The sequence below is a fragment of the Kitasatospora saccharophila genome (assembly GCF_039529925.1).
GTDB classification, from domain to species: domain Bacteria; phylum Actinomycetota; class Actinomycetes; order Streptomycetales; family Streptomycetaceae; genus Kitasatospora; species Kitasatospora saccharophila.
Map to the genome: position 1 here is coordinate 1 of NZ_BAAANS010000047.1, position 55968 is coordinate 55968.

Annotated in this window: 53 protein-coding genes, 2 tRNA genes, 1 pseudogene and 1 riboswitch (1 of these 57 only partly in view); of the genes and pseudogenes, 24 read left to right on the forward strand and 32 right to left on the reverse strand. The window is 74.5% G+C overall.

Going from position 1 to position 55968, the window contains the following annotated elements; all coding sequences use genetic code 11:
- Window positions 1–198: 198 nt before the first annotated feature.
- From ABD345_RS28715 to ABD345_RS28725, 3 genes are all read left to right on the forward strand, one after another.
- Entirely contained in the window at window positions 199–1143 is a 945-nt protein-coding gene (locus tag ABD345_RS28715) for a helix-turn-helix domain-containing protein (RefSeq protein WP_344556170.1), read from the forward strand.
- The gene (locus ABD345_RS28720) at window positions 1133–1336 is read left to right on the forward strand and encodes a DUF397 domain-containing protein (RefSeq protein ID WP_344556172.1); all 204 of its coding nucleotides are present in this window, start codon (window positions 1133–1135) and stop codon (window positions 1334–1336) included. The genes ABD345_RS28715 and ABD345_RS28720 overlap by 11 nt, the downstream gene beginning before the upstream one ends.
- A 187-nt stretch (window positions 1337–1523) precedes the next feature.
- Complete coding sequence (locus ABD345_RS28725; RefSeq protein ID WP_344556174.1) at window positions 1524–2279, forward strand: hypothetical protein; 756 nt, start codon at window positions 1524–1526, stop codon at window positions 2277–2279.
- Window positions 2280–2456: 177 nt separating this feature from the next.
- Here ABD345_RS28725 and ABD345_RS28730 read toward each other — a convergent pair whose 3' ends face one another.
- The gene (locus ABD345_RS28730; RefSeq protein WP_344556176.1) at window positions 2457–3692 is read right to left on the reverse strand and encodes an ROK family transcriptional regulator; all 1236 of its coding nucleotides are present in this window, start codon (window positions 3690–3692) and stop codon (window positions 2457–2459) included.
- 143 nt (window positions 3693–3835) lie between these two features.
- Between ABD345_RS28730 and ABD345_RS28735 the strand changes: the two genes are divergently transcribed.
- The 4 genes from ABD345_RS28735 (at window position 3836) to ABD345_RS28750 (ending at window position 8407) form a co-directional block, all read left to right on the forward strand.
- Entirely contained in the window at window positions 3836–5146 is a 1311-nt protein-coding gene (locus tag ABD345_RS28735; protein ID WP_344556178.1) for an ABC transporter substrate-binding protein, read from the forward strand.
- A gap of 5 nt (window positions 5147–5151) precedes the next feature.
- Complete coding sequence (locus ABD345_RS28740) at window positions 5152–6150, forward strand: carbohydrate ABC transporter permease (RefSeq protein ID WP_425556880.1); 999 nt, start codon at window positions 5152–5154, stop codon at window positions 6148–6150.
- Entirely contained in the window at window positions 6147–6989 is an 843-nt protein-coding gene (locus tag ABD345_RS28745) for a carbohydrate ABC transporter permease (protein WP_123553590.1), read from the forward strand. Before ABD345_RS28740 ends, ABD345_RS28745 begins: the two co-directional genes overlap by 4 nt.
- A 74-nt stretch (window positions 6990–7063) precedes the next feature.
- Entirely contained in the window at window positions 7064–8407 is a 1344-nt protein-coding gene (locus tag ABD345_RS28750) for a GH1 family beta-glucosidase (protein ID WP_344556182.1), read from the forward strand.
- A gap of 97 nt (window positions 8408–8504) precedes the next feature.
- Here the strand turns inward: ABD345_RS28750 and ABD345_RS28755 are convergent, their stop codons facing one another.
- Both ABD345_RS28755 and ABD345_RS28760 read right to left on the reverse strand, forming a co-directional pair.
- Window positions 8505–9425 carry a chitinase gene (locus ABD345_RS28755; protein ID WP_344556286.1) on the reverse strand — a complete coding sequence of 307 codons (921 nt, stop codon included), beginning with the start codon at window positions 9423–9425 and terminating at the stop codon, window positions 8505–8507.
- Between the two features lie 261 nt (window positions 9426–9686).
- A pseudogene (locus ABD345_RS28760) lies at window positions 9687–10199 on the reverse strand (carbohydrate binding domain-containing protein); the annotation flags it as partial.
- A gap of 295 nt (window positions 10200–10494) precedes the next feature.
- On the opposite strand from ABD345_RS28760, the gene ABD345_RS28765 reads away from it, so the two are divergent.
- Window positions 10495–11379 (forward strand): aminoglycoside phosphotransferase family protein, encoded by an 885-nt coding sequence (locus ABD345_RS28765; RefSeq protein ID WP_344556184.1) that lies wholly within the window; start codon window positions 10495–10497, stop codon window positions 11377–11379.
- A 115-nt stretch (window positions 11380–11494) separates the two neighbouring features.
- Window positions 11495–13168: a protein kinase domain-containing protein gene (locus ABD345_RS28770; protein WP_344556186.1), complete on the forward strand. Its 1674-nt coding sequence runs from the start codon at window positions 11495–11497 to the stop codon at window positions 13166–13168.
- A 45-nt stretch (window positions 13169–13213) separates the two neighbouring features.
- Here the strand turns inward: ABD345_RS28770 and ABD345_RS28775 are convergent, their stop codons facing one another.
- The 3 genes from ABD345_RS28775 to ABD345_RS28785 form a co-directional block, all read right to left on the reverse strand.
- Entirely contained in the window at window positions 13214–14119 is a 906-nt protein-coding gene (locus ABD345_RS28775) for a hypothetical protein (RefSeq protein ID WP_344556188.1), read from the reverse strand.
- Window positions 14120–14266: 147 nt separating this feature from the next.
- Entirely contained in the window at window positions 14267–15667 is a 1401-nt protein-coding gene (locus ABD345_RS28780) for an LCP family protein (RefSeq protein ID WP_344556190.1), read from the reverse strand.
- Window positions 15668–15729: 62 nt separating this feature from the next.
- Window positions 15730–16242: a SigE family RNA polymerase sigma factor gene (locus ABD345_RS28785; protein WP_344556288.1), complete on the reverse strand. Its 513-nt coding sequence runs from the start codon at window positions 16240–16242 to the stop codon at window positions 15730–15732.
- Between the two features lie 226 nt (window positions 16243–16468).
- Here ABD345_RS28785 and ABD345_RS28790 point away from each other — a divergent pair, with 226 nt between their 5' ends.
- The 6 genes from ABD345_RS28790 (at window position 16469) to ABD345_RS28815 (ending at window position 23338) form a co-directional block, all read left to right on the forward strand.
- Window positions 16469–18235 (forward strand): ABC transporter ATP-binding protein, encoded by a 1767-nt coding sequence (locus tag ABD345_RS28790; RefSeq protein ID WP_344556192.1) that lies wholly within the window; start codon window positions 16469–16471, stop codon window positions 18233–18235.
- 31 nt (window positions 18236–18266) lie between these two features.
- On the forward strand, window positions 18267–18812 hold the full coding sequence (locus tag ABD345_RS28795; protein WP_344556194.1) for a GNAT family N-acetyltransferase: 546 nt from the start codon (window positions 18267–18269) through the stop codon (window positions 18810–18812).
- Between the two features lie 94 nt (window positions 18813–18906).
- Window positions 18907–19524: an SDR family oxidoreductase gene (locus ABD345_RS28800; RefSeq protein WP_344556196.1), complete on the forward strand. Its 618-nt coding sequence runs from the start codon at window positions 18907–18909 to the stop codon at window positions 19522–19524.
- Between the two features lie 115 nt (window positions 19525–19639).
- A complete protein-coding gene (locus tag ABD345_RS28805) occupies window positions 19640–20107 on the forward strand; it encodes an SRPBCC family protein (RefSeq protein ID WP_344556198.1) in 468 nt (155 codons plus the stop codon).
- 85 nt (window positions 20108–20192) lie between these two features.
- Complete coding sequence (locus tag ABD345_RS28810) at window positions 20193–20939, forward strand: HAD family hydrolase (RefSeq protein WP_344556200.1); 747 nt, start codon at window positions 20193–20195, stop codon at window positions 20937–20939.
- On the forward strand, window positions 20936–23338 hold the full coding sequence (locus ABD345_RS28815; protein ID WP_344556202.1) for a glycoside hydrolase family 65 protein: 2403 nt from the start codon (window positions 20936–20938) through the stop codon (window positions 23336–23338). Before ABD345_RS28810 ends, ABD345_RS28815 begins: the two co-directional genes overlap by 4 nt.
- Window positions 23339–23390: 52 nt before the next feature.
- On the opposite strand, the gene ABD345_RS28820 is transcribed toward ABD345_RS28815, so the two are convergent.
- Window positions 23391–24011: a hypothetical protein gene (locus tag ABD345_RS28820; protein ID WP_344556204.1), complete on the reverse strand. Its 621-nt coding sequence runs from the start codon at window positions 24009–24011 to the stop codon at window positions 23391–23393.
- Between the two features lie 294 nt (window positions 24012–24305).
- Between ABD345_RS28820 and ABD345_RS28825 the strand changes: the two genes are divergently transcribed.
- A complete protein-coding gene (locus ABD345_RS28825) occupies window positions 24306–25475 on the forward strand; it encodes a S53 family peptidase (protein ID WP_344556206.1) in 1170 nt (389 codons plus the stop codon).
- Window positions 25476–25556: 81 nt separating this feature from the next.
- Here ABD345_RS28825 and ABD345_RS28830 read toward each other — a convergent pair whose 3' ends face one another.
- Window positions 25557–26030 (reverse strand): carboxymuconolactone decarboxylase family protein, encoded by a 474-nt coding sequence (locus ABD345_RS28830; protein WP_344556208.1) that lies wholly within the window; start codon window positions 26028–26030, stop codon window positions 25557–25559.
- Window positions 26031–26080: 50 nt separating this feature from the next.
- Here ABD345_RS28830 and pdxR point away from each other — a divergent pair, with 50 nt between their 5' ends.
- Window positions 26081–27511 (forward strand): MocR-like pyridoxine biosynthesis transcription factor PdxR, encoded by a 1431-nt coding sequence (pdxR, locus tag ABD345_RS28835; protein ID WP_344556210.1) that lies wholly within the window; start codon window positions 26081–26083, stop codon window positions 27509–27511.
- Here pdxR and ABD345_RS28840 read toward each other — a convergent pair.
- The 16 genes from ABD345_RS28840 to ABD345_RS28915 all read right to left on the reverse strand — a co-directional run bounded on the left by ABD345_RS28840 (window position 27499) and on the right by ABD345_RS28915 (window position 41342).
- Window positions 27499–27705, reverse strand: coding sequence for a DUF6126 family protein (locus ABD345_RS28840; RefSeq protein WP_344556212.1), 207 nt, complete (start codon window positions 27703–27705; stop codon window positions 27499–27501). The genes pdxR and ABD345_RS28840 overlap by 13 nt on opposite strands.
- 31 nt (window positions 27706–27736) lie before the next feature.
- Window positions 27737–28342 (reverse strand): helix-turn-helix domain-containing protein, encoded by a 606-nt coding sequence (locus tag ABD345_RS28845; RefSeq protein ID WP_344556214.1) that lies wholly within the window; start codon window positions 28340–28342, stop codon window positions 27737–27739.
- A 630-nt stretch (window positions 28343–28972) separates the two neighbouring features.
- A complete protein-coding gene (locus tag ABD345_RS28850; protein WP_344556216.1) occupies window positions 28973–30706 on the reverse strand; it encodes a pyruvate dehydrogenase in 1734 nt (577 codons plus the stop codon).
- A gap of 74 nt (window positions 30707–30780) precedes the next feature.
- On the reverse strand, window positions 30781–31038 hold the full coding sequence (locus ABD345_RS28855; protein WP_344556218.1) for a hypothetical protein: 258 nt from the start codon (window positions 31036–31038) through the stop codon (window positions 30781–30783).
- 70 nt (window positions 31039–31108) lie between these two features.
- Window positions 31109–32194, reverse strand: coding sequence for a cytochrome P450 family protein (locus ABD345_RS28860; RefSeq protein WP_344556220.1), 1086 nt, complete (start codon window positions 32192–32194; stop codon window positions 31109–31111).
- The gene (locus ABD345_RS28865; protein WP_344556222.1) at window positions 32191–33690 is read right to left on the reverse strand and encodes a cytochrome P450; all 1500 of its coding nucleotides are present in this window, start codon (window positions 33688–33690) and stop codon (window positions 32191–32193) included. The genes ABD345_RS28860 and ABD345_RS28865 overlap by 4 nt, the downstream gene beginning before the upstream one ends.
- Window positions 33687–34283, reverse strand: a complete 597-nt coding sequence (locus ABD345_RS28870) for a GTP-binding protein (protein WP_344556224.1) — start codon at window positions 34281–34283, stop codon at window positions 33687–33689. The genes ABD345_RS28865 and ABD345_RS28870 overlap by 4 nt, the downstream gene beginning before the upstream one ends.
- Complete coding sequence (locus ABD345_RS28875) at window positions 34261–34605, reverse strand: DUF742 domain-containing protein (RefSeq protein WP_344556226.1); 345 nt, start codon at window positions 34603–34605, stop codon at window positions 34261–34263. Before ABD345_RS28875 ends, ABD345_RS28870 begins: the two co-directional genes overlap by 23 nt.
- Window positions 34602–35012 (reverse strand): roadblock/LC7 domain-containing protein, encoded by a 411-nt coding sequence (locus ABD345_RS28880; RefSeq protein ID WP_344556228.1) that lies wholly within the window; start codon window positions 35010–35012, stop codon window positions 34602–34604. Before ABD345_RS28880 ends, ABD345_RS28875 begins: the two co-directional genes overlap by 4 nt.
- A complete protein-coding gene (locus tag ABD345_RS28885) occupies window positions 34996–36357 on the reverse strand; it encodes a sensor histidine kinase (RefSeq protein ID WP_344556230.1) in 1362 nt (453 codons plus the stop codon). The genes ABD345_RS28880 and ABD345_RS28885 overlap by 17 nt, the downstream gene beginning before the upstream one ends.
- Before the next feature lie 142 nt (window positions 36358–36499).
- A complete protein-coding gene (locus ABD345_RS28890) occupies window positions 36500–38686 on the reverse strand; it encodes a SpoIIE family protein phosphatase (protein ID WP_344556232.1) in 2187 nt (728 codons plus the stop codon).
- Between the two features lie 133 nt (window positions 38687–38819).
- A complete protein-coding gene (locus ABD345_RS28895) occupies window positions 38820–39053 on the reverse strand; it encodes a hypothetical protein (RefSeq protein ID WP_344556234.1) in 234 nt (77 codons plus the stop codon).
- A gap of 150 nt (window positions 39054–39203) precedes the next feature.
- The gene (locus ABD345_RS28900) at window positions 39204–39395 is read right to left on the reverse strand and encodes a hypothetical protein (protein WP_344556236.1); all 192 of its coding nucleotides are present in this window, start codon (window positions 39393–39395) and stop codon (window positions 39204–39206) included.
- 31 nt (window positions 39396–39426) lie between these two features.
- Window positions 39427–40011: a TetR-like C-terminal domain-containing protein gene (locus tag ABD345_RS28905; protein WP_344556240.1), complete on the reverse strand. Its 585-nt coding sequence runs from the start codon at window positions 40009–40011 to the stop codon at window positions 39427–39429.
- Complete coding sequence (locus ABD345_RS28910) at window positions 40011–40874, reverse strand: alpha/beta fold hydrolase (RefSeq protein WP_344556242.1); 864 nt, start codon at window positions 40872–40874, stop codon at window positions 40011–40013. The genes ABD345_RS28905 and ABD345_RS28910 overlap by 1 nt, the downstream gene beginning before the upstream one ends.
- 177 nt (window positions 40875–41051) lie before the next feature.
- Window positions 41052–41342, reverse strand: a complete 291-nt coding sequence (locus tag ABD345_RS28915; RefSeq protein ID WP_344556244.1) for a YiaA/YiaB family inner membrane protein — start codon at window positions 41340–41342, stop codon at window positions 41052–41054.
- A 226-nt stretch (window positions 41343–41568) separates the two neighbouring features.
- Window positions 41569–41731, forward strand: a riboswitch (cyclic di-AMP (ydaO/yuaA leader).
- Window positions 41732–41741: 10 nt separating this feature from the next.
- Between ABD345_RS28915 and ABD345_RS28920 the strand changes: the two genes are divergently transcribed.
- On the forward strand, window positions 41742–42545 hold the full coding sequence (locus ABD345_RS28920) for a M23 family metallopeptidase (protein WP_344556246.1): 804 nt from the start codon (window positions 41742–41744) through the stop codon (window positions 42543–42545).
- 71 nt (window positions 42546–42616) lie between these two features.
- Here ABD345_RS28920 and ABD345_RS28925 read toward each other — a convergent pair whose 3' ends face one another.
- Window positions 42617–43423: an SDR family oxidoreductase gene (locus ABD345_RS28925; RefSeq protein WP_344556248.1), complete on the reverse strand. Its 807-nt coding sequence runs from the start codon at window positions 43421–43423 to the stop codon at window positions 42617–42619.
- Between the two features lie 177 nt (window positions 43424–43600).
- Here ABD345_RS28925 and ABD345_RS28930 point away from each other — a divergent pair, with 177 nt between their 5' ends.
- Complete coding sequence (locus ABD345_RS28930) at window positions 43601–44449, forward strand: helix-turn-helix domain-containing protein (protein ID WP_344556250.1); 849 nt, start codon at window positions 43601–43603, stop codon at window positions 44447–44449.
- Window positions 44450–44458: 9 nt separating this feature from the next.
- Here ABD345_RS28930 and ABD345_RS28935 read toward each other — a convergent pair whose 3' ends face one another.
- Window positions 44459–45271: a hypothetical protein gene (locus ABD345_RS28935; RefSeq protein ID WP_344556252.1), complete on the reverse strand. Its 813-nt coding sequence runs from the start codon at window positions 45269–45271 to the stop codon at window positions 44459–44461.
- A gap of 50 nt (window positions 45272–45321) precedes the next feature.
- Between ABD345_RS28935 and ABD345_RS28940 the strand changes: the two genes are divergently transcribed.
- From ABD345_RS28940 to ABD345_RS28950, 3 genes are all read left to right on the forward strand, one after another.
- Window positions 45322–45921: a GNAT family N-acetyltransferase gene (locus tag ABD345_RS28940; protein WP_344556254.1), complete on the forward strand. Its 600-nt coding sequence runs from the start codon at window positions 45322–45324 to the stop codon at window positions 45919–45921.
- A 118-nt stretch (window positions 45922–46039) separates the two neighbouring features.
- Window positions 46040–46738, forward strand: a complete 699-nt coding sequence (locus ABD345_RS28945; RefSeq protein ID WP_344556258.1) for a sensor domain-containing protein — start codon at window positions 46040–46042, stop codon at window positions 46736–46738.
- Window positions 46739–46894: 156 nt separating this feature from the next.
- Window positions 46895–47713: a class I SAM-dependent methyltransferase gene (locus ABD345_RS28950; protein WP_344556260.1), complete on the forward strand. Its 819-nt coding sequence runs from the start codon at window positions 46895–46897 to the stop codon at window positions 47711–47713.
- 239 nt (window positions 47714–47952) lie between these two features.
- Here ABD345_RS28950 and ABD345_RS28955 read toward each other — a convergent pair.
- The 3 genes from ABD345_RS28955 to ABD345_RS28965 all read right to left on the reverse strand — a co-directional run bounded on the left by ABD345_RS28955 (window position 47953) and on the right by ABD345_RS28965 (window position 49611).
- A tRNA-Met gene (locus tag ABD345_RS28955) sits at window positions 47953–48026 on the reverse strand.
- Window positions 48027–48186: 160 nt separating this feature from the next.
- A tRNA-Met gene (locus ABD345_RS28960) sits at window positions 48187–48260 on the reverse strand.
- 115 nt (window positions 48261–48375) lie between these two features.
- On the reverse strand, window positions 48376–49611 hold the full coding sequence (locus tag ABD345_RS28965) for a PrsW family intramembrane metalloprotease (RefSeq protein WP_344556262.1): 1236 nt from the start codon (window positions 49609–49611) through the stop codon (window positions 48376–48378).
- Window positions 49612–49848: 237 nt separating this feature from the next.
- Here ABD345_RS28965 and ABD345_RS28970 point away from each other — a divergent pair, with 237 nt between their 5' ends.
- Window positions 49849–50370 carry a hypothetical protein gene (locus ABD345_RS28970; protein ID WP_344556264.1) on the forward strand — a complete coding sequence of 174 codons (522 nt, stop codon included), beginning with the start codon at window positions 49849–49851 and terminating at the stop codon, window positions 50368–50370.
- A gap of 33 nt (window positions 50371–50403) precedes the next feature.
- Here ABD345_RS28970 and trmB read toward each other — a convergent pair whose 3' ends face one another.
- The 3 genes from trmB to ABD345_RS28985 form a co-directional block, all read right to left on the reverse strand.
- Window positions 50404–51234 carry a tRNA (guanosine(46)-N7)-methyltransferase TrmB gene (gene trmB / locus ABD345_RS28975; RefSeq protein ID WP_344556266.1) on the reverse strand — a complete coding sequence of 277 codons (831 nt, stop codon included), beginning with the start codon at window positions 51232–51234 and terminating at the stop codon, window positions 50404–50406.
- A gap of 70 nt (window positions 51235–51304) precedes the next feature.
- On the reverse strand, window positions 51305–52537 hold the full coding sequence (gene lhgO / locus ABD345_RS28980; RefSeq protein WP_344556268.1) for an L-2-hydroxyglutarate oxidase: 1233 nt from the start codon (window positions 52535–52537) through the stop codon (window positions 51305–51307).
- A gap of 73 nt (window positions 52538–52610) precedes the next feature.
- Window positions 52611–54026 carry an NsdA family TPR-like regulatory protein gene (locus tag ABD345_RS28985; protein WP_344556270.1) on the reverse strand — a complete coding sequence of 472 codons (1416 nt, stop codon included), beginning with the start codon at window positions 54024–54026 and terminating at the stop codon, window positions 52611–52613.
- A 663-nt stretch (window positions 54027–54689) separates the two neighbouring features.
- Here ABD345_RS28985 and ABD345_RS28990 point away from each other — a divergent pair.
- A protein-coding gene (locus tag ABD345_RS28990; protein ID WP_344556272.1) for an asparagine synthase-related protein crosses the window boundary here: on the forward strand, window positions 54690–55968 show its 5' portion. The gene runs 803 nt beyond the window's last position; 1279 of the gene's 2082 nt are visible here — the first part of the coding sequence; it begins with the start codon at window positions 54690–54692; its stop codon lies off the right edge, out of view.

The window sequence follows — 55968 nt, forward strand, 5'->3', positions numbered from 1 at the left end:
GGCAGGTGGAGGTCCTCGTCGGAGGTGCAGGAGGAGACCTGCACCCGGCTGCCGTCGGGCCGCACGGTGTAGACCCGGATGGTCAACTTCGCCGCCGAAGTTGGATAGCCGCTCGGTGGCGGCCCGGCGGGCTCTTGCTGACGGTTCGTCACGTTCCTTGCTCCACGTTGCACTTGCTCCCGGGAATGGTCACTGTCTGTGCCACAAGCGTTGCCGAGCGCCGCTACCCTGGGCAAGGAGCGCCGTGTTTCCGACTCGGGCGGTGGCCGGGCGCAGAACGAGAAGGAGGCCGGACGCATGGGCTGGCAACCACGGGACCTTCAACCGGGCCTCTCGCCCCGGCACTTCTACGGCGCCGAGATCCGCCGCTGCCGAGACCTGAACGGCAGCATGTCGCTGGAGAGCCTGGGAAACATCCTCAAGTTCTCCAAGGGGCACCTCTCGCGGATCGAGAGCGGCGCGTCCAAGCCCCCGGAGGGCCTGTCGGAGAAGCTGGACGTCATCTTCGGGACCGACGGACTGTTCTGCCGGCTCTACGAGTTGGCGAAGCGGGAGCCGTTCCCCGACAAATACAGCACGTTCCACAAACTGAACGACCGCGCGGTGGAACACGCCTCGTACACGCTGTCGTTCCCGGGCATGCTCCAGACTGAGCGGGTGATCCGGGCCATCATGGACGGGGGTTCCTCCCGCGCTTCGGAGGCTGAGATCCAGAGCTGGATGACTGCCCGACTCGGACGGCAGAAACGGCTCTATGCCGAACCAGCGGTGTGCGAGTACTGGTTCATCATCGACGAGTGCGCACTTTGGCGGCCGATCGCCAGCCCGGAGGTGATGGTGGAGCAGCTCTCCGTGGTGCTGGCCGCCAGTCGGCTCCGCAATGTGACGGTCCAGATCTTGCCCTTCAGCGCTGGCGTGCACTCGCGGATGAGTGGCTCTACGTTGATCATGCTGACCTCGCCCGACGGATCGATGGCTGCCTATGAAGAGGGCAATCGATGGGGGCAGTTGCACGATGACGCGCTGACTGTCATGAGTCTTAACAAGGATTACAATCTGTTGCGGGCTCAGTCCCTCTCTCCACGGGACACCGAGGCTAAGTTCAGATCAGCCCTGGAAGGATTCGCTGAAGATGCGCGCTGACGGAATGCCTGAGAACTGGGTCAAGAGCAGCTACAGCAACGAGGACGGCGGCGACTGCGTCGAGGTGGACGCCAACCGTCCGGGCACCGTGCGTGACTCCAAGGACCCCGACGGGCCGCGTCTGCGCTTCGCCCCCGCGTCCTGGGCCGCCTTCGTCTCCTCCGCCGCCGCAGGCGAGTTCGGCAACATCTGATCCCTGGCGCGAATGTCTGCCACTCGACCCACGTCGAACAGATCGGTGATATGACGTCGGCATCGAGGCCGACGGTTCGGTGTCCCGGGGGGTCGGGCCCGGATGTCGGGTGGACGACGCGGTGGGGGGTCCGATGAAGCCGGTGAAGAGAAGTAGTCCTGCCCGGATAGCCCTGGTGGGGGTGGGGTTGGGATTCCTCCTGATCTCGGTCGCCAGCCTGGCCGACAGCTCGGCGGCCGGAGAGCGGGCGTTTCACGCGGTCCTGCTGGTCGCCTCCGTGGTGTGGTGCTTCCGGGTGGCCCGGACGGGGTTGGTCGTCGACCGGCACGGCATCGTCCTGCGGTCGATCGGGCGTTCCCGCCGGGTTTCCTGGCGGCAGGTCAAGGTGGTTGAGGTCCGCGAAGCGGGAAGGCCGGGCACGCTCGACTGCTGGCTGATCGAGTTGCGGTTGCGCGGCGGCCGGGTCCTGCGGCTGGAGGAGACGACGAGCCGGACGCGGAGCCACGTCGAGGAGTTCGGCCGCCGGATGGTCGCGTTGCGGCCGGCGCACCTCGGTGACGGCATCGAACTGCTGGGCCTGGAGGGCACCGGCCGGCCGGACAAGGACGCGGTCGTCGGTCCGGACGGGGTGCCGGTGCTGGTCCGGTTGACCGGCCCGGGCGGGGTGCAGTTGAACTGGAGCGCTGCGGTCCTGCCGGACGGCCCGCTGATCGCGCTGGTGGCCCTGGTGCTGATCGGCATCGGGAAACTGGTGTCGGCCGTCGTGCGGGAGATCCGCAAGAAGCCGAAGTACGAGGTCGACATCGAGGTCGGCGGGCCGGAGCCGCGCAGGGTCACGCTGCCGTTCGACTCGCGGGCGCGGGCCACCGAGCGGGTCCGCGAGCTGGTCGCCGCCATCGGCGAACGCGGTGCGGAGGCCGTACCCGGCGCCTCCGAGCGGTAGCGGGGGTTCGGTGGGGCCGAGTTGCCCCAGGGCCGTCCGGCGCGTCTGCTTCCGGTTCTGTTCACGGCACGCAGCAGCACGGACCCGCCGTTCCCCGAGCCCCTGATTGCGCCTTCCGCGACGTGAACCGTCCCGCCCGCGCCGTCTTGAGCGGGACGGGGCGCGGGCGGGACGGGGTCAGAGGGCGGCGACGGTGGCCAGGTGGTCGGGCATCTCGCCGCCGCTGTCCAGGAAGTGGGTCAGCGGGAGGGTGGCCGCGCCGAGCGTCACCGCGTCCGGGCCGAGGTCGGAGAGGGTGATGGTGGTGCGGGAGCGGGGGTAGGAGAGGGCGTAGCGGGTCGCGGCCTCGTCGATCGCGGGGAGCATCCGGGGGCCGAGCAGCAGGCCCGCCCAGCCGCCGATGACGATCCGCTCGGGGTTGAAGAGGTTGACCAGGTCGGCGATGGCGGCGCCGAGGAGTTCGGCGGCCTCGTCGAGCAGGGCGACGGCGCTGGGCCGCCCCTCCTCGGCGGCCCGCAGCAGCGCGGCCAGGCCGGCCTTCTCGCTGGTGCCGGGCACGGTGCCGTCCCAGCGTTCGACCAGGGCCTCGGCGCCGACGTACGCCTCCAGGCAGCCGCGCGAGCCGCACCGGCAGGGGCGGCCGCCGACGTGCACCTTGGTGTGGCCCCACTCGCCGGCCGAGCTGCTCGCGCCGCGGAAGCGGGCGCCGTCGGCGATCACGCAGGCGCCGACGCCGGAGCCGAACAGGGCGACCACGGCGTGTCGGCTGCCGCGTCCGGCACCGAACCACATCTCGGCCTGGCCGAGGGTCTTGGCGCCGTTGTCGACGTACAGCGGCAGCGGGGTGTGCTCGCGCAGCAGGCGGCCGAACGGGACGGCGTCCCAGTCGAAGGTCTGGCCGTGCACGACGACGTCGGCGCCGGGGTCGGCGCCGGTGCCCTGCTCGACGACGCCGGGGACGCCGATGCCGATGCCGAGCACGTTCTCGGCGGGGACGCCGGCGGCGGCGAGCACCTGGTCGAGGCCGCTGGCGATCATGCGGACGACCCGCTCGGGGTCGTGCGCGGCGAGCAGCGGCTGGTCGGCCGAGGCGAGTTCGGTGAGCGCGAGGTCGAACAGGGTGACCCGGACCTGGGTCTCGCCGATGTCGATGCCGACCAGGTGGGCCTGGCCGGGGGTGACCCGGAGCAGGATGCGGGGACGGCCGCCGTCGGACTCGACGGATCCGCACTCCTCGATCAGCCCGTCGGTGAGCAACTCTCCCGTTACGTTGCTGACCGATCCGGCGCTCAGTCCGGTGGCGGTGCCCAGCTCCTGGCGGCTCAGCGGACCGTGGAAGTACAGGTGTCGCAGTAGCGTGGAACGGCTGCTCCGGCGCAGGTCGCGAACGGTCTGCTTGCCTCGCGGTGTCATCGGTGTCCCTTCTTCGTTGCAGAATCTACGCCGTCGCGCCTCTTGACGTCTACTTTTCTCAGACGTTAAATCTCGGCGTGAAGTAAGCAGTTCCCACTGCTTCTTCACCCCCACGAGACGACAGCCCGAGAGGGGCTCCTCCCATGCGCACCCACCGGATCTCCGCCGCCCTCGCCCTGACCGCCGCGATCGTCCTGACCGCCTCCGCCTGTGGCGGCGGCGACAGCGGCGGCGGCAGCAACTCCAGCCCGAAGACCCTGACGTACTGGGCCTCCAACCAGGGCAGCAGCCTGGAGAACGACAAGCAGGTGCTGGAGCCCGAGCTGAAGAAGTTCGAGGCGCAGACCGGCATCAAGGTCAACCTCGAAGTGATCCCCTGGTCCGACCTGCTGAACAGAATCCTCGCCGCCACCGCGTCCGGCCAGGGCCCGGACGTGCTGAACATCGGCAACACCTGGTCCGCCTCCCTCCAGGCGACCGGCGCGCTGCTCCCGTTCGACCAGGCCACCTTCGACAAGATCGGCGGCAAGGACCGCTTCCTGGAGTCGACCATCGCCTCGGCCGGCGCCAAGGGCAAGGACCCGGCGGCCGTCCCGCTGTACTCGATGGCCTACGGCCTGTACTACAACAAGAAGCTGTTCCAGGCGGCCGGGATCGCCAACCCGCCCACCACCTGGGAGGAGCTCGTCGAGGACGGCAAGAAGCTGACCTCGGGCGACAAGTACGGCATCGCGATCGAGGGCGGCAACGTCTCGGAGAACGTGCACAACGTCTTCACCCTCGGCATGCAGCACGGCACCGGCTTCTTCGACGCCTCGGGCAAGCCGACCTTCGACAGCCCGGAGGCCGTCGCCGCGGTCAAGCAGTACGTCGACTTCATCGCCAACGACAAGATCGCCGCCCCCGGCAACGCCGAGTACGCCGCCAACCAGTCGGTGACCGACTTCGCCACCGGCAAGGCCGCGATGCTGATGTGGCAGTCCGCGGGCGCCAACCTCAAGTCGCACGGCATGAACCCCGACGACTACGGCGTCGTCCCGGTCCCGGCCCCGGCCGGCGCCACCGGTGACAAGGCCACCACCTCGATGGTGGCCGGCATCAACCTGGCGGTCTTCAAGAACACCAAGAACCTCGACGGCGCCCTGAACTTCGTGAAGTTCATGACCAGCGACGAGGAGCAGAAGACCCTCAACGGCACCTACGGCTCGCTGCCGTCGGTCAAGGCCGCGCAGTCCGACGCCGCGTTCTCCACCCCGGAGCTGCAGACCCTCGCGGGCGTCCTGCAGAAGAGCGCCGCGCCGCTCCCGCAGGTCCCGAGCGAGAGCCAGTTCGAGACCCTGATCGGCACCGCGGTCAAGAACCTGCTGGCCTCCGCCGCCGCGGGCAAGCCGATCACCGATGCCACGGTCAAGGACGAGCTGTCCAAGGCCCAGCAGCAGATGCCGGCGAGCTGACCCACGTGTCCGAAAAACTGATCGACCGTAAGGCCGTCGGCAACGGCAAGGAGGTCGCCCCGAAGGGGGCGGCCCCCGCCCGCCGGCGCATCCGCGAGAAGTTCGGGCGCAGCGCACTGCCCTACCTGCTGCTGCTCCCGGCCCTGCTGGCCGAGCTGCTGATCCACCTGGTGCCGATGGTCACCGGCATCGTGATGGCCTTCAAGCAGCTGACCCAGTTCTTCATCCGCGACTGGGGCTCGGCGCCCTGGTCCGGCTTCGACAACTTCAAGGTGGCGCTGGACTTCAACGCCCCGGTCGGCAAGGCGCTGCTGCACTCGTTCTGGGTGACCTGCATGTTCACCGTGCTGTCGGTGGGCCTGTCCTGGCTGATCGGCGTCACCGCCTCGATCTTCACCCAGGACGCGTTCCGCGGCCGCGGGCTGCTGCGGGCGGCGTTCATGCTTCCGTACGCGCTGCCGGTGTTCGCGGCCGTGATCACCTGGTCGTTCATGTTCCAGCGGGACACCGGCCTGATCAACCACGTGCTGCACGACCAGCTGCACCTGACCAGCGACAAGCCGTTCTGGCTGATCGGCGACAACAGCTTCTGGGCGCTGCTGACCGTCTCGGTCTGGAAGTCCTGGCCGTTCGCCTTCCTCACCCTCACCGCGGGCCTGCAGAACATCCCGCGCGAGCTGTACGAGGCCGCCTCGCTGGACGGCGCCGGCGTCTGGCAGCAGATCCGCCGGATCACCCTGCCCTCGCTGCGCCCGGTCAACCTGGTGCTGGTGCTGGTGCTCTTCCTGTGGACGTTCAACGACTTCAACACGCCGTTCGTGCTGTTCGGCAAGTCCGCCCCGCAGGCCGCCGACCTGATCTCGATCCACATCTACCAGTCCTCCTTCATCACCTGGAACTTCGGCCAGGGCTCCGCGATGTCGGTGCTGCTGCTGCTGTTCCTGCTGCTGGTGACCGCGGTCTACCTGCTCGCCACCAACCGCCGTCGGGAGGACGCAGAATGATCAACCCGCCCGCCTCCTTCCGCTGGCTGCGCCGAGTCGTGCTGCTGGTGCTGGCCGTCTTCACCCTGACCCCGGTCGCGGTGATGCTGAGCTCCTCGCTCAAGCCGCTGCGCGACGTCCAGGGCCCGTGGCGCTGGATCCCCAGCGAGCTGACCTTCCGGCCGTACATCGACATCTGGAAGACCGTCCCGCTCGCGAAGTACTTCACCAACTCGCTGATCGTGGCCGGCTCGGCCACCGCGCTGTCCGTGCTGATCGCGCTGCTGGCCGGCTACGCGGTGAGCCGCTACCGCTTCCGCGGCAAGAAGATCTTCACGATCACCGTGCTGTCCACCCAGATGTTCCCCGGCATCCTGTTCCTGCTGCCGCTGTTCCTGATCTTCGTCAACATCGGCAACTCGACCGGCATCGCCCTCTACGGCAGCCGCGGCGGCCTGATCCTCACCTACCTGACCTTCTCGCTGCCGTTCTCCATCTGGATGCTGGCCGGGTACCTGGACTCCATCCCGCGCGACCTCGACGAGGCCGCCGCCGTGGACGGCTGCGGGCCGATCCGCACCCTCGTGCAGATCATCGTCCCGGCCGCCCTGCCCGGCATCATCGCGGTCGCCGTCTACGCCTTCATGACCGCCTGGGGCGAGGTGCTGTTCGCCTCCGTCATGACCAACGACCAGACCCGCACGCTGGCCGTCGGGCTCCAGGGGTACGCCACGCAGACCGACGTCTACTGGAACCAGGTGATGGCCGCCTCGCTGGTCGTCAGCCTCCCCGTCGTCGCCGGATTCCTGCTGCTGCAGCGCTACCTGGTGGCCGGTCTGACCGCCGGTGCCGTCAAGTGAGGCACCGTCAGGGTGCCGCCAACTGACGCACCCGCACCGGACCAGCCGCCCCCTCACCCTCGAAAGGACCACCCGTGAACCACCTCGACGCGCTGCCGGCCAACTTCCGCTGGGGAGCAGCCACCGCCGCCTACCAGATCGAGGGCGCCGCCAGCACCGACGGCCGGGCGCCGTCGATCTGGGACACCTTCTCGCACACCCCCGGCAAGATCGACAACAACGACAACGGCGACGTGGCCTGCGACCACTACCACCGCTGGCCGCAGGACCTCGACCTCGCCAAGAACCTCGGCCTGGACGCCTACCGGTTCTCCATCGCCTGGCCCCGCGTGGTGCCGCTGGCCGACGGCAGGGTCAACGCGGCCGGCCTCGACTTCTACGACCGCCTGGTCGACGGCATGCTGGAGCGCGGCCTCACCCCGTTCCCCACCCTCTACCACTGGGACCTCCCGCAGGCCCAGCAGGACCGCGGCGGCTGGCCCGAGCGCTCCACCGCCGAGCGCTTCGCCGAGTACGCGGCCGTGGTCGCCGAGCGCCTCGGCGACCGGGTCCGCGACTGGTGCACCCTCAACGAGCCGCTCTGCTCCTCCTGGATCGGCCACCTCGAAGGCAAGATGGCCCCCGGCGTCACCGACCTGACCGCCGCCGTCCGCACCTCCTACCACCTGCACCTCGGCCACGGCCTCGCCGTGCAGGCCCTGCGCGCCGCCGTCCCCGGCGCCCGGATCGGCATCGTCAACAACCTCTCCACCATCGAGCCGGCCTCGCAGTCCGACGCGGACGTCGCCGCCGCCCTGCGCGCCGACGGCCACATCAACCGCTGGTGGCTCGACCCGGTCCTCGGCCGCGGCTACCCGCAGGACATGGTCGACCTGTACGGCGTCGAACTCCCGGTCCAGGACGGCGACCTGGAGATCATCTCGGCCCCGCTCGACTGGATCGGCCTCAACTACTACTTCCGCCAGATCGTCGAGGACGACCCGACCGGCGCCGTCCCGAACTTCCGCCAGGTCCCCGGCCCCAACCCCGAGCGCACCGCCATGGACTGGGAGGTGCACGCCCCCGGCATCGAGGAGCTCCTGCTGCGCCTCACCGAGGAGTACGGCGTCCGCGAGATCTACGTGACCGAGAACGGCTCCGCCTACCAGGACACCGTCACCTCCGACGGCCGGGTCGACGACCCCGAGCGCACCGCCTACCTGGAGTCCCACCTCGCCGCCTGCGCCCGCGCCGTCGCCAAGGGCGCCCCGCTGGCCGGCTACTTCGCCTGGTCCCTGCTCGACAACTTCGAGTGGGCGTACGGCTACGACAAGCGCTTCGGCCTCGTCCACGTCGACTACGACACCCAGGTCCGCACCCTCAAGTCCAGCGGCGAGCGCTACGCCCAGCTCATCGCCGCCCACCGGGCCCGGGCCTGACCACCCGCCCGGCGGAGGCAACGAGAGGCAGGGCCCCGGGAGCGACCGACGCTCCCGGGGCCCTGCCCCTGTCGCACGTCCTACCTGCTACCGGGCGTCAGCGGCCCTGCAGGGCCTTGACGTTGTCGCCGAAGGTCCAGCCCTTCGAGCCGTCCCAGTTGAGGGACCAGGTCATCAGGCCCTTCAGCTGGCCGTTGAAGGAGCCGTACGCCTGTGAGACCAGGCTGGGGGCCATGTAGCCGCCGCCCGCGCCCGGCTGGGCCGGGAGGCCGGGGACCTGCTTGTCGTAGGGGACCTTGATGGTGGTGCCCTGGATGGTCAGGCCGTTGTTGAGGCAGGTGGTCTGGGCGGTGAAGCCCTGGACGGTGCCGGCCGAGTAGGAGTCGCCGGAGCAGCCGTACATGGAGCCGTTGTAGTACTGCATGTTCAGCCACCACAGCCGGCCGTTGTCGACGTACTTCTTGATGATCGGCAGGTACGAGCCCCAGATGGAGCCGTAGGTGACGCTGCCGCCGGTGACGTACGCGGTCTCCGGGGCCATGGTCAGGCCGAAGCCGGCCGGCATCTGGGCGAGCACGCCGTCGATGATCCGGATCAGGTTGGACTGCGAGGCGGACAGGGTGCCGATGCTGCCGCTGCCGGACAGGCCGGTCTCGATGTCGATGTCGATGCCGTCGTAGTTGTACTTCTTCAGGATCGGCACGATGGTCGAGACGAACTTGTCGGCGACCGCGCTGGAGCTGAGGTCGATGCCCGCGGCGGCGCCGCCGATCGACATCAGGATGGTCGCGCCGTTGGCCTTGGCCTGGCACATCTCGGCGGGGGTGGGCACCTTGACGCCGGTGTCCATGCCGTCCTGCCAGAGCACGGTGCCGTCGGAGAGGATCACCGGGAACGCGGTGGTGACCACGTTGTAGCCGTGCTGGCCGATCCGGCTGTCGGTGATCGGGGTCCAACCGAGTCCCGGGTGCACGCCGTTGGAGGCGCCGTCCCAGTTCTCCCAGTAGCCCTGCAGCACCTTGCCGGTCGGCCGGGGCTTGGTCGCGCAGGTGGCGTCACCGGGCGGGTTGCTGGTCGGCGGCTGCGAGGTCGGCGGCTGCGACGTGGGGGGCTGGGAGGTCGGCGGCTGCGACGTGGGGGGCTGCGAGGTCGGCGGCTGCGAGGTGGGGGGCTGCGAGGTCGGCGCGCTGGTCGACGGGGACGGGCTGCCGCTGCCGCCGGGGCCGCTGAGCACCAGGTCGTCGGCGTAGAACGCGGGCTGGCCGTACCAGCCGTGCACGAAGACGGTCACCGAGGTGGTGGACGCACCGGTGGAGAAGGTGGTGCTGAGCTGGCCGTAGGAGGCGTTGCCCGGGGCCCAGGTGGAGGCGTTCACGCCGGTGCCGGTGGCGCCGAGGTAGACGTAGTTGCCCTGGACGAAGCCGCTCAGGGTGTACTGCGAGTTCGGCTGCACGCTGATGGTCTGCGAGCACTGCGCGGTGTCCTGGCCGCCCGGGGTGGCCTTGAGCGCGGAGGTGCCGCCGTGCACCGGGGTGGTGACGACCGTGGCGCCGGAGCCGCTGGTGCAGGTCCAGTTGGCCAGGCCGCTCTCGAAGCCGGGGTTGGCGATCAGGTTGGCGACGTCGGCGGACGCGGTGACCGTGCCGGCCACGGCGAGGCCGGCGCCGATCACGGCGGCGGCGCTGACGCCGGCCAGCGTCCGGCGTCCGGCGCTCTGGCGGGTCCGGGCGTGGCTGACCCGGGGCGCGTGCTCGGCACGCTCCACGGGCGAGTACGACCTTCGACGGAACATCGTGATCCCTTCCCGCCGAAACACCTGGTCATGGGCATGACCAACGCTGTGGGGGCGCGGTGCCCGGCTGTGGGTGAGGTGGGGACATGTGGGGGGTTGTGCCCAGCCGGATCGTAGGAGCGGGGGCAAGGGGCGTCAATAGGTCTGGACCAATAACGAGGGTCTGGACCATTTTCGGGAAGGGTCGCCGAGCCCGGCCGCCCGGCGCCCGCGCCCCCGTACGCCCTTCCCGCCGACGGCCGCCGCGGCGCACACTGGACCAGGCCCCCGGACGCCGAGCGGAACGAGACCGGACGTGGACGTGGAGCACCCCACCCCCGCCGCCCTGCTCGCCGAAGCCTGCGCCGCCGCCGGGCGCTCCGACGCCGGCGCGGAGCTGATCCGGGCCGGTGAGAACACCCTGTGGCGGCTGCCCGGCGGGGTGGTCGCCCGGATCGGACGACCCGGCCAACTCGCGGCGGCCGCGAAGGAGTTGACCGTCGCCCGCTGGCTGCACCGGCACCGGGTGCCGGCCGTCCGGCCGCTCGGCCACCAGCCCGCGCCGCTGGCCGTCCGGGGCCGTCCGGCCACCTTCTGGCACGAACTGCCCCCGCACCGGCCCGGCACCGCCGCCGAACTGGCCGCCGCCCTGCGCCGCCTGCACCGGCTGCCCCCGCCGGAGACCCGGCTGCCCGCCCTCGACCCGTTCGTCCGCCTCCCCGAGCGGATCGACGCCGCCGGACTGGACCGCCCGCTCCACCGCCGGCTGCACGACCGGCTCACCGAACTGCGCACCGCCTGGCGCGAACTCGCCCTCCCCGCACGGGAGTCCACCGTCGTCCACGGCGACGCCTGGAGCGGCAACCTCGCGGTCACCGCCACCACCGCCCACCTGCTGGACTTCGAACGCACCGCGCTCGGCCCGGTCGAGTGGGACCTGACCACCACCGCCGTCGGCCGCCACACCTTCGGCACCGTCCCGCCCGGGACGTACGCCGCCTTCTGCGCCGCCTACGGCTCCGACGTCACCGAGCACCCCGGCTACCCGGTGCTCCGCGACATCCGCGAACTCCGGCTCACCTGCTACGCGTTGCAGCAGGCCACCACCGACCCGCGGCACCGCGCCCAGGCCCGCTACCGCCTGGCCTGCCTGCTCGGCGACCACGGCCCCCGGCCCTGGGGCTGGGCCCCGCTCGACTGACGCCCCGGACAACGGAGTTGACCCGCTGATCGAACTGTGACCTCGGAACCTCCACCGCTCCTCCCCGCAGCCGATACCGTCGGCACACGAGCAGGTGATCGGCCGGAGGGGAAGCATGCAGCCGCTGGGAGCGGACGATCCGCAGGAGCTGGGGGGCTTCCGCCTGCTGGGTCGACTGGGCGCGGGCGGAATGGGACAGGTCTACCTCGGCCGCACCCCCGGCGGCCGCACGGTGGCCGTGAAGGCGGTCCGGTCCGACCTGGCCCGCGACACCCAGTTCCGGGAGCGCTTCCGGCAGGAGGTCGCCGCCGCCCGCCGGGTCGGCGGCGACTGGACCGCCCCCGTCCTGGACGCCGACACCGAGGGAGCGCAGCCCTGGGTGGCCTCCGGCTTCGTGGCCGGCCCCTCGCTCGCCGAAGCCGTGCACGAGCACGGCCCGCTGCCCGGGCCCACCGTCCGGCTGCTCGGCGTCGGCCTCGCCGAGGCGCTCGCCCACGTCCACGCGCTCGGCCTGGTGCACCGCGACGTCAAACCCTCGAACGTGCTGCTGACCCTGGACGGCCCCCGGCTGATCGACTTCGGCATCGCCCGCGCCCTGGACGCCACTTCGGGGCTGACCCAGACCGGACACGTGGTCGGCTCGCCCGGCTACATGTCGCCCGAACAGGCCCAGGGACAGCCCGCCGGGCCCGCCTCGGACGTGTTCTCGCTCGGCGCCGTGCTCGCCCTGGCCGCCACCGGTCGGCAGCCGTTCGGCGACGGCGTCAGCGGTGCCGTCCTGCTCTACCGGGTGCTGCACGAGCAGCCCGACCTCGCCCAGGTCGAACCCCGGCTGCGCGAACTGCTCCTCGCCTGCCTGGCCAAGCACCCCGGCGACCGGCCCACCCCGCCGCAACTCCGGGCGCGCCTCGACCCCGAGCACACCGCCGCCGGGCAACTCGGACGCAGCAGTTGGCTGCCCGCCGACCTGGCCGCCGCCGTGGGCCGCACCGCCGTCCGGCTGCTCGACCTGGAAGCCGCCGCGCCGCTGCTCCCGCCGTCCCCGTCCCCGTCCCCGCCCCCGGTGCCCGCCGCGCCGCCCGGCCACGCCCTCCCGACCGTCTCCGGGCCCGCCCACCCGTACCCGGCCGCCCCCGCCGCACCGACCGGCTACGGGCCGCCGCCCCCGCCACCCGGACGCGGCCGGGGCCGACGCGTCGCCCTGCTGGTCGCCGCCGTCCTGGCGGTGGCGGCACTGGGCGGCTACGGGCTGGCCCGGCTCGGCTCCGGCGGCGGCACCTCGGCCGACGGCACGTCCCCGACGCCCTCCGCGTCCGCGCCCGCCAAGGACCGGCCCGCCGGCACGCCCGCCGGCACGCCCACCGGAAAGCCGACGGACGAGGCGTCCGACGAGCCGTCCGACGAGCCGTCCACGAAGGCCCCGGCGGGTGCGGCGGACAGCGACGTCCCGCCGGCGTTCCTCGGTACCTGGGAGGGCAAGGTGAACAGCGGCTCCGGCAAGGCGGACCTCAGCGTGCGGGTCGGCGAGAGCCGGATCGGCGACCAGTTCGCGGCCGGCGCCCTGCTGAACGGCGGCGGCGTCGACGGCTACTGCAGCGCCACCTGGACCCTGCTGTCGGTCACGGACACCCGGCTCCGGTTCAGCTCGAAGCTGATCGACTCCGCGTACCGGGAGTGCAACGACGGCGGGGAGCGGGTGCTCGACCTCCAGAAGGACGGCACCGTGCGCTACACGGTGGTCCTCGACGGCAAGACGGGCGAGCCGGTGACCCTGCACAAGGCGGCCTGACCAGCACCGCGCCGGCACCGTCCCCGGTCCGGCGCGGGCTCGTCGTCAGCGCGGGACCTCGGCCTGCGACCGGAACTGCCGCAGGTCCTCGGCGGTCTTGGAGATCTTCAGGCCGGACTGCACCTCGCTCTCGTCGTACACGATCGCCGTGTTGACGCCGATCGCTATGCACTGGATGCCGCTGAAGTACTGCTGGCCGTTGATGTCCGGCTGGTCCCGCTTGCTGATCGACTCCGCGCACTGCATGGTGCCGCCCAGCGGGCCGGGGTCGACGTCCTGGATGTCGTTGTAGATGGTGTGCGTGCCGCTGTCGCCCTCCTGGGGCGTCCACGCCTCCTGGATCGCCTGTGCGCGTTCCCCGTCGCTGAGCGCCTGGTCCTGCGTGACGGAGATCACCGAGGCGAAGCGTTCCCCGAACTGGCCGCCCGAGTACATCTCCATGGCGACGTCGGCGTCCGGCTGCGCCGCCCGCATGGCCTCCAGCGTTCCGCTCAGCATGCCCATGACCTCCTCGTTGTGCTCCATGCCCAGGAACGAGGAGGGGAACTGCACCTGCCACAGCTTCTGTTCCGCCGGCGGCTTCGTCCTCCCGGAACCACCGCCCGCCCCGGAGCCCCCTCCCGTCCCGGAGCCGGTGCCCGGTGTGCCGCCGGCCGCGCCGTGGGCCGCGGCCGTCCCGCCCCCGGACGGCTGCCCGGCGGCCGCCGGTCCGTCACCGTCCTTCGAGGCAAGTGCGTACGCCCCGCCGCCGACCAGCAGCACGGCGACCAGGCCGATCGCCACCCACAGGCCGGTGCGCGGGCGCCGCGGCGGCCCGGGCGGCCCGTACCCGGGCGGCGGGTAGTTGCCGGGCGGCCCGTACCCGGGCGGCGGCGGGTAGTTGCCGGGCGGGGGGAAGGACGGCGGCGGGGGGACGCTTCCCGGCGGGGTGCCGGGCGGCTGCTGGTACACGGGGACTCCCGGGTCGCGGTGTGGTCGCGGTGGCCGTGCTGTGCTGCTCCGGTGAAGGATGCCCACCGCGGGGGCCGCCCGGCACCCCCCTCGTCCCGCCGTTCCCGATCCGTAGCACGACCGCGACACAAGGCCGGTGACGCCGGGTCAGTCCACGCAGGGCACCCCGCCCAGCGCCACCGCCTTCGGCAGGAAGGCCACCGACCCGGTCGGGACGGCTGCGGCGCCGTCCGACGGCTCCGACGAGGACGACGGCGAGGACGAGGACGACGGTGAGGGCGTCGACGGGGAAGCCGGGGCCGGGGGGGCGGGCGTGACCCCGGGGCCGTCGAGCAGGAGGCTGCGGGCCGCGCCCGGCACCGCCAGGAGGTGGTTCAGGGAGGAGTCCAGGGTCACCGGCAGCGTCCGCAGGGTGCCCTGCCCGGCGGTCAGCGCCGGCACCTGGCGGACGAAGTCCACCGGGCTCCAGCCCTGGTCCACCACCAGGCTGCCGTCCAGCGCCCGGTACAGCGCGGTCAGCTTCGAGGGGTCCGCCAGCGTCCCGTCGGAGCGCAGCTTCTCCACCACCCCGGCCAGCAGCGCCTGGGCCCGCCGGGTGCGCTCCAGGTCGGACCCGTCGCCGACGCCGTGCCGCTGCCGGACGAAGGCGAGCGCCTGGGCCGCCCCCAACTCCTGCCGCCCGGCCGGGAACCGGGCCCCGCTGTACGGGTCGTCCACCGCGTGGTTCAGGCAGACCGGGATCCCGCCGAGGGCTTGGGCGACGCGGTAGAAGCCGGCCATCGACACCTCCGCGTAGTGGTCGACCCGGACGTCGGTCAGCTTCTCGACCGTCTTCAGCAGCGCCACCCTCCCGGCCTCCCGGCCGCGCGCGTACCGCTCCCTCTCCGTGCCGCCGCGGCCGGCCAGTTGTTCCAGCGCGGCCCGCTCGGCCTCCGGGTAGACCTGGTTGAGGAAGCCGGTGCCGTTCGGCCCCGGGACCAGCACGTCCCGGGGCAGCGACAGCTGCCGCACCTCGCCGCCGCCCGCCGGGACGTGCACCAGCATCATGGTGTCGGTGGCGCCCACCGCGCCCACCGCACCGGCCGCGCCCTCCGCACCGGCCGCACCGGCCGTGCCGCTGTGCAGGTCGCCGCGGAGCAGTCCCGGCGCCACCGGCCGACCCTGCGCGTCCAGGGCGTCGTCGGTGCCGACCAGCAGCAGCGTCACCCCGTCCGCCAGCGGCGCGGGCGCCGGGCTCTGGCCGGAGTGCGCCAGCTCCACCGCGGAGGTCCGTTCCCCCGGGAGGTCGCGCGGCACCGTCAGCAGCCCCGCCCCGACCGCGACCGCCGCGGTCAGCGCCCCCGCCAGCAGCACCGTGCGCCGCTGCCGGGCCCGCCTGCGCCGCCGCCCGGCCGCCAGCCCGCCGTCGACCAGCCGGGCCGTCAGCTCCGGCCCGGGGCCGCTGCCCGTCAGCCCGAAGGCCGCCCCCAACCGCACCTCGAACTCCCCTTCCCCACCGCCGGTGCCGCGCACCGCGCCGTTCTCCCCGCCGTCCCCTGCGCCGTCCACTCCGCCACTCCGTCCGTCGCACCCCGCGCCCTGCCCGCCACCGGGCCCGCCGCGTCCCGCCCTCACCGGGCCACCAACTCCGCCAGGTCCCCGCCCAGCAGTCCGCGCAGCTTGGCCAGCGCCCGCGAGCACCTGGTCCGCACCGCCGCCGAACTGTCCTTCACGATCGCCGCGGTCTCCTCCACGCTGCGGTCCTCCCAGTACCGGAGCACCACCACCGCCCGGTCGCGCGGCGGCAGCTGGGACAGCGCCTCGACCAGGGCGAGGCGCAGCGCCGAGTCCGGCCCGTCCTCGGCGACCTCGGGCAGCGCCAGGCTGGGCCGCTCGCTGCTGCTGCGCCGCCGCTGGTGCGACAGGTACGCCCGGACCAGCACGGTCTGCGCGTACCCGGCCGGGTTCTCGATCCGCCCGGCCCAGCTCGGCCGGTGCAGCCGGTGCCAGTGGGCGTACATCTGGCCCAGGGTGTCCTGCACGAGGTCCTCCGAGAGGTGGCTGTCCCCACCGGTGAGGAAGTACGCCGAGCGGTAGAGCTGCCCGGACCGGGCCGTCGCGAACGCGACGAACTCCTCCTCCATGGCGGCCCGCCGACCACTGCCCACTGCCCGTCTCCCCTCGCGCGACCCGCCCTATGACGGCGCGGGGGCCCAGGATGTTTCATCCGGACCGGAAACGCGTCCGCGGGGTCCGCGAACCCGTCCGTCCGTGAAGCATCACTGTCCGGTTGCGGACAGCCCGAGCGCCGCCGCCCGCTGGAAGGATGGGACGGCACCGCCTGTTCGTACCCCGTACTGGAGTTCCCCCATGGCCCTGCCCGACGGATCGCTCAGCCACCGCTACCGGGGCGAGCACCCCGTCCGCACCCTGTTGTTCCTCTTCCGCCCCGACCGCGCCCGGGTCCTCGGCGCGGTCGGCGTCTTCTTCGCCAAGCACGCCCCCGTCTGGCTGCTGCCCCTGATCACCGCCAACATCGTCGACGTCGTGGTCAAGCACCGCGACGTGTCCGTGCTGTGGTGGAACTCCGCGATCCTGCTGACCATCCTGCTGCTCAACCTGCCGCTGCACATGCTGTACGTGCACTGGATGCACGGCTCCATCCGCCGGATGGGCACCCGGCTGCGCTCCGCCCTGTGCCACCGGATGCAGCAGCTCTCCATCGGCTACCACTCCCGGGTCAGCGCCGGCGTCCTGCAGGCCAAGGTGATCCGCGACGTCGAGGGCATCGAGACCGCCTCCCAGCAGACCGCCGACAACGGCCTCGCCGCGATCGCCACCCTGCTCGGCGGCCTGGTCGTGATCGCGATCCAGACCCCCGCCTTCCTGCCGGTCTTCCTGGTCCTCGTCCCCGCCAGCGCCCTGCTGGTGGTCCGGCTGCGCGAACGGCTGCGCACCCAGAACGAGTCCTTCCGCCGCGAGGTCGAGCAACTCTCCTCCCGCATCGGCGAGATGACCACGCTGATCCCGATCACCCGGGCGCACGGCCTGGAGCGCACCGCGCTGCGCCGGGTCGACCGCACCCTGGGCCGGGTCCTCGACGAGGGCCTGCGCCTGGACCTGCTCAACGGCCGCTTCGGCTCGATGTCCTGGATCCTGCTCAACGCGATCGGCGTCGGCTGCCTGGCCGGCTCCGCGCTGGTCGCCTACTACGGCTGGATGAACGTCACCCCCGGCGCCGTCGTCATGCTCAGCGCCTACTTCTCCTCGCTCACCGGCTCCGTCACCACCCTGCTCACCCTCACCCCGCAGCTCGGCAAGGGCCTGGCCTCGGTCCGCTCGGCCGGCGAGGTGCTGCAGGCCCCCGACCTGGAGGAGAACGCCGGCAAGGCGGACGTCGCGGACGTCACCGGCCGGATCGACTTCCAGGGCGTCGGCCACAGCTACCACGGCGCGGACGCCCCGTCCGTCACCGGCTTCGACCTCTCGGTCCGCCCGGGCGAGACCATCGCCCTGGTCGGCGCGTCCGGCGCGGGCAAGTCCACCGTCCTCAACCTGGTGATCGGCTTCCTGCGCCCCACCGAGGGCCGGATCCTGCTCGACGGCCGCGACATGGAGGAGCTCGACCTGCGCTCCTACCGCAAGTTCCTGTCCGTCGTCCCGCAGGAGTCCATCCTGTTCGAGGGCAGCATCCGGGAGAACGTCACCTACGGCATGAAGGACGTGCCCGAGGAGACCGTCCTGGCCGCCCTGCGCGACGCCAACGCCCTGGAGTTCATCGAGCGCCTCCCCGAGGGCCTGGACACCGTGGTCGGCGAACGCGGCGCCCGGCTGTCCGGCGGCCAGAAGCAGCGCCTGGCCATCGCCCGCGCCCTGATCCGCGACCCGCGGGTGCTCATCCTGGACGAGGCCACCTCCGCCCTGGACTCCCGCTCCGAGGCGCTCGTCCAGCAGGCCCTGGCCCGCCTGGTCCGCGGCCGCACCGTCTTCGTCGTCGCCCACCGCCTGTCCACCATCCGCGGCGCCGACCGGATCGTCGTCATGCACGACGGCCGGATCGCCGAGATCGGCTCGCACGCCGAACTCCTGCGCACCGGCGGCCCGTACGCCGGCCTGCAGGCCGCCCAGCTCGCCTGAACCACCCCCTCACGGAACAGGACCACCCCGCATGACCGACCCGCTCAGCGGCAGACTCGTCCGGCTCAGGGAACTCCGCGAGGCCGACCTCCCCCGGCTCACCTCCTGGTGGCGCGAACCCGGCCTCGCCATCCAGCAGGTCACCGGCCCGGTGCACCCCCAGCCCGAGGCCCGGCTCGCCGACATGTTCCGCGCCTGGAGCCAGAACGGCGGCACCGACCTCGGCCTCTCCGTCGAAACCCTCGACACCGGCGACCTGGCCGGCCACGTCACCCTCTACGGCGCCACCCCCAAGGACCGCTGCGCCACCCTCGCCATCATCATCGGCCCGCCCCACCAGGACCGCGGCCTCGGCACCGACGTCCTGCGCACCACCATCCGCTACGGCTTCGCCGAACTCGGCCTCCACCGCATCGAACTCACCGTCAACAGCTACAACACCCGCGCCCTCGCCGCCTACCGCCGGGCCGGCTTCACCGAGGAGGGCCGCCGCCGGGAAGCCGTCTTCCGCGCCGGCAGCTGGCACGACCAGGTCCAGATGGGCGTCCTCTCCACGGAGTGGCAGGAGGACATCTGACCTTCCGGGGGCACGCCGACAGGGGCGCGGGGAACTGCGCGCCCCTGTTCGCCCGGGTTTCGCCCTCGGCACCTCGCGGGTAGCGTCGCGTTCCATGGACGTGGTGATCGCAGGTGGGCACGGCAAGATCGCGTTGCGGCTCTCGAAGCTGCTCTCCGCCCGGGGCGACGCCGTCGCCGGGCTGATCCGGAACCCGGCGCAGGCGGGGGACCTGCAGGAGGCGGGGTCGCGGCCGGTGGTGTGCGACCTGGAGGCGGTGTCGGTGGAGGCGCTGGCGGAGCACCTCGCGGGGGCGGACGCGGTGGTGTTCGCGGCCGGGGCCGGCCCGGGCAGCGGGACGGCGCGGAAGGAGACGGTGGACCGGGCGGGGGCGGTGCTGCTGGCGGACGCGGCGCAGCGGGCGGGGGTGCGCCGGTACCTGCTGGTGTCCTCGATGGGGCTGGACAAGATCGGGGACCCGGAGGTCTCGCCCGAGTTCGAGGTGTACCTGAGGGCGAAGCTGGCCGCCGAGGAGGCGGTCAAGGAACGCCCGCTGGACTGGACGGTCCTGCGCCCCGGCAGCCTGACCGACGCCCCCACCGAGCGGCACGCGCACCTCGCGCCGCCGCCCAACCGTTTCGGCGAGGTCTCCCGGGACGAGGTCGCGCACACCCTGCTGCGGCTGCTGGACGACCCGACGACGGTCCACCAGACCCTGGAACTCACCACCTGACCGCGACCGGCCCCGACCCGACCGGCCCTGGCCCGACCGGCCCCGACCGGTCGGGGCCGGGTCGCGGTTGCCCGGCGCCCCGCCGGGCGGGATCGTGGTGGTTGAGGTGAGTGCGATGGCCGAGATCGCCCTGCAGGTCGACGTCGCGGCGCCCCGGGAGCGGTTGCTGGCGGCGCTGGACACCCGCGAAGGGCTGGCGTCCTGGTGGACCACCGAGCTGGACCGGGAGGGCGAGGACCTGCTGTTCACGGTGGAGGACGCGCCGCAGCCGCTGCGGCTGCGCCGGGAGCGCGCGGACCTGGAGCGGGTGGCCTGGCGCAGCGTCGGGGTGTTCCCGCCGGCCTGGCAGGGGACGACCGTGACCTGGGACTTCTTCGACCACCCGGACGGCGCGCGGCAGTCGATGCTGCTGCTGCGCCACCTGGGCTGGGCGGCGGACGCGGGCCCGTCGGTGCCGGTGGCGGCGGGCCGCTGGGCGGAACTGGTGGTCCGGTTGAAGGACTACGCGCAGAGCGGCCGCCCGCAGCCGCTGTTCGTGCCGGGCCGCCACCCGCACCCGGGGGTGCACGCGGAGGCGGACTGACGGCGTGCGCGGCGTGCTCGGCGTGCGACGCGCCGGTTCGGACGATGACCGGCATGGAGCGGCGCGGACGGGTGAGACTGGCTGCATGTTGGGACTTCCGGACGGCATCAAGGCTTTCCTGTTCGACCTGGACGGGGTGCTGACCCAGACCGCGAAGGTGCACGCCGCGGCCTGGAAGGACATGTTCGACACCTTCCTGCGGTCCGAAGCGGCCCGCACCGGCGGCGAGTTCGTCCCGTTCGACCCGGTCGGCGAGTACGACCGGTACGTGGACGGGCGGCCCCGGCTGGACGGCACCCGGTCGTTCCTCGCCTCGCGCGGGATCGAACTGCCCGAGGGCACCCCGCAGGACCCGCCGGGCACCCGCACCGTCAACGGCCTGTCCGGCGCGAAGAACGACACCGTGCTGCGGATGATCCGCGAGCAGGGCGTGCAGCCGTACGCGGGCTCGGTGGCCTACCTGCACCGGCTGCGCGGACTCGGGCTGCCGCGCGCGGTGGTGTCGTCCAGCGCGAACTGCCGGGACGTGCTGCGGGCCGCCGGGATCGACGACCTGTTCGAGGTGGTGGTGGACGGGGTCACCGCGGCCCGCGACCACCTGGCGGGCAAGCCCGCGCCGGACACCTTCCTGGCGGCCGCGAAGGAGCTCGGGGTGGCCCCGGAGCACGCCGTGGTGTTCGAGGACGCGCTGGCGGGCGTCGCGGCCGGGCGGGCCGGCGGTTTCGGCGCGGTGGTGGGCGTGAACCGCACCGGGCAGGCCGACGCGCTGCGCGAGCACGGCGCGTCGGTGGTGGTGGACGACCTCTCCCAGCTGCTGGAGGAGCGCGGATGAGCCCGTCCGAGGCGTTCACCGTCGACCCCTGGGGGATCACCGAGCACGGCCTGGACCTGCCCGGGCAGGCCCGCGCCGAGTCGGTGTTCGCGCTGTCCAACGGCCACATCGGGCTGCGCGGCAACCTGGACGAGGGCGAGCCGCACGGCCTGCCCGGCACCTACCTGAACGGCGTGTTCGAGCTGCGCCCGCTGCCGTACGCGGAGAGCGGCTACGGCTTCCCGGAGTCCGGGCAGAGCGTCATCAACGTCACCAACGGCAAGCTGATCCGGCTGCTGGTCGACGACGAGCCGTTCGACCTGCGCTACGGCGAACTGCGCAGCCACCGGCGGACGTTGGACTTCCGGGACGGCATCCTGCGCCGGGAGGCGGAGTGGACCTCGCCGGCCGGGCGGACGGTGCGGGTGACCTCGTCCCGGCTGGTGTCGCTGACCCAGCGGGCGGTGTGCGCGGTGGACTACACGGTGGAGGCCGTGGACGGGCCGGTGCGGATCGTGCTGCAGTCCGAGCTGGTCGCCAACGAGCAGCTGCCGGGCGGCGCGGGCGACGGCGACCCGCGGGCGGCGGCGGTGCTGGAGGCCCCGCTGGCGGCCGAACTCCAGCACGCCGACGGCACCAAGGGCGTGCTGGTGCACCGCACCCGCTTCTCCGGGCTGCGGGTGGCCGCCGCGATGGACCACGTGATCGACGGGCCGGAGCGGATCGACACCACCGCCGAGTCCTCCGACGACCAGGCCCGGACCACCGCCACCACGGTGCTGAACGCCGGGGAGAAGCTGCGGCTGGTCAAGTACATCGCCTACGGCTGGTCGGCGACCCGCTCGCTGCCCGCGGTCCGGGACCAGGTGGAGGCGGCGCTGACCGCCGCCCGGTACACCGGCTGGGACGGGCTGGTGGGCGAGCAGAAGGAGTTCCTCGGCCGGTTCTGGGGCGACAACGACATCGAGATCGAGGGCGACGTCGAACTCCAGCAGGCCGTCCGGTTCGCGCTGTTCCACGTGCTGCAGGCGGGCGCCCGCAGCGAGGAGCGGGCGATCCCGGCGAAGGGCCTGACCGGGCCCGGCTACGACGGGCACTCGTTCTGGGACACCGAGACCTTCGTGCTGCCGGTGCTCACCTACTGCCTGCCGGACGCGGTCAAGCAGGCGCTGCGCTGGCGGCACACCACGCTGCCGATGGCCCGCGAGCGGGCGGCCCAACTCGGCCTGGCGGGCGCGGTGTTCCCGTGGCGGACGATCCGCGGCGAGGAGTGCTCCGGGTACTGGCCGGCCGGCACCGCCGCGTTCCACATCGGCGCGGACATCGCGGCCGCCGCCGTCCGCTACGTCCGGGCCACCGGGGACACCGAGTTCGAGCGCACCCACGGCCTGGAACTGCTGGTGGAGACCGCCCGGATGTGGCGCTCGCTCGGCCACCACGACGCCAAGGGCAACTTCCGGATCGAGGGCGTCACCGGGCCCGACGAGTACTCGGCGGTCGCCGACAACAACGTGTTCACCAACGTGATGGCGCAGGCCAACCTGTGGAACGCGGCGGACACCGCGCTCAAGTACCGGCACGAGTCGGGGCTGCTCGGGGTGGACACCGAGGAGGCCGCGGCCTGGCGCGACGCCGCCGACAAGATGTTCATCCCGTACGACGAGCAGATCGGCGTGCACCCGCAGGCCGACGGGTTCACCGACCACCAGATGTGGGACTTCGAGACCACCCCGCCGGAGAAGTACCCGCTGCTGCTGCACTACCCGTACTTCGACCTGTACCGCAAGCAGGTGGTCAAGCAGGCCGACCTGGTGCTCGCCATGCAGGTCCGCGGCGACGTGTTCACCCCCGAGCAGAAGGCCCGCAACTTCGCCTACTACGAGCGCCTGACGGTCCGCGACTCCTCGCTGTCCGCCTGCACCCAGGCGGTGATCGCCGCCGAGGTCGGCCAGCTCGACCTGGCCTACGACTACACCGCCGAAGCGGCCCTGATGGACCTGCACGACCTCGGCGGCAACACCCGCGACGGCCTGCACATGGCCTCGCTGGCGGGCGCCTGCATCGCCCTGGTCGCCGGGTTCGGCGGCCTGCGCGACCACACCGAGCAGCTGTCCTTCCGGCCCCGGCTGCCCGCCGGGCTGCAACGGCTGTGCTTCTCGATGAACGTGCGCGAGCACCTGCTGCGGGTCGACATCACCCACGCCACCACCACGTACACGCTGCGGCGCGGCAGCGTGCTGCCGGTCCTGCACGACGACGAGCAACTGCGGATCGAAGCCGGGAAGCCCGTCAGTCGCCCCACCGCGCAGGTCCCCGACCCCGGGGAGCGCCCCACCCAGCCGCCCGGCCGGGCCCCCGCCCGCCGGCACGGCCAGGTCGGCGTCAAGGTCGGGACGGTCGACCACCTGCCCGCCGAGTAGCCGCCGCGCGCCCCCGCGGCAGCCGGTCCGCGGACCCGGGCCGCCGCGGGGGTCAGCGCTTGACCGGCGGGCAGGTGCCGGTGCTGTCGCCGATCGAGTTGATCTCGGCGTTGGGCCGGGTGTCGCCGGTGTAGTCGAGCTGGTCGGTGCACTTGGTGCCGGACTTCTTCGGGGTGCCGGCGGTCGCGCCGCCGCCCTGCGGGGCCGGGCAGGTGCCGGTGCTGTCGCCGATCGAGTTGATCTCGGCGTTGGGCCGGGTGTCGCCGGTGTAGTCGAGCTGGTCGGTGCACTTGGTGCCGGACTTCTTCGGGGTGCCGGCGGTCGCGCCGCCGCCCTGCGGGGCCGGGCAGGTGCCGGTGGTCTCGCCGATCGAGTTGATCTCGGCGTTGGAGCGGCTGTCGCCCGCGTAGTCGACCCGGTCGGTGCACTTCGTGCCGGCCGCCGCCTTCACCGTGCCCGACGACTTCGCGGGGGTCTTGCCCGCGCCCGCGCCCGAAGTGGTCGGGGCGGCGGTCGGGGCGGCGGCCGGGGTGCTCGCGGCGGCGGGCGGGACGGTCACGGCGGCGGACGCGCTGGAGCCGGCCGAGGCGGAGCCGCCGCCGTCACAGGCGGTGAGCGACAGGCAGGCAGCCGCGGCGACAAGGGCGATGGCCGAAATCTTCCGAACGCGCATGGTCCTCTTCTTCTCGGTCGGGCGTCCCGCCCGCGGTGAGCGGGTCCGCCAGGAGGCAAGGGCGCTGCTCCCGGATATGAGGTTCCCTCAGCCACCGCCGGGATTCGGTCCGCACGGCGTCCCGGTTCCGCAACAGACCCGGGCCCCCGCCGGACCCGGCCCGCCGTCACCCGAGCGGGTGACCGTGCGCATACCGACCTGACGGTGCGTCAACACTCCCTGCAGACAAGCGAACCGCCGACCCGGGGGAGCCCACCCCCCGTCCCCGGCGCCGCTCCCCGAACGGAGGCCCCGTTGCGCCGTCCCCTCGCGCTCACCGCCGCCCTGCTCACCGCCCTCGCCACCGCCCCCGCCCACGCGCACGCCGCCCCGCGCTGGGTGCACACCTGCACCGCCCCCGCCCGGGCCGACACCGCCTCCTGCGACGCGCTGCGGGTGGTCGGCACCGCCGCCGCCGACGCGGACACCGCCGGCTACGGCCCCGCCGAACTGCGCGCCGCCTACGGGCTGCCCGCGGACGGCGGCGAGGGCGCCACCATCGCCGTCGTCGACGCCTACGACCACCCGCGCGCCGAAGCCGACCTCGACGTCTACCGCCGCCACTTCGGCCTGCCCGCCTGCACCACCGACAACGGCTGCTTCCGCAAGACCGACCAGCGCGGCGGCACCCGGCTGCCCCGCGGCAACACCGCCTGGGCCGGCGAGACCGCCCTCGACCTCGCCATGGTCTCCGCGATCGCCCCGCGCGCCCGGATCCTCCTGGTCGAGGCCGACAGCGCCGCCGTCGGCAACCTCGGCGCCGCCGTCAACACCGCCGTCGCCCTCGGCGCCCAGTACGTCTCGATCAGCTGGGGCACCACCGAGAACGCCAACGCGGCGGCCTACGACAGCCGCTACTTCGACCACCCCGGCACCGTCATCGCCGCCGCCTCCGGCGACTCCGGGTACGGCGTCAACTTCCCCGCCTCCTCACCCCACGTGGTCGCCGTCGGCGGCACCACCCTGCGCCCCGACGGCTCCGCCCGCGGCTGGGACGAGACCGCCTGGACCCCCGGCACCGACCAGGGCGCGGGCAGCGGCTGCTCCGGCCGACTCCCCAAGCCCGCCTGGCAGGACGACCCCGGCTGCGACCACCGCACCGTCGCCGACGTGGCCGCCGTCGCCGACCCCGCGACCGGCGTCGCCGTCTACCAGACCTACGGCGGCAACGGCTGGTACACCTACGGCGGCACCTCCGCCGCCGCCCCGGTCATCGCCGCCACCTACGCCCTGGCCGGCCCCCCGCCCCCCGGCAGCGACCCCGCGTCCTTCCCCTACCGCCACCCCGCCGCCCTCCACGACGTCACCACCGGCCCCGCCCCCACCGCCTGCACCCCGGCCTACCTCTGCACGGCCGGCCCGGGCTACGACGGCCCGACCGGCCTCGGCAGCCCGAACGGAGTGGATGCCTTCCGGGCATCGTGAGACCCGCTGCGCCGAGCCGGAACCAGGGGGCGCGGAACCAGGAGCGCGGGGAACCCGCCGCGCCCCTGGTTCCGCACCCGCTCAGCGCTTCGGCGCCGGCGTCAGCCTGCTGGTGACGCCCACCCGGTTGAGCGCGTTGATCGCGCAGATCAGGCCGATCAGGTGGGCGAGTTCGGTCTCCGAGAAGTGCTTCGCGGCCTCGTCGAACACCGCGTCCGGGACGCGGGTCTCGGCGACCAGGGTGACCGACTCGGTCAGGGCCAGCGCGGCGCGCTCGCGGGCGGTGAAGTACGGGGTCTCCCGCCAGGCGGCGAGGGTGTCGAGGCGGTGCTCCCGCTCGCCCTTCGCGCGGGCGTCGCCCGCGTGCTTGTCCAGGCAGAACGCGCAGCCGTTGATCTGCGAGGCGCGCAGGTTGACCAGTTCGGTGAGCACCGGGTCGGCGAGGCCGGCGATCGCGGCCCCGGAGGCTTCCAGCAGCGGGCGGTAGAACTCGGGGGCGCGGTCGCGCAGCGAGATGCGGAGGGCGGGGGCGGGAACGGTGGAGTCGTCGGTCATACGGCCCACCGTAGGCGCGCGGTGGACCGGCCGCGTGGTTCATTTGGGGGATGGATCCCTGGGCCACTTTCGGCGGCGACCTGCACCTCGACCTGGACGCCGGACGCTCCCGCGGCCTGGGTCTGCGCGCCGCCCTGGAGGACGCGCTGCGCACCGCCGTCCGGGACGGCCGCCTCGCCGCCGGGACGCGGCTGCCGTCCTCCCGGGCCCTCGCCGTCGACCTGGGCATCGCCCGCAACACCATCGCCGAGGCGTACACCCAGCTCGCCGCGGAGGGCTGGCTCGCCTCCCGGCAGGGCTCCGGCACGGTGGTCGCCGAGCGCGGCCCGCAGTCCGTCCCCGCCGCGCCGCCGCCCGGACTGCCCGCCCCGTCGGTGCCCGTGCACAACCTGCGCCCCGGCTCGCCCGACCTGAGCCGCTTCCCGCGCACCGCCTGGCTGGCCGCCGCCCGCCGGGCGCTGACCGCCGCCCCCAACGAGGCGTTCGGCTACGGCGACCCGCGCGGCCGGATCGAACTGCGCCGCGCCCTGGCCGGCTACCTGGCCCGGGCCCGCGGCGTGCGTACCGACCCCGAACGGCTGCTGGTCTGCACCGGCTACCTGCAGGGCCTCGGCCTGCTCTGCGCCGCGCTGCGCGAACACGGCCTGGCCGCCGTCGCGGTGGAGGAGTACGGGCTGCCGCCGCAGCACGCCGTGATCACCGCCCGCGGCCTCGCCCTGCGCCCGCTGCCACTGGACGAGGGCGGCGCCCGGACGGACGAACTGACCCGCACCGACGCCGGGTTGGCGGTGCTCACCCCCGCCCACCAGTTCCCCACCGGAGTCCCGCTGCGGGCCTCCCGGCGGGCCGCCGCGGTCGACTGGGCCCGGCAGGCCGGCGGCTACCTGCTGGAGGACGACTACGACGGCGAGTTCCGCTACGACCGGCACGCCATCGGCGCCATGCAGGCGCTCGACCCGGAACGGGTGGTGTACGCGGGCACCGCGTCCAAGTCGCTCGCCCCCGGCCTGCGGCTGGCCTGGCTGGCGCTGCCCGCCGCCCTGGTCGAACCGGTGGCCCGGCACAAGCGGCTGGCCGACGCGCACAGCGGCTCGCTGGAACAGCTCGCCCTCGCCGAACTGATCGACTCCGGCGACTACGACCGGCACGTCCGGCGCAGCCGGCACCTGCTGCGCCACCGCCGCGACCGGCTGGTCGGGGTGCTCGCCGAACGCGCCCCCCGGGTGCGGGTCACCGGCCTCAACGCGGGCCTGCACGCCGTCCTGGAACTGCCCGCGGACGGCCCGGGCGAGGCCGAACTGCTGCACCGGTCCCGGCGCGCGGGCCTCGCCCTGAACACCCTCGGCTGGCACCTGGCGCCCGGCGCCGCCCCCGGGCCCGGACGGCCCCCCGGGCTGGTGATCGGCTACGGCACCCCGCCCGAGCACGCCTTCGGCGCCGCGCTCGACGCGCTGTGCGAACTGCTCGCTCAGCCCTTGTGACTGCCCACGTAGAACAGCAGGAACAGGAAGGCCACGAAGACGTGCCCCGAGACGATGTAGATCCACACCCGGATCCACACCCGGTTCGAGGCGCGGTAGCCCGCGTCGATGGTCTCCGCGTACTTCGGAACGGCCGGGGCGGTCCGAGCGGTCGGGGCGGGGGTGTGGGCGGCGGGCTTTCCGGTGTCGGTCATGGCGCGGTCTCCTGACGTGGAGGTGGTGGGGCTACAGGCGCGGGGTGTCGCCCAGGCACAGGTCGCCGCCGGGGCTCTGCAACAGCGTGTGGACGAAGATCAGGTCGAGGCCGGAGGCGGAGTCGGCGGCGATCACGTGCGGGGTCATCGAGTCGAAGTGCGCCGAGTCGCCCTCGTCCAGGAAGTGCACCCGGTCGCCCAGCACCAGCTTCATCCGGCCCGCGGTGACGTACAGCCACTCCTCGCCCGGGTGCACCCGCACCACCGCGTCCTGCGTGCTCGGCGGCACGTGCACCCGGAGCGCCTGCATCGCCCGGCCCGGCGCACCGGCCCGCTGGTACCCCCAGCCGCCGGCCCGCCCGGGCTCCACCCGCCCGCCCCGGATCACCGGGTCGGGCTCGCCGGGCTGCTCGCCGAGCAGCTCGGACACGCTCGTCCCGTACGCCCGGGCCAGGCCCAGCAGCACCGGCAGCGAGGGCTGCCGGCGGCCGGTCTCCAGGCGCGACAAGTAAGCTGGCGAGAGGCCCACCCGGGCCGCCGCGACCTCCAGCGTCAAGCGGCTGGAGACCCGCTGCTCCCGCAGCCGCGCGCCGAGGCCCGCGACCTCCTGGTCCTCGTCGAGGGGACTGTCCGTCATGGGACCAGTGGACACCCTCCCTGCCCCCGAGGCAACAAACTTGCCCCACAGGCAAACCCGCCCCCCTGCCCCCACCTTCCCGCCCCCACCCGCCCCGACACCAGGGCCGACCGGCCCCACCCACCCTCCCCGGAGGGGGCCGGGCTTCTCCCGCCCGCCCGCCGAGGCCCGCCCGGCCGGGGCTCCCGTTCTCAGCTCCCTGCCCCGGAGGGGGTGGCTCCCCGCCCGGCCAGGTCCCCGCCGTCCTCCCCGGAGGGGCGGGCTTTCCCGCCCGCCCGGCCAGGGCTTCCGCTGTCCCCCTCCTCCCCCTCCGCCCCGGAGGGGGAGGGCTTTTCCACCTTCCCAGCCCGCCCGGCCAGGGCCTTCGCCTTCCCCTGACTCCCCTCCTCCCTTCCGCCCCGGGAGGCCGGATCCCCCGCCCTTCTCCGCCTGCCCGGCCAGGGCTTCCGCTGTCCCCCTCCTCCCCCTCCGCCCCGGGGGGGAGGGCTTTTCCACCTTCCCAGCCCGCCCGGCCAGGGCCTTCGCCTTCCCCTGACTCCCCTCCTCCCTTCCGCCCCGGGGGGGGCCGGATCCCCCGCCCGGCCAGGGCTTCCGCTGTCCCCCTCCTCCCCCTCCGCCCCGGAGGGGCTCTCAGGGGCGGGGGATGTTGCGCAGGTTGGAGCGGGCCAGGTCGAGCATCTTGCCGACGCCGCCGGTCAGGACGGTGCGGCCGGCGGCCAGGGCGAAGCCCTTGAGCTGGGCGGCGGTGATGTGCGGGGGGATGGAGAGCGCGTTGGGGTCGGTGACCACGTCGACCAGCGCGGGGCCGGGGCGTTCCAGGGCGTCGGTCAGCACCTCGTGGACCTTCGCGGGGTCGGTGACCCGCTTGGCGGGGATCCCGCAGGCGCGGGCGATCGCCGCGTAGTCGACGTCGCCGTTGTCGATCTCGGCCTCGGGGTAGCCGGAGACCAGCATCTCCAGCTTGATCATGCCGAGCGCCCCGTTGTTGAACACCACGGTCTTCACCGGCAGCCGGTACTTCGCCACGGTGAGCAGTTCGCCCAGCAGCATGCCGATCCCGCCGTCGCCCGACATCGACACCACCTGCCGTCCGGGGAAGGCGAGTTGGGCGCCGATCGCGTGCGGCAGGGCGTTCGCCATCGAGCCGTGCAGGAAGGAGCCGATCACCCGGCGGCGCCCGTTGGGGGTGAGGTAGCGGGCGGCCCAGACGTTGCACATGCCGGTGTCGACGGTGAAGACGGCGTCCTCGGCGGCGATCTCGTCCAGCACCGAGGCGACGTACTCGGGGTGGATCGGCCGGTGCTTCTCGATGTCCTTGGTGTACGCGCCGACCACCGTCTCCAGCGACTTGCAGTGCCGCTCCAGCATGGCGTCCAGGAACCGGCGGTCGCTCTTGCGCTCCAGCAGCGGCAGCACCGCCCGCAGCGTGGCGGCCACGTCGCCGTGCACGGCGAGTTCCAGCGGGGTGCGGCGGCCGAGCCGGGTCGCGTCGTGGTCGACCTGGACGGTGCGGGCCTGCGGGAGGAAGGAGTCGTACGGGAAGTCGGTGCCCAGCAGGAGCACCAACTCGGCTCCGTGCAGGGCCTCGTGGCAAGCGCCGTAGCCGAGCAGGCCGCTCATCCCGACGTCGTACGGGTTGTCGTACTGCACCCATTCCTTGCCGCGCAGCGAGTGCCCGACGGGGGCGTTCAGCGTCTCGGCGAGGTGCATCAGCTCCTCGTGCGCGCCGCGGGTGCCCGCGCCGGCGAAGACCGTCACGGTGGCGGCCGAGTTGAGGGCCTCGGCGAGGGCCTGCACCTGGGACCAGGGCGGGGCGGCCACCGCCTGCTCGGTGAGGAAGGAGCTGCGGCCGGTGGGGGAGGGGGCGGTGAGCGCGGCGACGTCGCCGGGGAAGACCAGCACCGAGACGCCGGGGGAGCCCAGCGCGTGCTGGATGCCGACCCGCAGCAGCCGGGGCAGCTGGGCCGGGTTGGAGAGCATCTCGCACCAGGCGCTGCAGTCGGTGAACACCCGCTCGGGGTGGGTCTCCTGGAAGAAGCCGGTGCCGATCTGCCCGGACGGGATGTGCGAGGCCAGGGCCAGCACCGGCACGCCGCTGCGCTGGGCGTCGTACAGGCCCTGGATCAGGTGGGTGTTGCCGGGGCCGCAGCTGCCCGCGCAGACCGCGAGGCGTCCGGTCAGCTCGGCCTCGGCGGCGGCCGCGAACGCCCCGGCCTCCTCGTTCCTGACGTGCACCCAGGAGATGCCCTCGGCGCGGCGGATCGCGTCGACGACCGGGTTGAGGCTGTCGCCGACCACCCCGTAGACGCGTTCGACCCCGGCCTGCCGGAGCACCTCCACCATCTGGTCGGCCACGCTGCCCACGGGATCACCTCACGCCAGAAACCACCGAAGAAACGGACATTCGCACCATAACGGCTCGGATGTCCGAGTCCTGGCTACCGCCCGTCGACGGTCGCGCCGAGGGCCTCGCAGGCGCCGGTGGTGGAGTCGGTGAGCGGGCCGACCACCGGGTACTGGGCCAGGTCGCGGTGGCACAGCTCGGCGGTGGAGGGCAGGACGCCGTGGTAGCCGGTGTCGAGGCCCTGGGCCTGGCCGAGGCCGCCGGCCTGGGCGATCGGGGCGGCCTGGGCGGGCGCCTGGACGAGGGCGAGCCCGGCCACGGACAGGGCGGCGAGGGCGGTGAGCTTCTTCATGGCAGGTGCAACGAGCGCCGCCCCCGCCCGGTCACGTGGATTGATCCGGCGGGGGCGGTTCGCGGGGAGTTCAGGACAGCCGCACCCGCAGGCTGCTGACGCCGTTGCTGACGAAGGAGGCGATCGGCGCCGGCGGCGCGCCCTCGGCGGCCCGCAGGCCGGGGAAGCGGGCGAACAGTTCGCGCAGCGCCGTCTCCGCCTCCAGCCGGGCCAGGGCGGAGCCGATGCAGAAGTGCGGCCCGTGCCCGAGCGAGAGGTGCCGGACCGGGGAGCGGGTCAGGTCGAAGCGGTCCGGCTCCGCCCAGTGGCCGGGGTCGCGCCCGGCCGCCGCGTACGAGGCGAGGATGCCGTCGCCGGCCGGGATCACCACCCCGCCCAGGTCGATGTCCTCCAGTGCGTAGCGCATCGGGAAGTGGCCGACCGGGGAGTCCCGGCGCAGGGTCTCCTCGACCACCGCGGACCACGGGACCGCGCCGCCGAGCACCAGCGCCAGCTGGTCGGGGTGGGCGAGCAGGGCGCGCACCGCGTTGCAGATCAGGTTGAGGGTGGTCTCGTGGCCGGCCACCACCAGCTGCAGCAGGATGCCGATCAGCTCCTCCTCGCTGAGCCGGTCCTGCTCCTCGCGGGCGGCGATCAGCGCGCTGGTCAGGTCGTCGGCGGGCTCGGCCCGCTTCTCGGCGGCCAGCCCGGCCAGCAGCCCGAGCATGTCGCGGGTCGCGGCGGCGCCCGCCCCGGGCGCGGCGGAGGAGCTGACCATGACGTCGGACAGCTCGTGCAGCCGGTCCTGCTGCTCGGCCCGCAGGCCCAGCAGTTCGCCGACGACGTACATCGGCAGCGGGTAGGCGAACCGGGTCCGCAGGTCGACCGACCCGTCCGGGGCGGCGGCCCCGGCGAGGTCGTCCAGCAGGCCGAGGACCCGCTGCCGGACGGCCGGGGCCAGCGCGTCGACCCGGCGCGGGGTGAGGGCCTGGCTGACCAGGCCGCGCAGCCGGCGGTGGTCGGCGCCGTCTGAGGTGGTCATGCCGGGGATGGTGACGAAGGTCATCAGCGGCCAGCCCTCGGGGAGCCGCCCCTCCCGGTACAGCGTCCAGTGCGCGGGGTCCTTGGCCACCCGCGGGTCGGCGAGCACCCGCTGCAGGGCGGCGTGCTGGGTCACCGACCAGACCACCACCCCACCAGGGAGCTCAACCTGCGCCGCAGGTCCGAGAGCGCGGAGCTGCCGGTTCTCGGCGAGCTGGTCGGCTCCGGTGGGGTCGAGTCGGTGGGGGCAGACCCCGGCTGCGGCTGCGGTGTCCATGCGGTCCTCTCGGGCGTGACGGGTGCGGAGGCGGCGGGTGCCGGGTCGGCGGGTGCCGGGTCGGCGGACCCGGCGGACCCGGCGGACGGGAAGGGGACCGGGTCGGTCGGACGGGGCGGGGCGAAGGCGCTGTACAGCACCGGCAGGCTCGCCAGGGCGCGCGACCAGGGGGACGGACGCCACTCCAACTCGTGTGCGGGAACCGCTAGTTGAAGGTCGGGCAGACAGTGCAGCAGGGTCTCGATCGCGGTCTCGACGATCAGCCGGGCCGGGTCCTTGGCCGGGCAGACGTGCCGGCCCGCGCTCCAGGCGAGGTGCGCCCGGTTGCCGCTGAGGTCGTTCGGCCCGTGCACCGCCGGGTCGTCGTTGGCACCGGCGATGCCCAGCACCAGCATGTCGCCCCGGCTGATGTACTGGCCGCCCAGCACGGTGTCCGAAGTGGCCCACCGGCCGGGGAAGTTCTGGATCGGCGGGTCGCGCCACAGCACCTCCTCCAGGGCGTCCGCGACGGTCGCCCGGCCGCCGGTCAGGCTGCCGCGGAAGCGCCGGTCGACGAGCAGCAGCCGCACCGCGTTGCCGATCCAGTTGACGCACGTCTCGTTGCCCGCGACCAGGAACACCAGCAGGTTGTGGACGGCCTCCTCGTCGCTCAGCCCGGCGGAGTGCCCCAGCAGCCAGGACACCAGGTCCTCCCCGGGGTGCTCGCGCCGCCGCCGCACCAGCTCGCCCAGCAGCCCGAAGAGCTCCACCGAGGCGCGGTGCGAGTCCGCGCCGCTGTCGACCACGTTCATGATCAGCCCGAGCAGCTTCGGACCGTCCTCGTCGGGCAGGTCCAGCAGCGTGGTGAACACCAGCGGCGGCAGCCGGCGGGTGAACTGGCTGACCAGGTCGGCGGTGCCGTCCGGTCCCCAGCTCTCGATCAGCGCCAGCGCGGCGGCCTCGCTGGTCTCCCGCAGCCGCTTCTGGTCGGCCCGGGCCAGGGTGTCGCCGACCGCGGCACTCAGCCGCTGGTGCTCGGCGCCGTCCAGGTTGTTGAGGGTGGGCCGCCACATGGTCATCGGCACCAGGGGGGAGTCCGGCCGCAGCCGGCCCTCCGCGGCCACCCGCCAGTGCCGCGAGTCCTTGGAGAACTGCTGCTCGTTGCGGGTGAGTTCGAGGAGCTCCTGGTACCCGATGACCAGCCACGCCTCGACCCCGGGCTCCAGCTCGATCGGCGCCACCGGGCCGTGCTCGGCGCGCATCCGGGCGTACAGCCCGTGCGGGTCCTGGGCCACCGTCCGGCCGTACAGCGGGGTGACACCGGGGCGCTCGGCGTACGGGCAGCCGCCGGCCAGGTGCGGTTCGGGAACGGTCATGACAGCTCCAGGGCGCCGGCCCGCAGGTGGTCGACGAAATCGATCAGCAGTCGGTGGGCGGCGTCCTCGTCGCGGACGTCACAGGTGAGGACCGGCACCCCGGGCAGCAGGTCGAGCGCGGCCCGCAGCTCCTCCTCCGGGTACGCCGGCGTGTCGGGGAAGCGGTTGACCGCCACCGCGAACGGGATCCGCTGCTCCTCCAGCAGCCCCAGCACGTCGAAGGACTCCTCCAGCCGGCGGGAGTCGACCAGGGCGATCGCCCCCAGCGCCCCGCGCGACAGGTCCTCCCACAGCGGCCAGAACCGCTGCTGCCCGGGCGTGCCGAACAGGTACAGCGCGAGCCGGGTGCTGAGCGTGATCCGGCCGAAGTCCAGCGCCACCGTGGTGGTCGACTTGTGCGGACGCCCGGTCAGGTCGTCCACGCCCTCGCCGACCGCGGTCATCGTCTCCTCGGTGCGCAGCGGGGCGATCTCGCTCAGCGCCCCGACCAGGGTCGTCTTGCCGACCCCGAACGGCCCGGTGACCAGGATCTTCACCGCGCCCTGCACGCTGGACGGCAGGTACTCGGGCTCAGCGGAGCTGACGGAGGCCAACCAGCACCTCCTCGATCAGTGCGAGCGGAGCCCGCTCGGCCGGACGGACGGGCGGCAGCACCTGGACCGCGCCCAGTTCCCACAGGTCGCCGACCAGCACCTTCAGCACGCTGATCGGCAGGCCGAGGTGGGCGGCCACCTCGGCGATCGACAGCAGTTCCCGGCAGAGCTCCAGGATCGTCAACTGCTCCCGGTTCACCACCAGCGGGTCGACCCGGACCCCCGGGACGGTCCGCACCAGGCTCTCGAACTCCAGCACGTTCCGGCCGGTCCGGCTGCGCCCGCCGGTGATGACGTACGGCCGTACCGGGCTGCGGCTCACCGCGGGTTCCCGGCGGTCGCGGTCTCCTGCCGGGGCGCGGCGGTCAGGTGCTCGCCGATCCGGCCGACCAGCATCTGCATCTGGTACGCCACCAGACCCGCGTCGACCGACTCCCCGGCCACCACCGCGAGGTGCGCCCCGGCCCCGGCGGCCACCACGAACAGGTAGCCGCCGCCGTACTCGATGACGATCTGCCGGGTGCGGCCGTCGCCGAAGCCGGTGGCCACGCCCCGGGAGAGCGACTGCAGCCCGGAGCAGGCGGCGGCCAGGCGCTCGGCGTCGTCCCGGTCGATCCGCGGGCTGCGGCCGATCTCCAGGCCGTCGTTGGACACCACGAGGGCGTGCCGGACCTCCGGCACGGAGACGATGTCGGCCAGCAGCCAGCCGAGATCAGGGTTGGTCGTCATGCGGGTCTCCCAGGGGGGAAGCGGGGAATTCGTCGGGGCGGTCCGCGCCGGACCGCTGGTGGTGCTGGGCGGCGGCCCGGCCGTCCGCGGTGCCGCTCTGGAACAGCGACATGAAGGACCGGGCCTCGCCGGCGGAGCGCGGCGGGACCGTCGGCTCCGGAGGGAACCGGTGCTGCGGTGCGGCGCCCCGGCGGTTGCTCCGGCGGGGCAGGGGGCCGCCTTGTGCGGGTACTGCGGAGGAGGGGGTGCTCCCGGTCCGGGGGGAGACCGGGCGGGTGGGCAGCGGGGGCCGCGCCTGGGGCTGGGCCTGGGCCTGCGCCTGCGCCTGGGGCTGGGCCTGCGCCTGGGCCTGGGGGTGGGCCTGGGGGTGGGCCTGGGGGTGGGCCTGGGGGTGGGGCCGGGCCTGGGTCTGGGGCCGGGCCTGGGGTGCGGCCCGGTTCGGCTGCGGGCGGCCGGCCGGCAGTCCGTGCTGCGGCAGCGGGTCGGTGAGCAGCGCGGTGGGCAGCAGCACCACCACCCGCACGCCGCCGTACGGGGACGGAGTGGAGTGCACGGTGACCCGGAAGCCGTACTGCCGGGCGAGCAGGCCGACCGCGGCCAGGCCCAGCTGCGGGACCTCGCCGATCCGGGAGACCTCCAGCGAGCCCTCGCCGGACAGCGCGGCCGCCGCCTTGGCGACCGTCACGTCGGTCATGCCGACGCCGCAGTCGTCGATCTCGATCACCGCGCCGTTGTGCACCGACATCAGCGAGACGTACACCTGCGAGCTGGGCGGCGAGTAGCGGGTGGCGTTGTCCAGCAGCTCGGCCACCGCGTGGATCAGCGCCTCGGCGGCCGCGCCGAGCACCGCGGTGTCCACCCGGTTGTGCACGACCACCCGCTGGAACGGCAGGATCCGGCCCTGGGCGCCGCGGACCACGTCCTCCAGCGTGACGGGCTCGGGCCAGGTCCGGCCTGCCCGGGAGCCGCACAGCACGGCCAGGGTCTGGGCCAGCCGGGCCTGCTGGGCGGCGGCGTGGTCGGCCCGCAGCAGGCCGTCGAGCAGGACCGGGTCGTCGTGGGTGCGTTCCATCTCGTCCAGCCCGGCCTGCTGGTCGTGCGCCATCACCAGGATCCGGCGGGCCACGTTCAGGAAGGCGCGGCGGGTCGCCGCGTTCATCTCCTGCTCGTGCAGGGCGGCCTCGTTGCTCGCCCGGCGGTCGGCCAGTTCGGCCTCCAACCGGGCCCGGACGTCGGCGAGTTCCTGCTCGGTGCCGATGAGCCGCAGGCGCAGGGTCCGGGTGACGGCACGGGAGCGGGCGGTGGCCGCGAGGGCGAGGAGGGCGAGCAATGCGGCTGCTGCCAAACACCATTGAGTGGTCGTCACACGCGGAGTTTATGGTGGTGTTACTACTTGCGTATGAACGGTTCCCACTTCCGTTGTTCAGATTCCGTCAATTTCGGACAGGTCGGACAGGATCGGCCCGCCCCCGGCTAACGGGCCGCCCTCAGTCGGCGGCCGGGGCGAGGACCCGGTGCAGCAGGAGCAGCGCCACGTCGTCCTGCCGGACCTCGCGCTCCGTCACGTTCAGCGTCAGCAGGTCGGCCAGCCGCTCCAGCGCCTCCGGGCGCTCCAGCCGGCCGGCCCCGCCGACCTCCGCCGTCCACAGCTCCAGCCCGCCCAGCATCCGCTGCACCGACTCGTCGTAGTCCTCGTCCCGGACCTCCACCAGCCCGTCCGTGTAGGCCAGCAGCGTCTCGCCCGGCTCCAGCCGCGCCTCGGCCAGCGGGTAGCGCACCCCGGGCAGCACCCCCAGCGGCGGGCCGCCCGGCAGGTCCAGCTCCGCCGCCCCGGCCGCCCCGATCCGCACCGGCTGCGGGTGCCCGGCCCGGGCCGCCCGCAGCGCCCCGGTCGCCGGGTCCAGCACCACGTACAGGCAGGTGGCGAACAGCTCGGTCTCCATCTCGGCCAGCAGCCGGCTGGTCCGGGCCAGCGTCGTCGCCGGGTCGTGCCCGTCCGTCGCGTACGCCCACAGGCCCGAGCGCAACTGGCCCATCACCGCGGTCGCCTCCGCGTTGTGGCCCTGCACGTCGCCGATCACCAGCCCGACCAGGCCGCCCGGCAGCCGCAGCAGGTCGTACCAGTCGCCGCCGATCTGCATCCCCTCGGTGGACGGCAGGTAGCGGGCCGCCGAGGCGATCCCCGGCAGCACCGGCAGCGAGCGCGGCAGCATCGCCCGCTGCAGCTCGCTGGCCCGCTCGTGGTGCACGTCGTACAGCCGGGCCCGCTCCAGGGACTGCGCCAGGATGCCCGCGAAGGCCGAGTACATGGTGCGGTCCTCACGGCCGAACGAGCGCTCGGTGGCGAAGGTGATCAGGCAGGAGCCGACCTGCCGGCCCGAGGCCACCAGCGGCAGCACCGTCCAGGCGGCCGGCACCCCGGGCCCTGGGCGCTCCTGCCCCGGCTCGCTGAACAGCGGGGTGGCCCGGGTCAGCACGTGCTCCATCACCCCGCCCGCCAGGTCGTGCAGCCGGTTCAGCTCCGCCCGGTGCGGGCCGCCGAACACCGCGGGGGAGACCGGCATCAGCCGGCCCTCGTCCACCAGGTCCAGCACCACGCTGGTCGCGCCCAGCGCCGGCCGGGCCACGTCGGTCAGCGCCGTGGTCACCTCGCGCACCGTCACCGCCCGGGACAGCGAGCGGGTCAGCGCCAGCAGCAGCGTGGAGCGGGCCCCCGCCGCCGCGGCGGCCACCGAACCGGCCGCGGCCGCCGGCTCCGGCCGCCACTCCCGCCCGGTCAGCAACCCCGCCGTCCGCACCGGCCGCCGGTGCACGTCCAGCATCACCTCGCCGGCCTCGTCCACCCGCCAGGGCGCGCCGTCCGGCCGCACCACCCGGTAGGAGATCCGGTACGGGCCGCCGGTGGCCAGCGCCTCCGCCAGCGCGGCCTGCACGTCCGGCAGGTCCTCCGGGTGCACCACGTCCGCCAGGTCCGGCGCCCGCCCGGTCGGGCCCGGCGGCGGCAGGCCCACCGCCCGGTACGCCTGGGCGTCCCACAGCGTCTCGCCGGTCACCAAGTCCCGCTCGAACGCCCCGGCGCCCGCCGAGCGCACCGCGAGCGAGATCAACTGGCCGTCCGCGGAGGGGAGTTCCGTGCTCGGCTGACCCGCGGTCGGGTCGGCCGTGTGCACGTGGTGCAGCAGGTGGGCGAGCCGGTGCGCGGCCACGTCGGCCAGGGTCTCCAGCAGCTCGACGTCCCGCTGCGGGACCGCCCCGCGGTGGGCCAGCGCGAGCGCCAGCGAACCCACCGGGTCCCCGTCCACCACCAGCGGCAGCACCGCCAGCGCGACCAGGCCGGTGCCCAGGCCCGCCGCCGTGTTCGGGTAGTCGGTGCTGGTCTGCTGCGGGCTCAGCAGCACCGGCTCGCGCCGCCGCAGCGCCAGCGCCGCGGGCAGCTCGCTCGCCGGATCGACCACCCCGTACTTGCGGTGCGCCCACTCGGGCAGCTCGTGCGAGGCGGTCAGCCGGAGCATGCCGCCGTCCAGCAGGTAGAGCGCCGAGCCCTCGCCGGTGATCCACGCCGGGCCCTCGGTCAGCAGCGCCGCCAGCAGCTCCGCCGCGCTCGACGCCCGCAGCAGGGCGCGCACGCAGCGGAGTTCGGAACGGCTGGCCCGACGCGGGGAGCTCTGGTCCATGGGAGGCGCCCGGCCCTTCCGGTCGACGTGCCAGTGCCGACCATCTTATGGACGCACCGGGCAACCAGGCGCTTTCACGACACGTGGTGGATCCGCGGCATTTCCGACACCCTGCCAGTGGCGGAACGGCCGGTCACTGGCCGTCGACCTCGCCGTACCCGCGCTGCGGGCGGGCGTCGACCGGTCGCAGCGAGCCCAGTCCGCGCAGCACCGCGACCCCGTGCCGCAGCGCGGCCGTCCAGCCCTCCGGCCGCGGGTCGGCCGACCGGCCCGCGGGCCGCGGACCGCCGGAGGCGCCGTCCGGTGCCGTCCGGGGGGCCGGGATCAGTCCCGTGCCGGGCTCGGTGTGCTGAGTCGCCTGCGGCATGTCGCTGATCCTCCGTGCTTGTCGGCCACACCCGTGGAAGGTCTCCACGCGGTATGACTTCCCGACCGGAGGACAGTGTTACGCACCGACGGTGTCGAAATGATGGGGAGGAGGTTGCGAAAAGGTGTGCACGGGCGCCGACCCGCGCCGTCAGGCCCCCGGCAGCTCGGCGACGGTCTGCGCGAAGTCCTCGTCCAGCGACAGGTCCGGGGCGGAGACGGCGTCCTTCAGCGGGGCGAGCCCGTCCCGGTGCTCCGGCGCGGCGTGCGCGCTGGGAGCGGTGAGGGAGGCGACCACGCCGACGGCGAGCGAGGCAAAGGCGAGCATGCTGCGCTTCTTCATACCGGGTAGAACGCGGCAGGCCCCCGGGAGGTCACGGGCCTTCGCCGCCGGGCCAGTTGGCCAGCCCCTCGACCAGCACCCCGGTCAGCCGCTCCAGCGTGACGTCGGTGCCCTCGGCGAGCTGGAACGCCCCCGCCGTGGTCAACGAGGCGTACCCGTGGGCCGCCGCCCGCAGCGTCCGCACCGCGTGCACCGCCTCCGAGCCCTCCAGCCCGTAGCCGCGCAGCACCGCGAACAGCACCCCCACCAGCCGCTCGGCGGCCTCGACCAGCTCCGGGCCCGGATCCGGGTCCGGCACCTGCGGCAGCGCCGCGTACCGCCGCGGGTGCGCCAGGGCGTACCCGGCGTAGGCGGCCAGCAGGGCGCGGACCGCGCCGTCCCGGGAGTGCCCGAGGACGGCGGCGGCCAGGTGGTCGGCCAGCTCCCCGGTGGTGCGGACGGCGACCAGGCGGCGCAGTTCGGGCAGGCCGCCGGCCACGTGCTTGTACAGCGACGGGGTGGCCACCCCGGCCCTGGCGGCGACCGCGGCCAGGGTCAGCGCCTCGGCGCCGCGCTCGTCGATCAGTTCCAGGGCGTGGTCCACCACGGCGGCGGTGGAGAGTCCGGCGCGGGGCATCAGCGGGCGGTCCCGTTCTCGTCGGTCGGTCCGGCCGGGCCGTCGAGCTCGGCGAGGAAGGGCAGCAGGGCGTCGGCGACGGCCTGCGGGCGGCCGGCCATCGGGTAGTGGCCGGCGCCGGCGATCATCACCTTGCGGCCGCGCAGCGCGGCGGCCTGCCGGTCGGCGACCAGCTCCGGGTCCGGGAAGTCGGGATCCCGCTCGCCCATCAGCACCAGCGCGGGCACGTCGACCGCCGCGCACCAGCCGACCGGCGCCGAGTCGCCCTTCAGGTAGCCGCGCAGCGCCGCCTTGCGGGCCGGCTCGCGGAGCATCGCGGCCAGGCCGGCCCGGTACTCCTCGAAGTCGGCGGGCCGGGCGGCGGCCGGGTAGTAGAACTTCTGCATCGAGCCCCACAGGCCCGGGAAGGCGCTGACCAGCGGGGCGGCCAGGCCGAACAGCGCCTTCTGGAAGGCGTTCAGCGGCAGGTTCTCGATGAAGGCGTCGACCAGCACCACCCCGCCGGTCCGCTCGGGGGCGAGCGCCGCGGCCCGCACCACGGTGGCGCCGGTGTACGAGCTGCCCACCAGGACGGCGCCGCGCAGGTCCAGGTGCTCCAGCAGGGCCACCAGGTCGTCCGCGATCGCCGCCGGGGTGTGGTCGGTGAAACCGGTGGAGGACTCGCCCATGCCGCGCAGGTCCATGGTGACCACCCGGTGCCCGGCGGCCCCCAGCAGCGGGGCGAGGAAGCGGTAGACGGCCCGCCGGTCGAGCATGCCGGGCAGCAGGACGACCGGGGTGCCGGGGCCGGCGGCGTCGTCGAAGGCGATCCGGCCGCCGGGGACGTCGAGGTACCGGGTGGTGGTGCCGAGGGTGCTGTTCATCGCGGGCCTCCTGGGCGGGCGTCGTCCGGCGCTCCGGGCTCGGTGCCCGGCTCCTGCCGATAGCCATAAAGCTAAGGCTAATAGCCTTAGCCGTCAAGCCCGGCGGGTGCGCCCGTCGGCGGGCGCGCCCCGGATCCCGTCCGTCCCGGGCCCCGTCCGTCCCGGACCCTGTCCGGCTCAGATCCCGTCGGCCCGGAACGGGTCGTGCTCGGAGAGCAGCTTCTCCAGCCGGGCCTGGTCGACCCGGCTGGTGATCGCGCCCTCCTCCTGGCGGTCCCGGATCACCTTGGCCAGCGTGAACGCGGAGGTGACCTGGTAGAGCAGGCCGACGGCGAGGAAGGCGCGCATCCACGCGCTGACCGGGAGGTAGGCGACCCCCAGGGCCAGGGCGGCGGTCGCGAACGCGAAGGACGCGACGGCCTGCAGGTAGTAGGCGGACGTGGTGCGGCGGGGTACGGGAGCGGTCATGGGGCCAGGGTCCCGCCGGGGCGCGGGCAGGTCGTGAGTACGGATACTCAACTGCTCCGTCACGGTCCGTCATGGCCGGATCCGGGTGCATCGACGAACCGTCACAAATCGCCCATAGGGCGTCAGGAAACTTTCACTGCACCCAGGAAGGCGCTTGGAATCATGGGGTCCATAGGATTAACGTTTGATAACGCAGCGCGGTCGGCAACGCCGTAACCATGCGGCACCGTGCGCCACGCCTAATCCATCCGGTCCTGCCCCGCGGCAGGTCCAGGAGCCGGGGAACCACGTTCCACCGGGGTGAATCGGGACGGCCCTGGGCCCGACCGTAGGAGACCTTCCACCTCCGAACCCGTCAGCTAACCCGGTCGGCGGCAGGGAAGGAAGGAGCGCGCCCCCGTGGCGTCGACCTACACCGAGAGCACCGGCACCCAGCTGCTCGACCACCCGGTCGAGGCCGAGCCCGTCCGGCACCGGCTCCCCCGCCAGGCCCGCACCGGCGCGCCCCTGCTGGGCGTCACCGCGATGACCGCCGCGCTCGGCGCCACCGGTCTCGCCGCCGCTCCCGCCCAGGCCGCCCCCGCGCCCGCCCCGGCCCCGGTCACCGCCGCCGACGAGGTCTCCGACGACCTGCTCGCCGCCGACCCCGGACTCGCCCTCGCCGCCCGCATCCTGCAGCAGGCCGACGGGCAGCGCACCGACGCCGAGGAGTCCGCCCGGCTGGCCGCCGCCCAGGAGGCCGAGGCCAAGCGTGCCGACCGGCGGGCCGAGGCGACCACGACGGCCGCCGCACCCGGCACCGACCGCTCCGCACCCGCCCTCCCGCTCACCGGCTACCGGCTGGGCGACGGGTTCTCGCAGGCCGGCCTGCACTGGGCGCACCTGCACAACGGGCTGGACTTCGCCGCCCGCACCGGCACCCCCGTCACGGCCGTCGCCGCCGGCACCGTCACCGCCGCGGGCTGGTCCGGCACCTACGGCTACCGCGTCGTCCAGACCCTCCCCGACGGCACCGAGCTCTGGTACTGCCACCTCGCCCGGATCACCGCCGCCCCCGGCGAGGCCGCGCCCGGCACCCTCCTCGGCACCGTCGGCTCCACCGGCAGCGCCACCACCCCGCACCTCCACCTGGAGGTCCGCCTCGCCGACGGCTCCCCGGTCGACCCGCTGCCCTGGCTCCGCCACCTCGGCCTCCAGCCGTGACCGGCGGCCGCGACCGCCGGGGCCGCTGACCCCGGGACCGCGGCCGACGCCCCGGCACGACCGTCGCGCCCTCAGCTCGCCTGGCCGGTCGGCATCACGGTGACCTGCTGGAGGTTGACCCGCGGCGGCAGGGCGGCCAGGAAGCCGACCGTCCTGGCGATGTCGCCGGGGGTGAGCCACTCCATCGCCTCCTTGGAACCGTCCAGCCAGGCGAGCGCGCCCCGGTCGGTGACGTGCGACTGGAGCTCGGTGTCGACGATGCCGGGCTCGATCGCCGAGACCCGGACCCGCTTGGCGCCCAGCTCGGCCCGCAGGTGCAGCGAGAGGTGGGTGACGTACGCCTTGGTCGCGGAGTAGACGGCGAAGGTCGGGAAGAGGTTCCGCGCCGCGATCGACGAGGTGTTGACCAGGTCGGCGACCCCGCGCTCGGCCGCGGCCGCGACCAGCTGCGGGGTGAACGCGCCGATGACGTTCATCAGGCCGGACACGTTCAGGTCGATCTGGTGCTGCCACTGCTCCACGGCCAGCTCCTCGACCGGCGCCGGGAGCATCACCCCCGCGTTGTTGAACAGCAGGTCCGCGCCGCCCAGTTCGGCGGCGACCCGGTCGGCGGCGGCCCGCACCGAGACCGGGTCGGTGACGTCCGCGGCGATCGCCAGGGCGGTGCCGCCGGCCCGCCCGATCCGGTCGGACAGCGCGGCCAGCCGCTCGGCGCGGCGGGCCAGCAGGACGACCCGGGCGCCCAGCCCGGCGAGCTCCTCGGCGGTGGCCGCGCCGATGCCGCTGGAAGCGCCGGTGACCACGGCGACGCGGCCGGTCAGCGGCCGGTCGGCGGGTGCGGCGGGGGCGGCGGCGGGAGTGCTGGTGGATGCGGACATGGTGGGCCTTCTTCCGTGCGGAGCAGGGGAGTTGCGACACCGGGGAGTCCCGGGCACGACTCCAGCACACCAGCCCGGCGGCCCCGCGGACGGCCCCGGGCGGACCCTGCGCCGACTGGTACCGGCAGGACCACCCTCGCCCCGCCGGCGCACCCGCCGGGGCCGCACACTTGGTCCATGGAACGCAGCAGGGAGATCGCCGACTTCCTCCGCACCCGGCGCGCCGCGATCGCCCCGGAGTCGACCGGACTGCCCGCGGACGGCCGGGTGCGCCGGGTGCCGGGCCTGCGCCGCGACGAGGTGGCGCGGCTGGCCGGGGTCAGCACCGAGTACTACACCCGGCTGGAACAGGGCCGGGCCGGGCACCCGTCCGCCGAGGTGGTCCAGGCACTGGCCCGCGCCCTGCGGCTCGACCCCTCGGAGCGCGAACACCTGGCCGACCTGCTGCTCCCCGCCCCGCAGGCCGCCCGCCGCGCCCCGGAGCGGCCGCAACGGGTCAGGCCCGGGCTGCACCTGCTGCTGGAGACCCTGGGGCACGTCCCGGCGTTCGTCCTCGGCCGGCGCACCGACGTGCTGGCCGCCAACCGGCTGGCCCGGGAGGTCCTCACCGACTTCGACGCGCTCCCGGCCACCCGCCGCAACCTGGCCCGCTACTACCTGCTCGACCCGCGGGCCCGCGACCGGGTCGGCGACTGGGCGACGATCGCCGCCGAGACCGCGGCCATGCTCCGGCTGGAGGCCGGCCGGTACCCGGAGGACCGCAGGCTCGCCGAACTGATCGGCGAACTCACCCTGAAGTGCCCGGAGTTCACCACCTGGTGGAACGACCACCGGGTGCTCCGCCGCACCCACGGCGCCAAGCACTACGTCCACCCCCTGGTCGGCGACCTGCACTTCTCCTACGAGTCCTTCCAGACCCCCGGCGACCCCGACCAGACCCTGTGCGTCTACTCCGTGGAACCCGCCTCCCCCACCGCCGACGCCCTGCGCCTGCTGGCCGGCTGGAGCACCCCGGTCACCACCTGACCGGGGCCCTCAGTACTCCTCGGGGGCCAGCTCGGGGAACTCCTCCAGCAGCAGCCGCGGCAGCCCCGGGACGGTCCACTCCCCGCACAGGTCGATCGCGGCCTGCGCCACCGCCTCCTCGAACTCCTCGAAGGAACCGGCGAGTTCGGCGGGCATCGGCAGCCCGCGGGCGGACCGCTCGGCCAGGTTGCGGTAGCTGCGCCGCATCAGGCCCTGCTCCAGCAGCCGCCGCGCGCCGTCGGTGGAGACCCCGACCAGCAGCGGCCGGCCCGGCTGGTCCCAGTTGCCGTCCCCGTCCAGGCCGGGCACCCGGTCGAAGGCGGCGAACCGCTCCTCCTCCGGCAGCTCCCGGAAGCCCGCCAGCCACTCCCGCACCCGCTCCGGCTCCCCGATGGGCACCCCGTCCGCGCGCAGCAGCAGCGCGTACAGCCGGGGCCAGGTCACCAGGTCGGAGCGGCGCAGCAGGGAGAGCAGCACCTCGCCCTGCCAGTCCGCCTCCGCGCGCAGCTTCTCCGCCCGCTTCGCGTTCAGCCGCCGGGCCGCCCGCTGCCACCCGATCAGCATCCGCACCGCCGCCGGGTACCCGGCCGGGTCGACGTCCGGCTGAACGTACAGGTGCAGCTGCTCGTACAGCAGGTGCTCCAGCACCGGCGAGGAGAGCTCGGGCAGGCCGTCGTGCAGCCGGGCCCCGCCCAGCTCCAGCAGCGTCAGCACCGTCCGCACCACCGGTTCGGGCACCGGGTCGTACCCCTCCGCCACCGCCCACTCCAGCAGGTCGGCGGCGCGGGTGCGGGGCAGCAGGTGCAGGTCTTCGTCGTCCACCCCGGTACGGTAGCCGGTCCCCGGACGGCCGCCCGGTAGGGTCGGCGGGCATGGAGACCCTCCGGCTGGCCGGACCCCGGCTCACCCTGCGGGAGTACCGGCACACCCCGGAGGAGGTGGCCGCGCTGCACGCCGTGCACGGCGACCCCGAGACCGTCCGCCACCTGCCGTTCGGCGTCCGGGACTTCGAGGACTGCGCCGACCAGGTCGAGCTGTACCTGGAGGCGGCCGAGGAGCGGCCCCGGACGCACTACCGGCTGGCCGTCGACGACCCCGCCGGGGAGCCGGTCGGCCAGGCCGCGCTCACCCGCGAGGGCGAGCACGCCGCCGAACTCGGCTGCGTCCTGCGCCGCGACCGCTGGGGCGCGGGGTACGGCGCCGAGGTCACCGCGCTGCTGTGCGTGCTCGGCTTCGAACGCCTCGGCCTGCACCGGCTGGCCGTCCGCTGCGACCCCGGCCAGGCCGCCTCGGTGCGGGTGCTGACCCGGGCGGGCTTCCGGTACGAGGGCCGGATCCGGGCCGAGTCGTACCGCGACGGCGCCTGGCACGACGCGCTCCAGTACTCGCTGCTCGCCCCCGAGTGGGACGGTCCGCCCTGGCGGGGCGGCGGGCGGACGGCGGGCCCGGCTCCAGGGCGGTCGGGGGGTTAACCCCACCACGGACTCGGCAGCAGGCGTCATTACGCCGGGCGGGGTCGCGGCGGCAGATTGGTACTCGTGCCCGGCACCGCCGACCGGCGGGGCCGCCCGACGACCCGAAGGACTCCGGATGTCCACCGCTGAGTACCCCGCCACCACCTCCGGCGGCCGCCCCGACCGGCCCGGGTTCTGGCGCGCCCCGTTCGCCCGGCAGAGCTTCCGGGAGCTCGGCTACGCCCTCACCGGCCTCCCGGTGGCCCTGTTCGGCTTCTGCCTGGTCCTCCCGCTGTTCTTCACCGGCGTGGGCCTCGCCGTCACCGTCATCGGCCTGCCCGTCCTCGGCCTGCTGCTGGTCGTCGCCCGCGGCCTCGGCGCCGCCGAGCGCGGCCGGATCCGGACCATGCTCGGCGAGGAGCTGCCCGCCCCGCCCCCGGTGGTGGTCACCCGCGAGGGCTTCTGGGGCCGGATCACCGCCCGGCTGGCCGACCCGGCCGGCTGGAAGGCCGTGCTGCACCAGGTCGCGGTCTTCCCCTGGGCGATCCTCAGCTTCGTGCTCTCGCTGGTCCTCTTCCTGCTCGGCTGGTCGCTCGCCCTGTTCCCGCTCTACCAGTGGGTCTTCCCGCGGTACACCGACTGGAACGGCTACCGGGTCGCCGACTGGACCGGCTCGGACGGCGCCCACCACGTCTACGAGCTCACCTCCTTCTGGCAGATCGCCGGCGTCTGCCTGCTCGGCCTGGTCATCCTCTTCCTCACCCCGCAGCTGGTCCGCGGCCTCAACGCGGTCAACCGGTTCGCCGCCCGCGCCCTGCTCTCCAGCAACGACTGAACGACACCCTCCGGCGGCGACCGGACGATCGGACCACCGCCGGACGACCGCCGGACGACCGGCTGGACGTGCGACACCCCCGGGCCCGTGGTCGGATGACCACGGGCCCGGGCCGCACCCCGGGCCCGCCGAACGTCCGGAGGCCCGGAGGCCCGCATGAGCCAGACCGCCCCGCCCGTCCTGGTCACCTCCCGCCCGCTGGACGAGTACTGCGCCTGCTTCGGCCTCACCCGCGCCGACCTGGGCCGGCTGACCGGCCCCGTCCTCGACTGCCCCGGCGGCGCCGCCGCCCTCACCGCCGAGGCCCGCGCACTCGGCTGCGAGGTGATCGCCGCCGACCCCGGCTACGCGCTCGGCCCGCACCGCCTCGCCGGGCTCGCCGCCGACGGCCGCGCCGTCATGGCCGAGGCCATCCGGCGCGACCCCCGCGGCCACCTGCCCGCCGACCGCCGGCGCCGCCCCGAGAAGTACCTGCGCAGCTGGGACCGGGCCCGCCGGCTGTTCGCCGCCGACGCCGCCGCCCGGCCCGAGCGCTACGTCGCCGCCGCGCTGCCCCGGCTCCCGTTCGCCGACGACACCTTCGCCCTCACCCTCAGCTCCTACCTGCTGTTCGCCTACCCGGCCGTCTTCGGCCCCGCCGACCAGCTCCGCGCCCTGCGCGAACTCGCCCGGGTCACCGCCCCCGACGGCGAGGTCCGGGTCCACCCCCTGCACGACGAACGCGGCCGCCCCTGCCCCCACCTCACCGAACTGCGCGCCGCCCTGCGCCACCACGGCATCGCCAGCCGCGTCCTGCGCACCGGCGGCACCGGCGGCACCGGCCGGACCGGCAGCGTCCTGGCCCTGCGCCCGCGGCACGCCCGGGACGGCGCCCCGGCGAACGCAGACGGCCCGTGGGCTGCTCCTCGGGCCGCCCCCACGGGGGACGGCGACCGAGGCACCGGGGATGTACCGGTGAGCCCACGGGCCGGGTGACTGCTGGGAATTAGCCTGAGCCGGAGACCACTACGGCCTCACCGCTGCACAGGCAGGGGCGGCTCTAGCGAGCAGCCACCTCACGCATCCTGAAAGAACTCAACTCAGGATCACCTCCTTTCAGTGTGCTGCCACCATAGGCACCGCCCACCGGACCGGGCAACGGATTTATCCGCCGGAACCTCCGGGGGAACGGCGAAGGCCCGGAGGCGGTGCCTCCGGGCCTTCGTGCTACTGAGTAGCGGGGACAGGATTTGAACCTGCGACCTCTGGGTTATGAGCCCAGCGAGCTACCGAGCTGCTCCACCCCGCGTCGGTGAACACCACCCTACCCCATCGCGAGGGCACCGTGTCGCCACCACCACGGGCGCCCCGGACCAGGGGGAACGGCGCCGGGGAGACGGGCCGGGACAGCGGCGTCCGGGAACGGCGAAGGCCCGGAAGCGATGCTTCCGGGCCTTCGTGCTACTGAGTAGCGGGGACAGGATTTGAACCTGCGACCTCTGGGTTATGAGCCCAGCGAGCTACCGAGCTGCTCCACCCCGCGTCGGTGAACACGACTCTACGTGAGCCCTGCCGGAAAGGGAAATCGGTTTCCGTCCCGGGCGTTCCCGCAGGTCGGCGACCACCGGCCGGAACGCCCGGGACGGGCGCCGGGCGGTTCAGCCCGGGCGGCTCGGCTGCCGGGCGCGCCGGGTCTGCGCCCACACCGCGAAGCAGACCAGCGCGGCGAAGCACGGCACCATCACCAGGCCGTACACCAGCAGGAAGCCGTCCGTGCCCAGGCCGGCGGCGGCGTTCCACACCCCGTGCAGGCCCATCGCCAGCAGCAGGCCCAGCGGCGCGCCCAGCCGGGCCAGCCAGCGCCGGGCGGTGGTCAGGGTGAGGGCGAGGCCCAGCCCGGTCAGCGCGGTGAACAGCGGGTGCGCGAACGGCGAGAGCAGCGCCCGCAGCACGAAGGTGTGCACCGTCCCGTCGAAGTCCCGCAGGCTCGGGGCCTCGCCGAGGCCGATCGCGTCCAGCCGGGCCTGCCGGTCCGCGGTGAACGCCCGCCCCAGGTACAGCGCGTTCTCGGTGAACGCGAAGCCGCAGGCCGTCACGCCGCCCAGCACCGTCCCCGCCGCCAGCGTGCGCGGACTGGAACGGGCCCGCTGGCGGCCCGCCGGGGCCGGGCGGAAGTGCGCGGGGCGGCCGGTGCCGGGCCGGTGCCACAGCAGGCGCCGCCACCGGCCGCACGGGCGGCCCTCCTCGCAGCGGTGCCGCCGCCGCAGCGGGAGCAGCAGCACCAGCAGCGCCGAACCCTTCGCCACCTCCTCGATCAGCGGCGTCGCGAACTCGGCGCCCAGCGTCTCCCCGCGCGCGCCCTGGTGGGCGACCAGGAAGTCACTGGCCCAGCCGTTCGCCAGGATCGCCACCGTGGTCGCGGCGCACGCCCCCCAGGCCAGGCAGAACAGGGTGTGCCGGACCGGCACCCGCGCGGTCTGGTTCAGCCAGGCCAGCGCCCCCAGCACGAACGGCAGCGGCAGCAGCGCCAGGCCCAGCCCGACCAGCAGCCCCGTCGTCCCGGTCTGCCGCTGCACCAGGTGCAGGATCAGCACCCCCGAACCCGCCAGCGCGAGCGCCGCCACCGCCGAGGAGAGCGCCGGGCGCCGCAGCGGCCACAACCGCCGCCACAGCGGCGGCACCGCCCGGACCGGCACCGGACCGCCCTGCTGGCCGGGGATCCGCCCGCTCAGCACCGGTCGCCGCGGCGACCGGCCCGGGAGCAGCCCACCGGACCGGCGCGCACCCTGACCGGGGAGCGACCGAAAGCCGGTGGGGGACGGGGAATCGGCGGCCGTGGCGGCGGCCACCACGGGCAGGCCGGGAGTCGGCTTGCCGCTGGGCGGACTGCTCACCTGCAGCAGCGTAGGCGAACCCCTCCCCCCGGGGGGAGGGGTCGGAACAATACGTACTCGCCGGGTGACCGATCGTCAGCGGAGCGGAACCGGCCGTACCGCCCGCCCCGGACCCGTGACATCCGTCATGCCGAGCCGGTGACGCCGGCTCCTGGGCCGGCCCCGGCCCCGGCGGGCACAGTGGTGACCACCGCGGGGGAGGGCCCGGCGGGGCGGGGACGACACGGGGGAGACACCATGAGCGGCAGCACGATCACGACGGCCGTCCGCACCGCGCAGGCGCCCGCCGAACCGCGGCCCGGAACGCCGGACGCGGTCGGGGCGTCGGGCGCGGTCGGAGGGTCGGCCGCGGCCGAGGGGCCGAGCGTGGCCGAGATGCGGCTGCCGGTCTGGTTCTTCGGCTTCGAGGGCGCCCTGGCCGGGGCCTTCGACCTGCTGCGCGCCGCCCCCTCGGCCTGGCCCGCGCTGGTCGCGCTGGCGGTCCTCAACCTCGGCGTCTCGCTGACCCTGATGCGCCGTCGGCTCAAGCTCGCCAAGCTGCTGTGGCGCGGCAAGGGCACCCGCAAGGTCGCCCTCGGCCTGGTCGGCCTGCGGCTGGGCAGCCACCTGCTGCTCGGCCTGCTCGGGGCGGCGGTGAGCACCGCCCTCGGCCACGTCCTGTTCGCGCTGGTGATGAGCGCGGTGACGGTCGCCCTGCTCGCCCACGTCCAGCGGACGGCGCTCGGCGCGCTGGTCGCCGCGGGCCGGGCCACCGCCTGAGCGGGGCGGTCCGAACGGCCCGCCCCGGCGGGGTCAGCGGCGGCGGAACAGCAGGTCGTGCACCACGTGGCCCTTGGCCAGGCCGGCCCGCTCGAACTTCGTCACCGGACGCCAGTCGGGCCGCGGCGCGTACCCGGGCACGCTGCCCGCCGGGTGCTCGTCCGGCTCCAGCCAGCCCGAGCCGTCGCCCTCCGGGTGCAGGTTCTCCAGCTCCGGCGAGGCGCCCAGGACCGCCAGCATCTGCTCCGCGTACGGCTCCCAGTCGGTCGCGCAGTGCACCAGCGCGCCCGGGGCCAGCCGGGGCAGCACCAGGTCCAGGAACGAGGACTGGAGCAGGCGGCGCTTGTGGTGCTTCGGCTTCGGCCACGGGTCCGGGAAGTACACCCGCAGGCCCGCCAGCGAGGCGTCCGGCAGCATGTCGCGCAGCAGGATCACCGCGTCGCCCGCCGCGAGCCGGACGTTCTCCGAACCGTCCCGCTCCAGGAACTGCAGCAGGTTGCCGTGGCCCGGGGTGTGCACGTCCGCCGCGAGGATCCCCGCGGACGGGTCCGCGGCGGCCATCGCGGCCGTGGTGTCACCCATCCCGAAGCCGATCTCCAACGTCACCGGACGGCCCCCGAACAGCACCGGCAGGTCCAGCGGAGTCCCGTCGATGGCCAGCCCGAACCGCTCCCAGCCACGGTCCAGCGCGCCCGCCTGCGCCTTGGTCATCCGACCACGGCGCGGCTGGAAACTACGGATCCGCTGCTCGCGGTGCTGGGCCTCGGTGGCCTTGTGCGGGTACATCGGCGCGGGGTAGGCCGCCGGGGCGGCGGAGAGCCGGGCCGACGCGGACAACTGGGTGCTGGGGGCGGAGGAGGTCACAATCGCACCAGTCTAAAGGAGGCCCGGCACGAGCCCCCGGGACGGCGGACCCGCCTCGGCGCAGCGGGTCTCACCCGGCCCGCAGCGCCGCCACCGCCCGGCGGGCGACCTCCCGGCCGATGCCGAGCGAGGCCGTCGCCGCCGGGGAGGGGGCGTTGAGGACGTGCACCACCCGGCGGGGGGAGCGCGGGTCGTCCGGGTCGAAGCCGGCGAAGGCGAAGTCGTCGAGCAGGGTGCCGTCCCGGGCGACGGCCTGGGCGCGGACGCCGGCGGTGGCGGGGACGAGGTCGGTCTCGGTGACGGCGGGCAGCAGGCGGCGGACGGCGGCGGTGAAGGCCCGCTTGGAGAGCGAGCGGTGCAGTTCGCCGAGCTCGTAGCGCCAGTGCCGGCGGGCGATCGTCCAGGTGCCGGGGAAGCGCACCGTCCCGGCGAGGTCGCGGACGTTCAGGGTGCGCCAGTCGTAGCCCTCGCGGGCCAGTGCGGGCACCGCGTTCGGGCCGACGTGGACGTCGCCGTGGACGCCCCGGGTGAGGTGCACGCCGAGGAACGGGAACGCCGGGTCGGGGACGGGGTAGACCAGGCCGCGCACCAGCGACCGCCGCTCGGGGGCCAGTTCGTAGTACTCGCCGCGGAACGGGACGATCCGCACCCCCGGGTCGTCGCCGGCCAGCCGGGCGATCCGGTCGCTGTGCAGCCCGGCGCAGTTGACCAGCACCGCGCAGCGGACCTCGCCGTGCGGGGTGGTGACGGTGACGCCGTCCGCGCGCCGGGCGATGCCCAGGACGGGGGTGTTCAGGCGGAGTTCGGCCCCGGCCCCGCCCGCGAGGGCGGCGTAGCGGCGGGCCACCGCGGGGTAGTCGCAGATGCCGGTGGTGGCCAGGTGCAGTCCGGCGATGCCGGCCACCTCGGGTTCGTGCGCCCGGATCCCGGCCGGGTCGAGTTCGGTGAGCGGGATGCCGTTGGCCCGGCCGCGTTCGGCGAGCGCGGCGAGGCGGGGGAGTTCGGCGGGGTCGGTGGCGACGATCAGCTTGCCGGTGACCTCGTGCGCGATGCCCTGCTCGCGGCAGAACTCGACCATCTCGCGGGCCCCGCCGGTGGCGTACCCGGCCTTGAGCGACCCCGGCCGGTAGTACACCCCGCTGTGGATCACCCCGCTGTTGCGCCCGGTCTGGTGGGCGGCGGGGGCGCCCTCCTTCTCCAGCACGGCGACGCTCGTGCCGGGGTGCTCGCGGGTCAGGGCGTACGCGGTGGACAGGCCGACGATGCCGCCGCCGACCACCACCACCTGGACGTCGTGCTTCAACCCCGCCACCCCTCGCCCGTGTGAGACCGCTCCGATGGATGGTGCCACGGCCGGGCCGGGGCGGCGGGGGAGTTCAAGAAGTGGCCAGGACCAGCCGGGCGCGTTCGGTCAGGTCCTTGACGCGCTGCTCGTTCTGGTAGGGCGCCAGGCGGCGCAGCAGTTCGACCATGTACTCGCGGCTGCGGTGCGAGGAGATCCGGCCGGCCACCTCGACGGCCCGCTCCCCGGCGGCGACCGCGGCGTCCAGGTCGCCCGCCTCGGCCTCGGCCATCGCCGAGACCACCAGTCGCAGGCCGTGCGAGCGGACGTAGCCCTCGGTCGGGCGGGCCAGCGCCTCCCGGGTGAACTGGCGGACCTTGGACGGGACGCCCAGGTCGCGGAAGCACTCGGCGGCGTCGGCGGCGAGGCGGTCGTAGGCGAAGAAGTCGATCCAGGTCGGGTCCGGGTCGCCGGGGCGGGACCGGTCGAGGGCGGTCTCGGCGGCGGCCAGCGCGGTGCCGCAGGCGGCGGCGTTGCCGGCCTTGGCGTGGGCGCGGGCCTCGACCAGGTGGAAGAAGCTCATGGTGCGGGCGGTGGCCAGGCCCCGGTTGCGCTCCAGGGCGGCCTGGGCGAGGTCGACGGCCTCGTCCGGGAAGGAGCGGTAGGCGGCCTGCAGGCTCATCGAGGCCAGCACGTACCCGCCGAGCGGCACGTCACCGGCGGCGCGGGCCAGCCGCAGGGCCTGGATGTAGTAGCGCTGGGCGGCCTCGTGCTGGCCGGTGTCGAAGGCCATCCAGCCCGCCAGCCTGGTCAGTTCGGCGGTGGCGCCGAACAGCGCCCGGCCGACCGCGTCGCTGTACGAGGCGAGCAGCAGCGGGGCGGCCTCGACCCGCAGGCACTCCGGGACCATCGAGGAGCGCCAGTCGCCGCCGCCGTACTTGGAGTCCCAGCGGCGGGCCTCCTGGGCGGCCTCGCGGAGCTTCTCGGCGTCCGCGTGCCCCACCCGGTAACCGGACAGGTCGGGGAGGGCCTCGCGGGCCACCGAGCCGTCGGCGGGCGTGATCAGCCAGCGCGAGACGGGGGTGGCGTACGCGGCGACCGAGAAGGTGCCGGCCAGGCTGTCGCTCCACCGGCCGCCGCCGGGGCCGCGCCGCAGGTCCAGGTCGACCCGCCACAGCTCGGTCGCGGAGCGCACCGCCTCCGGGACCTCGCGCGGGAACTCCAGGCCCAGCTCGGGCGTGGGGTGCGAGTCGGCGAGGCCGATCTCCTCCAGCGGGACGGGACGGCCCAGCTTGTTGCCGAGCGCGGTGGCGATCAGGTGCGGCACCGGGCGCTGCGGGACCATGCCCTTGGTGACCCAGCGGGCCACCGAGGTCTTGTCGTAGCGGAGGGTCAGTCCGCGCTGCGCGCCGAGGTCGTTGACCCGGCGGGCGAGCCCGGCGTTGCTGATCTGGGCGAGCGAGAGGAGTGCCCCGAGCCGGTCGTTCGGCCCTCGTGAGCTGACGGTCATGGTGGCGGTGGCACCCCCTGGCGACGTCGTGCGCGGATGGCGGAGAGCCGCGGTGGCGGCGGGTACGCCGGCGGACTGCTTGCACCTAGCGTAGTCGCCCGCGTTCCGAGGGTTAAGAGGCTGCATTCCGGTTGGCGGGAACGCGCCGCGTCCACGGCGGGCGCCCGGACGTTCGCCCGGCGCTCCGCGGGCAGGTGCCGGACGCCCGTGCTCCGGTCCCGTGCCCGTGTGCGCCACCCGTGCTCCCTGGTCGCAGCGGCAGGTGGGCGATTCGCTAAAGCCTGTGGATCGGCTCGCCGTCGAGGACCCGGCGGGCCGGGGGAAACGCTGCCTCAATTCCCCGCGGGCAGCTGCGCGTCCGGGAGGGCATGCGGATGCCCTCCCGGGCCGTGCGACGGCTTTCGGCCAACTTCGGCCGGTCCGCGGCGGCCGCGGCCGTTCCCCGCACCACCCTGCCCGGCCACCGGCCTTGCGCCGGACGGGAGTTCGAGACCCGCACGGCCCGGGCCCCGGAGGGGGAGGCCCGGTCCGTGCGCCTCCCCGTACCCGAAAGCCCGGCGCTCGTCCGCCCCATCGGTGGCACGATGTCTCCCGACGGCACGCCAACCCCGTACGCCCGCCCGGGGGTTCGCCGCGCGCCGCGGCACCACAGGTGGAGGCGCGATGCGGTGGCTCACCGGCTGGAGCGGCCTGACCGCCGCCGACCCGACCCTCGCCGCGCTCCGACCGCTGGCCGGCACCCCGCTCTGGGGCGGCCCCAACCCGCTCTGGGCGGTCGGCGACTGGCGCCCCGACGAACTGCGCCTCGCCGTGCTCCGCCCCGGCGGCCCCGCCACCGTCCGCGGCGGCCTCGACCCGGGCGACCCCGCCGACAGCGCCGACCGGGACACCCCCGCCACCCTGCGCCTGGCCGTCGCCGGCCGCTGCGGCGCCACCGACCGCGAACTCGCCGACGGCCTGGCCGCCGCCCGCGGCGGCGCGCTGCGCCACCTCACCCACTGGCCCGGCAGCTACACCGTCGTGCTGCGCACCGGCACCCGCTCCACCGTGCTGCTCACCGACCTGTCCGGCGCCCAGCCGGTCTTCCACACCCCGTTCGCCGGCGGCACCGCCTACGCCACCGCCGCCCTCCCGCTCGCCGACCTGGTCGGCGCCCCCCTCGACGCCGCCCACCTGGCCGCCCGGCTCGCCGCCCCCGAGACCCCCGAGGCGCTCGGCGACCGCACCCCCTACCGGGGCGTGCGCCGGGTCCCGCCCGGCCACGCGCTCGGCATCCGGGGCGGGCGGGCCGACCGCACCTCCTACCTGGACGACCCGGGGGAGGAGCGTGCCGAGGCGCCCGCCGTCCGCGAACTCACCCGCGCCCTGCTGGAGGCGGTCCGCTGCCGGGTCCGCGCCACCGCGCCCGCCGACCGGCCCCGGCTCGGCGTCGACCTCTCCTACGGCACCGCCTCCGCCACCGTCGCCCTGCTCGCCGCCGCCGTCCCGCTGCCGCCCGGACCCGGCACCGGCACCGGACCCGAGCACCCCGCCCCCCGCACCGGCGCCGTCAAGGGCTCCTGGGCCCGCCGCGCCGAACCCCCCGAGCCCGAGACGCTGCCCGCCGTCACCCTCGGCGACGCCGAAGGACTCGCCCTCGCCGTCCACGCCCCCCGGCTGCGCCACCTGCTCGTCCCGCCGGTCGCCCCGTACGCCGACCTCGCCGACCCCCTCGCCGGACCGCTCACCGACGAACCCGGTCCCGCCCTGGTCGACGCCGCCCGGCACGCCGCCGCGCACCGGGCCGGCGGCGCCGACCACCTCACCGGCCACGGCGCCCGCCAGGTCCTCGACGGCCACCCCGCCCGGCTCGCCGACCTGGTCCGCGCCGGCCGCTCCCTCGACCTGCTCGCCCCGCTCGCCGCCCTGGCCGGCGCCGACCGGGCCACCGCGGGCGCCCTCA

Coding starts and splice junctions, on each gene's coding strand:
- ABD345_RS28720 (WP_344556172.1), top strand. CDS start 1,133: ATGCGCGCTGACGGAATGCCTGAGAACTGGGTCAAGAGCAGCTACAGC.
- ABD345_RS28730 (WP_344556176.1), bottom strand. CDS start 3,692: ATGACACCGCGAGGCAAGCAGACCGTTCGCGACCTGCGCCGGAGCAGC.
- ABD345_RS28735 (WP_344556178.1), top strand. CDS start 3,836: ATGCGCACCCACCGGATCTCCGCCGCCCTCGCCCTGACCGCCGCGATC.
- ABD345_RS28745 (WP_123553590.1), top strand. CDS start 6,147: ATGATCAACCCGCCCGCCTCCTTCCGCTGGCTGCGCCGAGTCGTGCTG.
- ABD345_RS28770 (WP_344556186.1), top strand. CDS start 11,495: ATGCAGCCGCTGGGAGCGGACGATCCGCAGGAGCTGGGGGGCTTCCGC.
- ABD345_RS28785 (WP_344556288.1), bottom strand. CDS start 16,242: ATGGAGGAGGAGTTCGTCGCGTTCGCGACGGCCCGGTCCGGGCAGCTC.
- ABD345_RS28790 (WP_344556192.1), top strand. CDS start 16,469: ATGGCCCTGCCCGACGGATCGCTCAGCCACCGCTACCGGGGCGAGCAC.
- ABD345_RS28795 (WP_344556194.1), top strand. CDS start 18,267: ATGACCGACCCGCTCAGCGGCAGACTCGTCCGGCTCAGGGAACTCCGC.
- ABD345_RS28800 (WP_344556196.1), top strand. CDS start 18,907: ATGGACGTGGTGATCGCAGGTGGGCACGGCAAGATCGCGTTGCGGCTC.
- ABD345_RS28805 (WP_344556198.1), top strand. CDS start 19,640: ATGGCCGAGATCGCCCTGCAGGTCGACGTCGCGGCGCCCCGGGAGCGG.
- ABD345_RS28810 (WP_344556200.1), top strand. CDS start 20,193: ATGTTGGGACTTCCGGACGGCATCAAGGCTTTCCTGTTCGACCTGGAC.
- ABD345_RS28815 (WP_344556202.1), top strand. CDS start 20,936: ATGAGCCCGTCCGAGGCGTTCACCGTCGACCCCTGGGGGATCACCGAG.
- ABD345_RS28820 (WP_344556204.1), bottom strand. CDS start 24,011: ATGCGCGTTCGGAAGATTTCGGCCATCGCCCTTGTCGCCGCGGCTGCC.
- ABD345_RS28830 (WP_344556208.1), bottom strand. CDS start 26,030: ATGACCGACGACTCCACCGTTCCCGCCCCCGCCCTCCGCATCTCGCTG.
- pdxR (WP_344556210.1), top strand. CDS start 26,081: ATGGATCCCTGGGCCACTTTCGGCGGCGACCTGCACCTCGACCTGGAC.
- ABD345_RS28840 (WP_344556212.1), bottom strand. CDS start 27,705: ATGACCGACACCGGAAAGCCCGCCGCCCACACCCCCGCCCCGACCGCT.
- ABD345_RS28845 (WP_344556214.1), bottom strand. CDS start 28,342: ATGACGGACAGTCCCCTCGACGAGGACCAGGAGGTCGCGGGCCTCGGC.
- ABD345_RS28855 (WP_344556218.1), bottom strand. CDS start 31,038: ATGAAGAAGCTCACCGCCCTCGCCGCCCTGTCCGTGGCCGGGCTCGCC.
- ABD345_RS28865 (WP_344556222.1), bottom strand. CDS start 33,690: ATGACCGTTCCCGAACCGCACCTGGCCGGCGGCTGCCCGTACGCCGAG.
- ABD345_RS28880 (WP_344556228.1), bottom strand. CDS start 35,012: ATGACGACCAACCCTGATCTCGGCTGGCTGCTGGCCGACATCGTCTCC.
- ABD345_RS28890 (WP_344556232.1), bottom strand. CDS start 38,686: ATGGACCAGAGCTCCCCGCGTCGGGCCAGCCGTTCCGAACTCCGCTGC.
- ABD345_RS28895 (WP_344556234.1), bottom strand. CDS start 39,053: ATGCCGCAGGCGACTCAGCACACCGAGCCCGGCACGGGACTGATCCCG.
- ABD345_RS28900 (WP_344556236.1), bottom strand. CDS start 39,395: ATGAAGAAGCGCAGCATGCTCGCCTTTGCCTCGCTCGCCGTCGGCGTG.
- ABD345_RS28905 (WP_344556240.1), bottom strand. CDS start 40,011: ATGCCCCGCGCCGGACTCTCCACCGCCGCCGTGGTGGACCACGCCCTG.
- ABD345_RS28910 (WP_344556242.1), bottom strand. CDS start 40,874: ATGAACAGCACCCTCGGCACCACCACCCGGTACCTCGACGTCCCCGGC.
- ABD345_RS28915 (WP_344556244.1), bottom strand. CDS start 41,342: ATGACCGCTCCCGTACCCCGCCGCACCACGTCCGCCTACTACCTGCAG.
- ABD345_RS28925 (WP_344556248.1), bottom strand. CDS start 43,423: ATGTCCGCATCCACCAGCACTCCCGCCGCCGCCCCCGCCGCACCCGCC.
- ABD345_RS28930 (WP_344556250.1), top strand. CDS start 43,601: ATGGAACGCAGCAGGGAGATCGCCGACTTCCTCCGCACCCGGCGCGCC.
- ABD345_RS28940 (WP_344556254.1), top strand. CDS start 45,322: ATGGAGACCCTCCGGCTGGCCGGACCCCGGCTCACCCTGCGGGAGTAC.
- ABD345_RS28945 (WP_344556258.1), top strand. CDS start 46,040: ATGTCCACCGCTGAGTACCCCGCCACCACCTCCGGCGGCCGCCCCGAC.
- ABD345_RS28950 (WP_344556260.1), top strand. CDS start 46,895: ATGAGCCAGACCGCCCCGCCCGTCCTGGTCACCTCCCGCCCGCTGGAC.
- ABD345_RS28970 (WP_344556264.1), top strand. CDS start 49,849: ATGAGCGGCAGCACGATCACGACGGCCGTCCGCACCGCGCAGGCGCCC.
- ABD345_RS28985 (WP_344556270.1), bottom strand. CDS start 54,026: ATGACCGTCAGCTCACGAGGGCCGAACGACCGGCTCGGGGCACTCCTC.